Annotated in this window: 54 protein-coding genes, 1 tRNA gene and 1 riboswitch (1 of these 56 running past the window's edge); of the genes, 26 read left to right on the top strand and 29 right to left on the bottom strand. The window is 65.8% G+C overall.

Features of this window, described 5'->3' with window-relative positions; all coding sequences use genetic code 11:
• Positions 1–113: 113 nt before the first annotated feature.
• The gene (locus tag LQK81_RS10610) at positions 114–797 is read left to right on the top strand and encodes a response regulator transcription factor (protein ID WP_230806118.1); all 684 of its coding nucleotides are present in this window, start codon (positions 114–116) and stop codon (positions 795–797) included.
• 141 nt (positions 798–938) lie between these two features.
• Positions 939–1394 (top strand): cyclic nucleotide-binding domain-containing protein, encoded by a 456-nt coding sequence (locus LQK81_RS10605; RefSeq protein ID WP_230806117.1) that lies wholly within the window; start codon positions 939–941, stop codon positions 1392–1394.
• Between the two features lie 81 nt (positions 1395–1475).
• On the opposite strand, the gene LQK81_RS10600 is transcribed toward LQK81_RS10605, so the two are convergent.
• From LQK81_RS10600 to tesB, 6 genes are all read right to left on the bottom strand, one after another.
• Complete coding sequence (locus LQK81_RS10600; RefSeq protein ID WP_230806116.1) at positions 1476–2282, bottom strand: exodeoxyribonuclease III; 807 nt, start codon at positions 2280–2282, stop codon at positions 1476–1478.
• Positions 2283–2481: 199 nt separating this feature from the next.
• On the bottom strand, positions 2482–3144 hold the full coding sequence (locus tag LQK81_RS10595; protein WP_442967109.1) for an outer membrane lipoprotein carrier protein LolA: 663 nt from the start codon (positions 3142–3144) through the stop codon (positions 2482–2484).
• 93 nt (positions 3145–3237) lie between these two features.
• Complete coding sequence (locus LQK81_RS10590; RefSeq protein ID WP_230806112.1) at positions 3238–5880, bottom strand: FtsK/SpoIIIE family DNA translocase; 2643 nt, start codon at positions 5878–5880, stop codon at positions 3238–3240.
• 250 nt (positions 5881–6130) lie between these two features.
• A complete protein-coding gene (locus LQK81_RS10585) occupies positions 6131–7492 on the bottom strand; it encodes an ammonium transporter (protein ID WP_230806110.1) in 1362 nt (453 codons plus the stop codon).
• A 26-nt stretch (positions 7493–7518) separates the two neighbouring features.
• Positions 7519–7857 (bottom strand): P-II family nitrogen regulator, encoded by a 339-nt coding sequence (locus LQK81_RS10580; protein ID WP_183803423.1) that lies wholly within the window; start codon positions 7855–7857, stop codon positions 7519–7521.
• Between the two features lie 227 nt (positions 7858–8084).
• Positions 8085–8969 carry an acyl-CoA thioesterase II gene (gene tesB / locus LQK81_RS10575; RefSeq protein WP_230806108.1) on the bottom strand — a complete coding sequence of 295 codons (885 nt, stop codon included), beginning with the start codon at positions 8967–8969 and terminating at the stop codon, positions 8085–8087.
• A gap of 83 nt (positions 8970–9052) precedes the next feature.
• Here tesB and LQK81_RS10570 point away from each other — a divergent pair, with 83 nt between their 5' ends.
• The gene (locus LQK81_RS10570) at positions 9053–10273 is read left to right on the top strand and encodes a ubiquinone biosynthesis hydroxylase (RefSeq protein ID WP_230806106.1); all 1221 of its coding nucleotides are present in this window, start codon (positions 9053–9055) and stop codon (positions 10271–10273) included.
• Positions 10274–10305: 32 nt separating this feature from the next.
• On the opposite strand, the gene LQK81_RS10565 is transcribed toward LQK81_RS10570, so the two are convergent.
• The 4 genes from LQK81_RS10565 to LQK81_RS10550 form a co-directional block, all read right to left on the bottom strand.
• Entirely contained in the window at positions 10306–10494 is a 189-nt protein-coding gene (locus tag LQK81_RS10565; RefSeq protein ID WP_230806104.1) for a Trm112 family protein, read from the bottom strand.
• Positions 10495–10502: 8 nt separating this feature from the next.
• On the bottom strand, positions 10503–11183 hold the full coding sequence (locus LQK81_RS10560; protein WP_230806103.1) for an LON peptidase substrate-binding domain-containing protein: 681 nt from the start codon (positions 11181–11183) through the stop codon (positions 10503–10505).
• Positions 11184–11299: 116 nt separating this feature from the next.
• Positions 11300–12253 (bottom strand): thioredoxin, encoded by a 954-nt coding sequence (trxA, locus tag LQK81_RS10555; RefSeq protein WP_230806101.1) that lies wholly within the window; start codon positions 12251–12253, stop codon positions 11300–11302.
• A 58-nt stretch (positions 12254–12311) separates the two neighbouring features.
• The gene (locus LQK81_RS10550) at positions 12312–12827 is read right to left on the bottom strand and encodes a prolyl-tRNA synthetase associated domain-containing protein (protein WP_230806099.1); all 516 of its coding nucleotides are present in this window, start codon (positions 12825–12827) and stop codon (positions 12312–12314) included.
• Positions 12828–13134: 307 nt separating this feature from the next.
• On the opposite strand from LQK81_RS10550, the gene LQK81_RS10545 reads away from it, so the two are divergent.
• Together LQK81_RS10545 and LQK81_RS10540 are read left to right on the top strand one after the other, a co-directional pair.
• Positions 13135–13209, top strand: a tRNA-Gly gene (locus tag LQK81_RS10545).
• Between the two features lie 336 nt (positions 13210–13545).
• On the top strand, positions 13546–15792 hold the full coding sequence (locus LQK81_RS10540; RefSeq protein WP_230806097.1) for a calcium-binding protein: 2247 nt from the start codon (positions 13546–13548) through the stop codon (positions 15790–15792).
• A 126-nt stretch (positions 15793–15918) separates the two neighbouring features.
• Here LQK81_RS10540 and LQK81_RS10535 read toward each other — a convergent pair whose 3' ends face one another.
• The 6 genes from LQK81_RS10535 to LQK81_RS10510 form a co-directional block, all read right to left on the bottom strand.
• Positions 15919–16809 carry an NAD(P)-dependent oxidoreductase gene (locus LQK81_RS10535; protein WP_230806095.1) on the bottom strand — a complete coding sequence of 297 codons (891 nt, stop codon included), beginning with the start codon at positions 16807–16809 and terminating at the stop codon, positions 15919–15921.
• A 144-nt stretch (positions 16810–16953) separates the two neighbouring features.
• Positions 16954–17970 (bottom strand): aldose epimerase family protein, encoded by a 1017-nt coding sequence (locus LQK81_RS10530; protein ID WP_230806093.1) that lies wholly within the window; start codon positions 17968–17970, stop codon positions 16954–16956.
• Between the two features lie 129 nt (positions 17971–18099).
• Complete coding sequence (locus tag LQK81_RS10525; protein WP_230806091.1) at positions 18100–18549, bottom strand: GNAT family N-acetyltransferase; 450 nt, start codon at positions 18547–18549, stop codon at positions 18100–18102.
• Positions 18550–18553: 4 nt separating this feature from the next.
• Positions 18554–19477 carry a homoserine O-acetyltransferase MetA gene (gene metA / locus LQK81_RS10520; RefSeq protein ID WP_230806089.1) on the bottom strand — a complete coding sequence of 308 codons (924 nt, stop codon included), beginning with the start codon at positions 19475–19477 and terminating at the stop codon, positions 18554–18556.
• A 58-nt stretch (positions 19478–19535) separates the two neighbouring features.
• Positions 19536–19614, bottom strand: a riboswitch (SAM riboswitch).
• Positions 19615–19717: 103 nt separating this feature from the next.
• Entirely contained in the window at positions 19718–20443 is a 726-nt protein-coding gene (locus LQK81_RS10515; RefSeq protein WP_230806087.1) for a beta-ketoacyl-ACP reductase, read from the bottom strand.
• A 111-nt stretch (positions 20444–20554) separates the two neighbouring features.
• Positions 20555–21736 carry an acetyl-CoA C-acetyltransferase gene (locus LQK81_RS10510; RefSeq protein ID WP_230806085.1) on the bottom strand — a complete coding sequence of 394 codons (1182 nt, stop codon included), beginning with the start codon at positions 21734–21736 and terminating at the stop codon, positions 20555–20557.
• A gap of 330 nt (positions 21737–22066) precedes the next feature.
• Between LQK81_RS10510 and phaR the strand changes: the two genes are divergently transcribed.
• Complete coding sequence (gene phaR, locus LQK81_RS10505) at positions 22067–22645, top strand: polyhydroxyalkanoate synthesis repressor PhaR (RefSeq protein ID WP_230806083.1); 579 nt, start codon at positions 22067–22069, stop codon at positions 22643–22645.
• Positions 22646–22806: 161 nt separating this feature from the next.
• Here the strand turns inward: phaR and rpmF are convergent, their stop codons facing one another.
• From rpmF to mtgA, 3 genes are all read right to left on the bottom strand, one after another.
• Entirely contained in the window at positions 22807–22992 is a 186-nt protein-coding gene (gene rpmF, locus LQK81_RS10500; protein WP_097137963.1) for a 50S ribosomal protein L32, read from the bottom strand.
• A gap of 182 nt (positions 22993–23174) precedes the next feature.
• On the bottom strand, positions 23175–23822 hold the full coding sequence (locus tag LQK81_RS10495; RefSeq protein WP_230806081.1) for a glutathione S-transferase family protein: 648 nt from the start codon (positions 23820–23822) through the stop codon (positions 23175–23177).
• Positions 23823–23901: 79 nt separating this feature from the next.
• Positions 23902–24678 carry a monofunctional biosynthetic peptidoglycan transglycosylase gene (gene mtgA / locus LQK81_RS10490; protein WP_442967108.1) on the bottom strand — a complete coding sequence of 259 codons (777 nt, stop codon included), beginning with the start codon at positions 24676–24678 and terminating at the stop codon, positions 23902–23904.
• A 147-nt stretch (positions 24679–24825) separates the two neighbouring features.
• On the opposite strand from mtgA, the gene LQK81_RS10485 reads away from it, so the two are divergent.
• The 3 genes from LQK81_RS10485 (at position 24826) to LQK81_RS10475 (ending at position 27538) form a co-directional block, all read left to right on the top strand.
• The gene (locus LQK81_RS10485; protein WP_230806079.1) at positions 24826–25743 is read left to right on the top strand and encodes a polyprenyl synthetase family protein; all 918 of its coding nucleotides are present in this window, start codon (positions 24826–24828) and stop codon (positions 25741–25743) included.
• A gap of 4 nt (positions 25744–25747) precedes the next feature.
• Positions 25748–26803, top strand: coding sequence for a histidinol-phosphate transaminase (gene hisC / locus LQK81_RS10480; RefSeq protein WP_230806077.1), 1056 nt, complete (start codon positions 25748–25750; stop codon positions 26801–26803).
• A gap of 93 nt (positions 26804–26896) precedes the next feature.
• Positions 26897–27538 (top strand): LysE family translocator, encoded by a 642-nt coding sequence (locus tag LQK81_RS10475; protein ID WP_230806075.1) that lies wholly within the window; start codon positions 26897–26899, stop codon positions 27536–27538.
• A gap of 1 nt (position 27539) precedes the next feature.
• On the opposite strand, the gene ispG is transcribed toward LQK81_RS10475, so the two are convergent.
• Complete coding sequence (ispG, locus tag LQK81_RS10470) at positions 27540–28793, bottom strand: flavodoxin-dependent (E)-4-hydroxy-3-methylbut-2-enyl-diphosphate synthase (protein ID WP_230806073.1); 1254 nt, start codon at positions 28791–28793, stop codon at positions 27540–27542.
• 254 nt (positions 28794–29047) lie between these two features.
• Here ispG and LQK81_RS10465 point away from each other — a divergent pair, with 254 nt between their 5' ends.
• Together LQK81_RS10465 and LQK81_RS10460 are read left to right on the top strand one after the other, a co-directional pair.
• Positions 29048–29506 carry a (2Fe-2S)-binding protein gene (locus LQK81_RS10465; protein ID WP_230806071.1) on the top strand — a complete coding sequence of 153 codons (459 nt, stop codon included), beginning with the start codon at positions 29048–29050 and terminating at the stop codon, positions 29504–29506.
• A gap of 2 nt (positions 29507–29508) precedes the next feature.
• Entirely contained in the window at positions 29509–31785 is a 2277-nt protein-coding gene (locus tag LQK81_RS10460) for a xanthine dehydrogenase family protein molybdopterin-binding subunit (RefSeq protein WP_230806069.1), read from the top strand.
• Between the two features lie 54 nt (positions 31786–31839).
• Here the strand turns inward: LQK81_RS10460 and LQK81_RS10455 are convergent, their stop codons facing one another.
• The 5 genes from LQK81_RS10455 to LQK81_RS10435 form a co-directional block, all read right to left on the bottom strand.
• Entirely contained in the window at positions 31840–33030 is a 1191-nt protein-coding gene (locus tag LQK81_RS10455; protein ID WP_230806067.1) for an MFS transporter, read from the bottom strand.
• Between the two features lie 62 nt (positions 33031–33092).
• The gene (locus tag LQK81_RS10450; RefSeq protein ID WP_230806065.1) at positions 33093–33938 is read right to left on the bottom strand and encodes a DeoR/GlpR family DNA-binding transcription regulator; all 846 of its coding nucleotides are present in this window, start codon (positions 33936–33938) and stop codon (positions 33093–33095) included.
• A gap of 154 nt (positions 33939–34092) precedes the next feature.
• Positions 34093–34839: a Bax inhibitor-1/YccA family protein gene (locus tag LQK81_RS10445; RefSeq protein WP_230806063.1), complete on the bottom strand. Its 747-nt coding sequence runs from the start codon at positions 34837–34839 to the stop codon at positions 34093–34095.
• Between the two features lie 254 nt (positions 34840–35093).
• Positions 35094–37652 (bottom strand): ABC transporter permease, encoded by a 2559-nt coding sequence (locus LQK81_RS10440; RefSeq protein ID WP_230806061.1) that lies wholly within the window; start codon positions 37650–37652, stop codon positions 35094–35096.
• Positions 37649–38362 (bottom strand): ABC transporter ATP-binding protein, encoded by a 714-nt coding sequence (locus LQK81_RS10435; protein WP_230806060.1) that lies wholly within the window; start codon positions 38360–38362, stop codon positions 37649–37651. The genes LQK81_RS10440 and LQK81_RS10435 overlap by 4 nt, the downstream gene beginning before the upstream one ends.
• A 161-nt stretch (positions 38363–38523) precedes the next feature.
• On the opposite strand from LQK81_RS10435, the gene LQK81_RS10430 reads away from it, so the two are divergent.
• Both LQK81_RS10430 and thpR read left to right on the top strand, forming a co-directional pair.
• Positions 38524–39132 (top strand): arylesterase, encoded by a 609-nt coding sequence (locus LQK81_RS10430; protein WP_230806530.1) that lies wholly within the window; start codon positions 38524–38526, stop codon positions 39130–39132.
• 87 nt (positions 39133–39219) lie between these two features.
• Positions 39220–39801, top strand: a complete 582-nt coding sequence (gene thpR, locus LQK81_RS10425) for an RNA 2',3'-cyclic phosphodiesterase (protein WP_230806058.1) — start codon at positions 39220–39222, stop codon at positions 39799–39801.
• Here the strand turns inward: thpR and LQK81_RS10420 are convergent.
• Positions 39720–40226, bottom strand: coding sequence for a low molecular weight protein-tyrosine-phosphatase (locus LQK81_RS10420; RefSeq protein WP_230806056.1), 507 nt, complete (start codon positions 40224–40226; stop codon positions 39720–39722). The genes thpR and LQK81_RS10420 overlap by 82 nt on opposite strands.
• Before the next feature lie 72 nt (positions 40227–40298).
• Between LQK81_RS10420 and LQK81_RS10415 the strand changes: the two genes are divergently transcribed.
• From LQK81_RS10415 to LQK81_RS10385, 7 genes are all read left to right on the top strand, one after another.
• Positions 40299–40598: a 4a-hydroxytetrahydrobiopterin dehydratase gene (locus LQK81_RS10415; protein WP_230806053.1), complete on the top strand. Its 300-nt coding sequence runs from the start codon at positions 40299–40301 to the stop codon at positions 40596–40598.
• 79 nt (positions 40599–40677) lie between these two features.
• A complete protein-coding gene (locus LQK81_RS10410) occupies positions 40678–41061 on the top strand; it encodes a YkvA family protein (RefSeq protein WP_230806051.1) in 384 nt (127 codons plus the stop codon).
• 328 nt (positions 41062–41389) lie between these two features.
• Positions 41390–41893, top strand: coding sequence for an invasion associated locus B family protein (locus tag LQK81_RS10405; RefSeq protein ID WP_230806050.1), 504 nt, complete (start codon positions 41390–41392; stop codon positions 41891–41893).
• Between the two features lie 288 nt (positions 41894–42181).
• Positions 42182–43354 carry a 23S rRNA (adenine(2503)-C(2))-methyltransferase RlmN gene (rlmN, locus tag LQK81_RS10400; protein WP_442967116.1) on the top strand — a complete coding sequence of 391 codons (1173 nt, stop codon included), beginning with the start codon at positions 42182–42184 and terminating at the stop codon, positions 43352–43354.
• Positions 43355–43522: 168 nt separating this feature from the next.
• The gene (locus tag LQK81_RS10395; protein WP_230806046.1) at positions 43523–44476 is read left to right on the top strand and encodes an ABC transporter substrate-binding protein; all 954 of its coding nucleotides are present in this window, start codon (positions 43523–43525) and stop codon (positions 44474–44476) included.
• A gap of 125 nt (positions 44477–44601) precedes the next feature.
• A complete protein-coding gene (locus LQK81_RS10390) occupies positions 44602–45483 on the top strand; it encodes an ABC transporter permease (RefSeq protein WP_230806044.1) in 882 nt (293 codons plus the stop codon).
• The gene (locus LQK81_RS10385) at positions 45480–46274 is read left to right on the top strand and encodes an ABC transporter ATP-binding protein (protein WP_230806042.1); all 795 of its coding nucleotides are present in this window, start codon (positions 45480–45482) and stop codon (positions 46272–46274) included. The genes LQK81_RS10390 and LQK81_RS10385 overlap by 4 nt, the downstream gene beginning before the upstream one ends.
• Before the next feature lie 38 nt (positions 46275–46312).
• Here the strand turns inward: LQK81_RS10385 and LQK81_RS10380 are convergent, their stop codons facing one another.
• Positions 46313–46963 carry a LysE family translocator gene (locus tag LQK81_RS10380; protein WP_230806040.1) on the bottom strand — a complete coding sequence of 217 codons (651 nt, stop codon included), beginning with the start codon at positions 46961–46963 and terminating at the stop codon, positions 46313–46315.
• A gap of 181 nt (positions 46964–47144) precedes the next feature.
• On the opposite strand from LQK81_RS10380, the gene LQK81_RS10375 reads away from it, so the two are divergent.
• The gene (locus LQK81_RS10375) at positions 47145–48368 is read left to right on the top strand and encodes an argininosuccinate synthase (RefSeq protein ID WP_230806038.1); all 1224 of its coding nucleotides are present in this window, start codon (positions 47145–47147) and stop codon (positions 48366–48368) included.
• Positions 48369–48535: 167 nt separating this feature from the next.
• A complete protein-coding gene (locus LQK81_RS10370) occupies positions 48536–49177 on the top strand; it encodes a LysE family translocator (protein WP_230806036.1) in 642 nt (213 codons plus the stop codon).
• A gap of 24 nt (positions 49178–49201) precedes the next feature.
• Here the strand turns inward: LQK81_RS10370 and LQK81_RS10365 are convergent, their stop codons facing one another.
• The gene (locus LQK81_RS10365; RefSeq protein ID WP_230806033.1) at positions 49202–50587 is read right to left on the bottom strand and encodes a sensor histidine kinase; all 1386 of its coding nucleotides are present in this window, start codon (positions 50585–50587) and stop codon (positions 49202–49204) included.
• Complete coding sequence (locus LQK81_RS10360; protein WP_230806031.1) at positions 50584–51258, bottom strand: response regulator transcription factor; 675 nt, start codon at positions 51256–51258, stop codon at positions 50584–50586. The genes LQK81_RS10365 and LQK81_RS10360 overlap by 4 nt, the downstream gene beginning before the upstream one ends.
• Before the next feature lie 196 nt (positions 51259–51454).
• Between LQK81_RS10360 and LQK81_RS10355 the strand changes: the two genes are divergently transcribed.
• The 4 genes from LQK81_RS10355 to LQK81_RS10340 all read left to right on the top strand — a co-directional run.
• A complete protein-coding gene (locus LQK81_RS10355) occupies positions 51455–52501 on the top strand; it encodes an ABC transporter substrate-binding protein (RefSeq protein WP_230806529.1) in 1047 nt (348 codons plus the stop codon).
• Positions 52502–52731: 230 nt separating this feature from the next.
• Positions 52732–53676 carry a Bug family tripartite tricarboxylate transporter substrate binding protein gene (locus LQK81_RS10350; RefSeq protein WP_230806029.1) on the top strand — a complete coding sequence of 315 codons (945 nt, stop codon included), beginning with the start codon at positions 52732–52734 and terminating at the stop codon, positions 53674–53676.
• Positions 53673–54164 carry a tripartite tricarboxylate transporter TctB family protein gene (locus tag LQK81_RS10345; RefSeq protein ID WP_230806027.1) on the top strand — a complete coding sequence of 164 codons (492 nt, stop codon included), beginning with the start codon at positions 53673–53675 and terminating at the stop codon, positions 54162–54164. Before LQK81_RS10350 ends, LQK81_RS10345 begins: the two co-directional genes overlap by 4 nt.
• Before the next feature lie 13 nt (positions 54165–54177).
• Positions 54178–55556, top strand: the 5' portion of a protein-coding gene (locus LQK81_RS10340) for a tripartite tricarboxylate transporter permease (RefSeq protein ID WP_230806025.1). The gene runs 139 nt beyond the window's last position; the window shows 1379 of its 1518 coding nt (coding positions 1–1379); it begins with the start codon at positions 54178–54180; the stop codon falls past the right edge of the window.

The raw sequence follows: 55556 nt of genomic DNA, 5'->3' as shown, positions 1-55556 counted from the left end.
AACCGGGTCCAAGCATATGCTCGCCGGTGGGCGTCGGGATTGCATATATCCTTGGCGGACTTGCCAAAAGGCCAATTTCGCATAGGTTCAGTTCAATATTCGAAGGGAAGCATATGACATCGCGAACCATCCTCATTGTCGATGACGACAACGACTTGCGCGAGACGCTGGTCGAGCAGCTTGCGCTCTACGAGGAGTTCACGATCCAGCAGGAATCGACCGCGGCGAAGGGCATCCAGGCCGCCCGCGCCACCCAGGTCGACCTGCTCATCATGGATGTGGGCCTGCCGGACATGGACGGCCGCGAGGCCGTCAAGCTGCTGCGCAAGGGCGGCTTCAAGGCGCCGATCATCATGCTGACCGGCCACGACACCGATTCGGATACGATCCTCGGCCTGGAAGCTGGCGCGAACGACTATGTCACCAAGCCGTTCCGCTTCGCCGTGCTGCTCGCGCGCATCCGCGCGCAGCTGCGCCAGCACGAAAGCAGCGAGGACGCCACCTTCACGGTCGGTCCCTACACGTTCAAGCCCGGCCAGAAGCTCCTGACCATGGAGAACGGCCAGAAGATCCGGCTGACGGAGAAGGAGGCGGCGATCATCCGCTACCTCTACCGGGCGGACCAGAAGGTGGTCACGCGCGACGTGCTGCTGGAAGAGGTCTGGGGCTACAATTCCGGTGTCACCACCCATACGCTCGAGACCCATGTCTACCGGCTGCGCCAGAAGATCGAGCGCGATCCGTCCAATGCGCAGATCCTCGTCACCGAGAACGGCGGCTACAAGATCGTCCCTTGAGGGCGCATCGCGATCCGTCATTGCCGGGATAGCCCCGGGATTTCCGGGCCGGACGCTGGACGCGGCCCGGCCTTGTCGGCTATTCATGCAGGCAACAGACCATGGCCGATGCCGCGCTCGGCCGGATGACGGAGGCGCCGCTTGGCTCTCATCGACGATATCAGGCTTTTCGCCCAGGTGCCGCTCTTTGCGGGCCTGTCCGAGGACAAGCTGCGGCTGATGGCGTTCGGTGCTGAGCGGCGGCGCATCGTCGAGGGCCAGACGCTCTTTCGCGAAGGGGCGTCGGCCGATTGCGGCTACGTCGTCGCTTCGGGAAGCTTTCGCTTGTCGTCGACGGGGCGGGACGGATCGGTCCGCCACGAGGGCGTGGCAGCCGTCGGAACGCTTCTTTCGGAGCTTGCGATGATCTCCGTCATCGAGCGGAAGTTCACGGCGACGGCGGTCGAGGACAGCGAGGTCATCCGCATCAACCGCCCGCTCTTCCGGCGCATGTTGGAGGAATATCCGGACGTGGCCGTGATGGTGCAGGGGCGGATCCGCGCCAACCTGGCGGCGATGATCGACGGCGCCTCCGGCATGGCCGGGCGGTTCGCCTGAGGCCCGTTCGCCTTCGCCTCACGTCTTGTTTTCTCGCATGTCGTTGTCGCAAGACCGCTGCACGGTCTGGCGCGACAGGCTTTAGAGATCGAAGGTGGCGATGACCGGGACGTGGTCGGACGGGCGCTCCCAGCCACGGGCCTCGCGCAGCACGGTGATTTCCGACAGATGCGTATCCAGATCGGCGGACGACCAGATGTGGTCGAGCCGGCGGCCGCGGTCGGCTGCGGCCCAGTCCCGGGCCCGGTAGCTCCACCAGGTGTAGAGCTTCTGGTCGGCCGGGACCTTGCGGCGCATCAGGTCCACCCATGCCCCCCTGGTCATCACCTCGGTCAGGCCCTCGACCTCGACCGGCGTGTGGCTGACGATCTTCAGGAGCTGCTTGTGCGACCAGACATCGTGCTCCAGGGGCGCGATGTTCAGGTCGCCAACGAGGATCGACGAGATCCCCGCCTCCGCCTCGGCATGCAGCACCTTCATCTCCTCGATGAAATCGAGCTTGTGGCCGAATTTCGGATTGATCGTCCGGTCGGGCTCGTCGCCACCTGCCGGCACGTAGAAATTATGCAGCCGGATCGACTTGCCGCCGTGATGGAAGACGACGGAAACGTGCCGTGCATCGCCGACGCCGCAATAGTCGCGCCGCTCGACGAGTTCAGTCAACGGCAGGCGGGAAATCGTCGCGACGCCGTGATAGCCCTTCTGGCCGTGCATGACGATGTGCTCGTAACCGAGCGCCCGCAGCGGCTTGGAGGGAAACTGGTCGTTCGGGCACTTGGTTTCCTGCAGGCAGAGGATGTCCGGCGCATGGGTCTTGAGGAGATGCTCGACCAGGCCGATCCGCAGGCGCACGGAGTTGATGTTCCAGGTCGCGATCGAAAGGGTCATTCGGGCTTTTCCTCGTGGTGCCGGGTGGCAGGACGCGAGGTTCTTAGCCGATAAGCGCCCGGACCGGAATCGGTTTCGGGCTCTTGTTGTGCGAATTCAGGCCGTTGCGGCAGATTTGGCGACAGCGGGTTGCAAGAATGGCAAGGAAAGAGCCGCAAGCGTCGACGCTGCGGCTCTTCTCGGCTTCGTCGGGGGACCGTCAGCGGCCGTGGATCTCGTCATAGGGAACGGCGAAGACCTTGGGATCGAGCGGCACACCGTTCCTGACGTTGAAGATCATCACCGACGTGTCCTTGCCCTGGGCATCCCTGATCGTCCACTGGCGAAGGTCGTAGGTCTTCGGATCGAACATCATGGTAATGGTCGAGGAACCGAACATGTTGCGGTCGCCCAGGACGATGGTGATGAGGTCGTCCTCCTCCTTCACGCCGCGGACCATCTTGGTGGAGAGATCGATCTGGTTGCCGAGAAGAAGCTTCAACGGCGTCTTCGACAGCGGATAGACGTCCCAGGTCTTGAGCTTGCGGTTGCCGATGACCACCGTGCGGCCGTCGGAGATGACGCGCATCGGCGAGGGATCCTCATAGTTGAAGCGGATCTTGCCCGGGCGGCTGATGAAGAACTTGCCACCGGTCTGCTCGCCGCGGGGGCCGAACTGCACGAACTCGCCCATCATCGTCTTCACCGACGCGAAGTGATTGGCGATCCGCTGCGCCGTGCTCGAGGCCTGGGCCGCAGCCGGATCCGACGCGAGCAGGGACGGGCCGCCGGCCAGAAGCAGCGCCAGCAGCCCGGCAAAGTTCCTGCGCGTCATGTGGCCGGCCGGGGTCGTGTCGTCAGCGTTCATCGTGGTCTCCTTCATGCCGCTCTGAATGTCCGCCAAGTACGGCGTGATCATGGCGCGAGCCGGACGCCTGCGGCCGTTTCGGCACAGGTAGAGCGGTGCCTGTTCTCGTCAACGGCCCGTGACGTCGTCTTCCGTCGGAACCAGGATCTCGCGCTTTCCGGCATGGTTGGCCGGGCCGATCAGGCCCTCCTGCTCCATCCGCTCGATGAGCGAGGCGGCACGATTGTAGCCGATCCCGAGCCTGCGTTGAATATAGGACGTTGACGCCTTGCCGTCACGCAGGACCACGGCGACGGCCTGGTCGTAGGGGTCGTCGGAATCGTCCAGGTTGGCGGTGCCGGCGGGGCCTGCGCCATCCATGTCGTCCTCGTCGTCCTGGGTGATCGCGTCGAGATACTGCGGGGCGCCCTGCGCCTTCAGGTGGGCGACGACGGCCTCGACCTCGTTGTCGGATACGAACGGGCCGTGCACGCGCTGGATGCGCCCGCCGCCGGCCATGTAGAGCATGTCGCCCATGCCGAGCAGCTGTTCGGCGCCCTGTTCGCCCAGGATCGTGCGGCTGTCGATCTTGGAGGTGACCTGGAAGGAGATGCGGGTCGGGAAGTTGGCCTTGATCGTGCCGGTGATGACGTCGACCGAGGGGCGCTGGGTCGCCATGATGACGTGAATGCCGGCGGCGCGCGCCATCTGCGCCAGACGCTGGACGGCGCCTTCGATGTCCTTGCCGGCGACCATCATCAGGTCGGCCATCTCGTCGATGATGACGACGATGTAGGGCATCGGCTGCAGGTCGAACTCTTCGGTCTCGTACATCGCCTCGCCGGTCTGGCGGTCGAAGCCGGTCTGGACGGTGCGGGTGATCTGCTCGCCCTTGGCCAGCGCCTGCTCGACGCGGCTGTTGAAGCCGTCGATGTTGCGCACGCCGATCTTCGACATCTTCTTGTAGCGCTCCTCCATCTCGCGGACGGTCCACTTGAGGGCGACGACCGCCTTCTTCGGATCGGTGACGACGGGGGAGAGCAGGTGCGGGATGCCGTCGTAGACGGAGAGTTCGAGCATCTTCGGGTCGATCATGATCAGCCGGCACTGCTCCGGCTTCAGCCGGTAGAGGATCGACAGGATCATGGTGTTGATCGCGACCGACTTGCCCGAGCCGGTGGTGCCGGCGACGAGCAGGTGCGGCATTTTGGCGATGTCGGTGATGACAGGCTCGCCGCCTATGGTCTTGCCGAGCGCCATGGCGAGCTTGGCCTTGCTGGTCTCGAAATCGCGGGCGGCCAGCAACTCGCGCAGGAAGACGGTCTCGCGGCTCTGGTTGGGCAGTTCGATGCCGATCGCGTTGCGGCCGGGCACGACGGCGACGCGGGCGGCGATCGCGCTCATCGAGCGGGCGATATCGTCGGCAAGCCCGATCACGCGGGAGGACTTGATGCCGGGTGCAGGCTCCAGCTCGTAGAGGGTGACGACCGGGCCCGGGCGGACATGGATGATCTCGCCCTTGACGCCGAAATCCTCCAGAACCCCTTCGAGCATGCGGGCGTTCTGTTCCAGCGCGTCGGCGGAGAGCGAGGCGTCGCGGGCAACGTTGCGCGGCTCGGCCAGAAGATGCAGCGAGGGAAGCTGGAAGCCGCCCGGGGCGGCAAAGGAGGCCTGCGCCTCGCGCTCGATCCTCGCGCCCGTCTTGGGCTTCGGGGCGGCTGCGGCGATCCGCGAGCGCAGGCCCGCAGGTGCCGGCGCCTTGCGCGGCGCCCAATCGTCGTCCACGTCGTCCGGCAGGATGCCGGCCGGGCGCGGCAGGTCGTCCTCGTCCAGATCGTCGCCGTCATAGCCGTCCATCGCGGGCGGCGCGACGTTGCGACGGGCGCCGCCGTCGAGAGACGGCTCGACGCGCTCCGGCATCCGCGGCGCAACCTTGGCGCGGGTCGGCTCATTCAGCGTTCCGAATTCGTCATCGTTGAAATCATAGGGCTGCTCGACGGCGCGCGCGTGGGACTTGCCGCGGCCCGAGAGCCCGAACAGACGGCGCAGGCGGGCCTGGTTGGTGTACCAGGCATGGGTCAGCGCGCCGGCGATCACCATCAGCGGACCCTCGGCCTCGTCCTCCTCGTCGGGTTCGCTGACCGTGCGCGTCCGCTCGACGCTGGCGGACGGGGCGATCTCGTCCTCGTCCACCGGATCATTGCCGATCAGGCCGGCGCTGAAGACGAGCAGCCAGCCGGCCGGCACTGCGACGATCGCGCCGAGGATGCTGGCCAGGATGCCGGTCGGATAGGCGCCGGTGAAGAGCGCGGGAAAGCGCAGGATCATGTCGCCGAAGACGCCGCCGAGGCCGTTCGGCAGGGGCCAGGTGATCGGGGCGGGGATGCAGCTGAGTGCGGCCGAGGCGAGCACGGCGCCGACGAACCAGCAGCCGAGCCGCTTGACGATACGGGTGATGCCACGGTTCCGGATCAGCGCCAGCGCCCAGGCGACGACCGGAAGCAGGGCGATCACGCAGGCGAGCCCGAAGAACTGCATGAAGATGTCGGCGAAGGCGGCGCCGGTATAGCCGAGCGCGTTGGTCGGCTCGCCGCCGGATGCGTAGGAGAAGCTCGGGTCGGAGACGTTCCAGGTTGAGAGCGCCGCCACGGCCAGCGCCAGCGCGATGAACAGGCCGAAGCCTAGGAGCGCCCGGATCTGCCGCCACAGGAAGGCCGACAGAACAAATCGTTCGGGACGATTGTCCAGCATTGCCGTTGTGCTTCTCGCCATGTGTCTTCAGCCTGTCGCGATAGGTCTCGGTGAGGTCGTCCAGCCGGAGGGCATGGATGATATGCGACCCTAACGGGACAAGCGTTAATGGCGTATTAACCATGGCGCGCAGAGCGTCTCGCAGGCGAAAAAAGGCAAGCTTTCCTAAAAAAAAGCCCGGACCGTGAGGTCCGGGCCAAGACCTGATCGCTCAGGTCGCAAGGGCAAGTCGGACGGCGCCAGTCTCAACTGGCGCCGTCGTCGCATTGCATCAAACGTGGTAGGCGGCTTCGCCGTGGGAGGAGAGGTCGAGACCTTCGCGCTCGGCTTCTGCGGTGACGCGCAGGCCGACAACCACGTCGACGATCTTGTAGAGGATCGCGGAGACGATGCCGCACCATACGATGGTGATGACGACGGCGGTCAGCTGCGTCATGAACTGTCCGCCCATGGTGACGCCCTCGGCATAGCCGATGCCGCCGAGCGTGTCGGAGGCGAAGATGCCGGTTGCAAGCGCGCCGAACAGGCCGCCGATACCATGGACGCCGAACACGTCGGCGGTGTCGTCATAGCCGAACTTCGCCTTCACCACGGAGATGAAGAAGTAGCAGATCGGCGACACGATCAGGCCCATGACGATGGCGCCCATCGGGCCGACGATGCCGGCGGCCGGGGTGATGGCGACGAGGCCGGCGATCATGCCGGATGCTGCGCCGAGCATCGAGGCCTTGCCACGGGTGAAGGTCTCGACCAGCGACCAGGAGACGATGGCTGCCGCGGTTGCAATGAAGGTGTTCAGGGCTGCCAGCATGGCACCGCCGGAAGCCTCGAGGTTGGAACCGGCGTTGAAGCCGAACCAGCCCACCCAGAGCATGGCCGCGCCGACCAGCGTCAGCGTCATCGAATGCGGGGCCATCATGTCCTTGCCGTAGCCGATGCGCTTGCCGACCATGATCGCGCCGACGAGGCCAGCCACGCCGGCGTTGATGTGGACGACGGTGCCGCCGGCGAAGTCAAGCGCGCCCATGCCGAACAGCAGGCCGTTGGCATCCCAGACCATGTGGGCGACCGGGAAGTAGACGAAGGTGGCCCAGAGGACGCAGAACAGTACGGCTGCGGAGAACTTGATACGCTCGGCGAAGGCACCGACGATCAGTGCCGGGGTCAGAGCGGCAAAGGTCATCTGGAACATCACGAAGATGAACTCCGGAATGACGACGCCGTCAGAGAAGGTCGCGGCCGTCGAGTCCATCGTGACGCCGGAGAGAAACAGCTTCGCCGTGCCGCCGAAATAGGGGCTGGTGGAGCCGCCGAAGGCGAAGGAGTAGCCGTAGATGACCCAGACGAGCATCATCACGGCGCCGATGATCGTGCACTGCATCAGCACGGACAGCATGTTCTTGGCGCGCACGAGGCCACCATAAAACAGGCCGAGGCCCGGCATCAGCATGAACAGCACGAGCAGGGTGCTGATGAACATGAAGGTGGTGTCGCCCTTGTCGGGGACAGGGGCCGCCGCGGCAGCTTCGGCGGCGGCCGGCGCGGTTTCCTGCGCAAAGGCGACGACGGGCGCGAGAACGGCCGCAGCGGCTGCGCTCAAGCGGCCAAGCATGTTGAGAGTATGCGATGACATTGATAGTGCTCCTGATCTGCCGGTGCTTACAGCGCTTCGGAATCGGTTTCGCCGGTGCGGATGCGGACGGCGTGGTCAATCGAGTAGACGAAGATCTTGCCGTCGCCGATCTGGCCGGTCTTGGCGGCAGACGCGATCGCCTCGACAGCCTTGTCGACGGTCTCGGTCGGGACGGCGATCTCGATCTTCAGTTTCGGGAGGAAGCTAACGGCATACTCGGTACCGCGGTAGATTTCGGTGTGTCCCTTCTGGCGCCCGTATCCCTTCACCTCGGTCACGGTGAGCCCCTGGATACCCACTGCGGTGAGGGCCTCTCGGACCTCATCGAGCTTGAACGGCTTGATTATTGCCATCACGATTTTCATCTGGATTCCCATCCTTCGTGTTCGCCCACGGCCGAAGCCGTTTCTCCTTGCTGCCGCAGGCATCATGCTGCAGCTGCCAAGCCTACACATTCAAGGGGCGTGCCAGATTCGATGCGTATCGTAACGCGTTGTTAAATAATGATTTTATCGACGACCTGCGCCGGGTGCCAAAAAAGCGCCAGTCAACGAGCGTAAATAATGGGCAACTTTTAGAAACTGCACTAAATTTATTCAGTTGCCTTTTTGCGGATCAACCCCTCCTGGGCGACCGAGGCGATCAGCAGGCCCTGGCGCGTGAAGAGGCTGCCGCGGGTCATCCCGCGGGCGCCCGACGCCGAGGGGCTGTCCTGGACAAAGAGCAGCCAATCGTCGAGCTGGCAGGGGCGGTGGAACCACATGGCGTGGTCGAGGCTCGCCACCTGCAGCGACCGGTCGAAAACCGAGGTACCGTGCGCGAAAAGGGCGGTGTCGAGCAGGGTCAGGTCGGAGAGATAGCCGAGGACGGCGGCCTGGAGGCGGCGGTCGTCCGGCACCGGGCCGGTGGCGCGCATCCACACGTTGCGGCTGGTCGTGCCGGCGACGGGGCCGGGATTGCTAGCGAACCCGATCGGGCGAAGCTCGATCGGCCGGGGCCGTTCCCAGTATTCGCGAATGGCCCTGGGGGCGGCGGCAAGGAAGCGCCGGCGCTCTTCGTCGTCCTGCAGCACCTGCTCCGGGGGCGGGACCTCCGGCATGGCGATGGCGTGGTCGAAGCCGGGCTCGTCGCCCTGGAAGGACGCCGTCATGAAATAGATCGGCTTGCCGTGCTGGACGGCGATGACCCGTCGCGTGGTGAAACCCGCCCCGTCGCGAATGCGGTCGACATCGTAGATGATCGGCACGGCGGGATCGCCGGGACGGATGAAATAGGCATGGAGCGAGTGAACGAAGCGATCCTCGGCGACGGTGCGGCTTGCGGCGACCAGCGCCTGGCCGATCACCTGGCCGCCGAACACCCGCTGCCAGCCCACCTGCGGGCTGCGGCCGCGAAAGAGGTTTTCCTCCAGCGTCTCGAGATCGAGCGTGGACAGAAGTTCCTCCATGGGGGAGCCATGTTCGACCGGACGCGACATTTGGACATTCTCCCGCTGTAGGAAACTCTGCCTGCGTCCTCTATATAGGATGCAAGGACGGCTCAAGGGTACGGAGACCAGCGATGATCGACATTCTTGTGGCGGGCGGCGGATATGTCGGACTGTCGCTTGCGGTGGCCTTGAAGAAGGCCGCGCCGCATCTGCAGATCGAACTCGTCGATCCGGCCCCGGCCGATGCCTGGCGGCGCGACGAGCGCGCCTCGGCACTGGTCGCCGCCGCCCGCAACCTCCTCGATGTCCTCGGCGTCTGGGACGAGATCGCGCCGGAGGCGGAGCCGATCCGCAGGATGGTGATCACCGATTCGCGCACGGCCGACCCCGTCCGCCCGGTCTTCCTCACCTTCGAGGGCGCGGGGACTGCCGAAGACGGCGCGCCGTTTGCCCACATGGTGCCGAACCGTGCTGTCACGGGAAGCCTGGTGGCGGCGGCGGAACCGCTGGGCCTGCCCATAAGCTGGGCAACCTCGGTGGTGGATTTTTCCACCGATCCGCATGCGAGCGCGATCCGCCTGTCGAACGGCGAGACGCGAAAGGCCCGCCTGCTCGTGGCCTGCGACGGCGTCCGCTCCAGGCTGCGCGACATCGCCGGCATCAAGACGGTCCGTTTCGACTACGGGCAGTCGGGGATCGTCACCACCGTCGAACACGAACGGCCGCACGAGGGCACGGCGGAAGAGCATTTCCTGCCGGCCGGGCCTTTCGCCACCCTGCCGATGAGGGGCAACCGGTCGTCGCTCGTCTGGACGGAGCGGACCGAGGACGCCAATCGCCTGATCGAAAGCGACGACCTGGTCTTCGAGGAGGAACTGGAGCGTCGCTTCGGCCACAAGCTCGGGACGCTGCGCGTGGTGGGCGGCCGCAGGGCCTTCCCGCTCGGGCTCACGCTCGCCCGTTCCTTCGTCGCCCCCCGTTTCGCGCTCGCCGGCGACGCCGCCCACGGCATCCACCCGATATCGGGACAGGGCCTCAATCTCGGCTTCAAGGACGTGGCGGCCCTTGCCGAAACGCTGATCGAGGCGGACCGGCTCGGCCTCGACATCGGCCTGCTTTCGGTGCTCGAGCGCTACGAGACATGGCGTCGCTTCGACACCTTCCGCATGGGGGTGACGACGGACGTGCTCAACCGGCTGTTTTCGAACGACATCACGCCGATGCGCGTGGCGCGCGACCTGGGGCTCGGGATCGTCGACCGGCTTCCGGGGCTGAAGTCCTTCTTCATCCGCCAGGCCGAGGGGCTCGCCGGTAGCGGCCAGCCGCGGATGCTCGTCGGCGAGGCGATCTGAGCCGGTGGCAGGGCCGCGGGTGTCGCGCTGTTTCAGTCCTTCAGTTCCCGCGCTTCCGACACGAGCATGATCGGGATGCCGTCGCGAACCGGATAGGCGAGCTTTGCGCGCTCGGAGACGAGCTCGCCGGTCTCTGCATTCCAGCTCAGCCGCCCCTTCGTCAGGGGGCAGACCAGAAGCTCCAGGAGCTTGGTGTCGACGCTATTGGTCTTGTTTTCCATCGGTCAGTCTATTGCAGGCGCGTATCGACGTCGCCGAAATTGCGGGCCAGAACGATCTCGGTGATGGCGATCAGCGTTTCGGCGCGCGTCTTCAGGTCCGGGGCTTCCAGCAGGGCCTGCTTCTCGGCCGGCCCGTAGGGCGACATCATCGACATGGAGTTGACGAGGGTGGTGTTGCTGGCCCGCTCGACGCTCTCCCAATCGGCCTCCAGCTTGTTGGCATCGAGATAGGCGCGGAAGGCGGACAAGAGCGCCTCGCGATCGACGCCGCGCTCGTCGTCGGCGCCGGAGAGGTCGCTGATGAACGGGGCGATCTTGAACGAGCGATAGGCCTTGCCGGTGCGTACCTCGCCGATCAGCCGGTAGCGGCAGATGCCGGTGAGCGAGGTGATGTATCGCCCGTCACCGGTCTCGGCGAAGGAGGTGACGCGGCCGAGGCAGCCGACCTGGCAGAGTGCGGGGGCTTCCGAGGAGGGATCGGAATCGACGTGATCGCCGAACACCGGCTGGACCATGCCGATCAGCCGGCTGCTCGCGAGCACGTCGTCGAACATCGCCAGATACCGCGGCTCGAAGATGTTGAGGGGCAACTGTCCGCCCGGCAGAAGCAGGGCGCCCGTCAGTGGAAACACCGGGATCGTTCCCGGTAGGTCGCCCGGCTTCAGATAGCGCGCATTCCCGACATGCATTGCATCGCCTTCCCGTCGCATTCGGCATGGCCAGCCGCGCTTGCGGCGGTTGGCAGCATCATGGCTTCTGAAATGGGGTCCGGAGCGGATTTCTCAAGGTGTGCGCGGGCGATGCGTCAGGAAAACAGGATCGACGACAGCTTGCGCCGGGCGGCGATCGTGGCCGGATCCTTCGGTCCCCACACCTCGAAGAACTGCAGGAGTTCGCGCCGCGCGGCGTCGTCCTCGAAAGTGCGGTCGCGCTTCATGATCGTCAGCAGATGGTCGGCGGCCGCGTCGCGGTTGCCCTCGACATTGCGAATCTTGGCAAGCTTCAGCCGCGCGGCATGGTCGTCCGGGTCGGCGGCAAGGGCCTGCTCGAGCGCCTGCGGATCGCCGAGCTTGCGGGCTTCCTCGATCTGCTCCAGCTGCTTGCGCACGGCGGCGATCGCCGGATCGGCGGCCGCCTCTTCGGGCGCCGAGGCGAGGATCTGGCGGGCGTTGTCGAGCTGGCCGGCGGCGATCATGCATTGCGCCATGCCGGCAAGCGCTGCGGCGTTGTCGGGTTCGGCCTGCAGGATGGCGCCGAAGAGATCGGCGGCGCCGCCGATGTCATGCTGGGCGAGGAGCGTCTTCGCCTCTTCGAGGATCGCCGCGATCTCGGCCTTCTGGTCGGCGTCGGCGGGGCCGGCGACCTTGTCGATGAAGGCGCGGACCTGGCTTTCCGGCAGGGCGCCCATGAACCCGTCCGCCGGCCTGCCGCCGACGAAGGCGATGACGGCGGGGATCGACTGGATGCCGAGCTGGCCCGCGATGGAGGGATGATCGTCGATGTTCATCTTGACGAGCTTCACCCGGCCGCCGGCTTCCTTGATCACCTTCTCGATGATCGGCGTCAGCTGCTTGCAGGGGCCGCACCACGGCGCCCAGAAATCGACGAGGACCGGCTGCTGGCGCGAGGCCTCGATCACGTCCTGCGCGAAGGTGGCAGTGGTCGTGTCCTTGACGAGGTCGGCCGCCGTTTCCGTGCCATAGTTGACGGCGCCGCTCATCTGTCCGCCAAACGACGTCGCATAGGGATTGTCGCTCATCTTCCTGCTCCTGCGGACCGCCGCCCGGCTTCGTTCAATGCTGCCTGAAGATCGTATGTCAGGAGGTCACTTTCAATACAAGCGGTTCGTGGCCGGTCGCCTCGACGAATCGCAACAGGTCGCCCGCGGCGATCGAGGTGGTCGCGTCGTTCCTGAGCGGGTGGGCGTTGATGATGTCGTTCTGCATCAGGTCCTCGTCGAGGATCAGCTTCACCTTCCGGCCGGTGTCGTTGATGACGCCGAAGGCGGTGACCGCGCCCGGAATGACGCCGAGATACTCCATCAGTTTCTCCGGCTTGCCGAACGAGACGCGGCTGGCCGCGCCGATGACCGCGTGGATGGTCTTCAGGTCGACGCTGGCGTTTTCCTCGACCGTCAGGAGGAAGTAGTTGTCCTTCTTGTCCTTGAGGAAGAGGTTCTTCGTGTGCCCGCCCGGGATCTCGTCGCGCAGCGCCACGGATTCGGCGACGGTGAAAACGGGCTGGTGGGTCTTCGTCGCATGCCCGATGCCGAGGCTGTCGAGAAAGGCGAAAAGATCGCCGTCGGTCTTCGGCGGCTGAATATCGGAGGTCATGTCCATGTCTGTTCCCAATCGTCACTTTCGCGCCGGCGCAAGCCCGCCCCGTCATCGCTGACCCGTCACCCTGTCGCCGCATGGAATAAAGCCTTCCAGGCGGGCAGGCAACGGGAATGGCAGGCGGCGGGAGAAATGGCGGGAGACCTGGCCGGGCAACCGGCCGAGGCTTGCGCCGTCGGCCCGAAAAATTCTGGAACATCGCGTCATTTCCCTGTTGCATTTGAAAATCGCTTGGGCCATATAGCGCCCGTCGCCGCAACGCAGCGACCTTCGGCCACCGACTACCCCAGGCCGTCGACGATGAGCGGGTGTAGCTCAGGGGTAGAGCACAACCTTGCCAAGGTTGGGGTCGGGCGTTCGAATCGCCTCACCCGCTCCATTCTTCCAAGACGCTGCAAGCCTCGGTTCGCCGGGGCTTTTGTGTTTTCTGGCGCGGTTGAGATCCCCCAGCCGTCGAGGTCGACGGAAGGGCGCGGTTACCGCAGGGATATAGGCTCCGGTTCCAGCGAGATCGTGGCGGTGGCGCGAATGTATGTCGACCTCGCTGCCAACGCCGTTGCCGCACAATTACTGTAACAACACTCCGCACCGATCTGCCATGTACCCATCGAGGATTTTTCTTAGTCGGGCGGAGATACAACGGTCGCATTGACTGGGAGTTCTGCCTATGCTCAACCTATGGTCACAATTTGTAGGATTAGGTTAGGGAACGAGCATGGCAGATATCACCGGGACGTCCAAGGGAGAAACCCTGAGCGCAACTCCGAGAAACGACGTCGTCAAGGGGCTGGGTGGCGATGATATCCTCTACGGTGGCCTCTCGAGTGACATCGAGGAGAACAACGGCGACGGCGACGACGTGCTTTACGGCGGAGCGGGCAACGATCAGCTTTTTGACGCCGGCGGTGAGGACCGGCTTTATGGCGGAGACGGCGACGACCTCATCGCGGTCTACAATCATGCCGCCATCGACAGCGGGAAACGGGGCGGCGACAAGATCTATGGCGGGGCGGGCGATGATGATATCCGGGTCAGCTACTCGATCGGCCCAAAATTGAAGGAAACAGTCTACATCGATGGAGGCAGCGGCGTCGATCGGGCCGTGCTCGACCTTTCCGGCTTTACGAGCGGTGCGACATTCACAGTCTCCGCCACCAAGACCGTCACCATCGGGTCCGTAACTTTGAAAGGGATCGAGCGGGTCTTTCTCGACGGCGGCGTCGGCGACGACAATTTTACCGGTGGGGCTGGTGCTGACTATCTTAAAGGTGGGCACGGCAACGACAGGCTGATCGGCAGAGCCGGCGATGACGAGCTTCATGGCAGCGTGTGGCAAGACGACCGGAGTTCCGAATATTACGGCTATTACCTCCCCGACGGCGACGACTACGTCGATGCAGGCGCCGGCAACGATACCATCACCGACTACGGCGGCGCCAACACCATCAGGGCCGGTTCCGGCGACGACAGGGTCGACATAGGTGAAGGCGGCGACTACTTCTGGTGGGAGAAGGGCCAAGATTTGGGTGACAGTGCTCCCGAGACCGTGCCTTTCGATGCCACGGCCAATGGGTCCTATACGGTCGACCTCGGGAGTGGAGACGATCGCCTCGGCTGGCGAGGCGGTCCGCTAGGCGCGCTGGATATCGATGGCGGGCACGGGTCCGACCATGTCTGGCTCGACTTCCGCTATGTCGGTTTCACCAAAGACCTGACATTCGCGCTCGCCTCCGTGGCAACGTTTACCAATGTATCGGTGACGCTGAAGAACATCGAAAGCGTTACGCTGTTTGGTGGGTCAGGAAATGACACCTTCACCGGCGGCGCGCTGGCGGACGAAATGGCCGGTGGCGGGGGCGACGACACGTTGGAAGGTCAGGGCGGTCATGACAGGCTGATCGGCGGGGCTGGCAGCGATACGATCAGGGGCGGAGCGGGTAACGACACGATCTATGGCGGCATGGCCTTCAGCAACGGCGACGGCACGTTGCGCCCCTATGACGACGACGTAGACGACGAGATCTATGGTGAAGCAGGAAACGATACGATTTATGCCGGCCATGGCGACACCGCAGACGGTGGAACGGGTATCGACACGCTCAACTTCGTTCTGGTTACAGAGGAAGATTTCGTCTTCGATTTCACGACCGGCACCGTTGCGGTCGATCCGGAAACGGTATTCAGCAATTTCGAGGTGCTGAATTATCGCGGAGGTACGGGCCGGGACAACGTGACAGGCGGCAGCCGCGGCGACACGCTGTTCGGCGAAACGGGGGACGATACGTTGATCGGTGGCGGCGGAAACGACACGCTCGACGGCGGCCGTGGGGCCGACGCCATGGAGGGCGGTGTCGGCAACGACATTTATGTCGTTGACAGCCGCAGGGACAAGGTGGTCGAAAAGACAAACGAAGGCACGGACCGTGTCGAGTCCTCGATCGACTACACGCTTACGGCGAACGTCGAGGACCTGACGCTGACGGGCAAAGCGCGTAACGGCACCGGCAACAGCCTCGACAACACCATCATCGGCAGCGATCGGAAGAACATGCTGGACGGCGGGGCCGGGGTCGACATCCTCAAGGGTGGCATGAACGACGACAGACTGATCGGCGGCGTTGGGGCTGACAAGCTCCACGGCGGGAGCGGATCGGACACCTTCATCTACAAAACGCTTCAGGACAGCACGCCCGGAAAGTCGGGCCGCGACACGATCTTCGACTTCTCCAAGATCGACAAGATCGACATTTCAGCTATCGATGCGAGCACGAAGAAGGGTGGCAACCAGGGCTTTACCTTCATTGGAACGGACGACTTCTCGAAGAAGGCCGGGGAACTGCGCTACGACAAGGGCAAGTCCAACACCTATATTCGTGGTGACGTGGATGGCGACGGCAAGGCGGATTTTGCCATTCATCTCGATGATGTGCGGACGCTCGACAAGGCCGATTTCATCCTTTGACAATTGAAGCCACGCGTTTTGAGCCGACGCCGACAGGGCGTCGGTTTGGAGCGCAGGTTGGTTTTCCGCTTTAAGGGTTCCCCGGGGGATCTATCGGCCCTTGGACGTAGAATCCCCCAGCGACCTCTACTCCTTCAATCCGTTCGTCTCGGCGACGAAATCCGACAGCATCGGGACGAAGTCCTCGCCGCGGCCGGCGCCGACGGCCTGGGCGAAGCTGTTGCGGACGGCGGCGCCGATCGGGTTGGCGGCGCCTGTGGCGTTGGCGAAGGCTGCGAGGTAGCTCATGTCCTTGAAGCCGTTGCGGATCGCGAACTTGTGGGCATTCGGGTCTCGCTCCAGCACGTAGCGGAAGAAGGTCTGGTAGAAGCCGCAATCCATGCGGCCGCCGCGGATGACGCTGTCGAAGGTCTCGGCGGTCAGGCCGGCCTTGCGGCCGAGCATCAGCGCCTCGGAATAGAGCGCGGCGTAGCCCATGGAGAGGAAGTTGTTGAGCAATTTCATCGTGTGACCAGTGCCGGTCGGGCCGGTGTGGATGACACGACCGGCGAAGGTGTCGAGAATCTGGCGGACGCGGGCGACATCGGCGTCCGCCCCGCCGACCATCACGTCCAGCGTGCCCGCGGCCGCATCCGCCGGCGTCCGCCCGAGCGGGGCGTCCAGCAGGGTGATGCCCTTTTGTGCCAGCCGCGCGGCCAGCGCGGTCGTCACCGAGGGGTCTGATGTCGAGCAGTCGACGATGGTCAGCGGCCGGCCGGCGGCCGCAATCCCGTCCGGTCCCTCGACGACGGCGAGCACTTCGGGCGAGCCGGTGACGCAGAGCACGACGATGTCGCATTCGCCGGCCATCTCACGCGCCGACTTCGCTTCCCGCGCGCCCTTCTCGACGAGGGCTTCGAGGGGGGCACGATTGCGGTGCGCCATCACGACCAGCGGAAAGCCCTTGGTCAGAATGTTGGCGGCCATGCCCTGGCCCATATAGCCGAGCCCGATAAATCCCACCGTTTGTTTCGTCATGACAGTTGGCCTCCCTTCCAGATGCTTGTTGACGCGCGGTCCGCCGGCAGTCGTCGCGACGCAACAGACCTTTGGCGAGGCTGCATTCCCCGTTCGCTTTCCTGCAGGCTGCCCCGATACAGGCCCGGCAGACACGATCGAGGATCAGCCCTTCGTGAAGATGTAGTCGGTCTCCTGGCGCAGGGTCTCGCCCGGCCGCAGGACCGCGTTCGGAAAGCCCTCGTGGTTGACCGCATCCGGCCAGATCTGCGTTTCGAGGCAGAAGCCGGCGAAGGCACCGTAGCGGCGCCCCTCGAGGCCCGGAACGGGGACGCTGACCATGGAGCCGGTGTAAAGCTGCACGCCCGGTTCGGTCGTGCGCACTTCGAGCGCCACGCCGGAGCGGCTGCTGCGGGCGCGGGCGACCGGGGTCTTGGCGCGACGCTCCTCCGCCAGGCAGAAATTGTGGTCGTAGGCGACGCCGCCGGCCTCGGTCTGGCGACGCATCGGCGTCATCTTTCGAAGATCGAAGGGCGTGCCCTCGACCGGCCTGGTCTCTCCGAACGGAATCAGGCGCTCGTCCACCGGCAGGTAGCGGTCGGCTGCGATGCTGATCTCGTGTCCCAGCGCGTCGGCCTCGCCGTCGAGGTTGAAATAGCTGTGCTGGCAGAGATTGGCGATGGTCGGCGCGTCGGTCGTGGTCTCGTAGACGACCGACAGCGTGCCCGGGTCCTGGAGGCTATAGGTGCAGGTGACCGTGCAGTTGCCGGGATAGCCGGCGCGGCCCGCCGGATCGACGATCCGCAGCGTTACGTGGCTTTCGGACTGGTCCACGATCTGCCAGTTGCGCCGGCCGAGCCCGTCGCTGCCGCCATGGAGATGGGTCACGCCGCGCTCGTTCAGTTCGAGTTGGTGGGACGTGCCGTCGATCGCAAAACGGCCGTCCGCGATCCGGTTGGCGTTGCGCCCGGGGGTGGCGCCGAAATAGGGGGAATGGGCGATGTAGTCGGAAAGGCTCTCCAGCCCGAGGACCAGCGGCGGTTCGTGCCCGTCAAGCCGCAGATCCTGGATCACGGCGCCCCAGGTGATGACTTTCGCCTTCAGGCCGCCTCCGGTGAGGACGACGAGCTCGACGGGTTCGCCCGTCTCGAGCAGGCCGAACTGTTCATTGCGCGCGTTCACCGATGTCCCTCCCGGCCTTGCCAAGTCCGCGCCGCAAACTGCGGCAAAACCGATGCAGGGGCAACGGAAAAATCATACCAATGGATGCGGCAGTGCGCGCAATGGGCTGCGCCTGCACGACCATGATCGTCAGAGGGTCTTCTGGTAGATGATGAAGGGCGTCTTGTCGGCGATCCTGTCGTAGAGTTGCTGCGCGGTGGCGTTGAACTCCTGCGTCATCCAGTAGACTTCGGCGGCATTCGCCTCGGCAGCCCTGGCATAGACCGCCTCGATCAGGGCGCGGCCGACGCCGGTGCCGCGGACCGCCGGATCGGCATAGAGGTCCTGCAGGTAGCAGACGTCGCCGATCGTCCAGCAACTGCGGTGGAACAGGTAGTGGGCGAGGCCCACGGGCCTGCCGTCCAGGACGGCGAGCAGGCCCGCATAGTCGTTCGCCCCGTCGCCGGTCAGCCGGGCGAAGGTGGTGCGAAAAATCTCCTCCGGCAGGACGGTCTCGTAGAAGGCGAGATAGGCGGTCCAGAGGCGTCGCCAGTCGACCTCGTCAGTCGGGGTGAGGGCTCTGATCTCGAGGCCGCTCATGGTGTCATCCTCGCGGGCCGATCCTGTCGAGGTCGTAGGGCGTCGTCTGGTACATCTCGTTGATCCAGTTGCCGAACAGAAGATGCGCATGGCTGCGCCAGCGGTTCAAGGGGGCGATAGCCGGATCGTTGTGCGGAAAGTAGTTCTTCGGCATCTTGATCGGCGCGCCGGCGTCGACGTCGCGGAAATACTCGTCGGCCAGCGAAGTGGAATCGTACTCCACGTGGTTGAAGACGTAGAGGCGCTTGCCGCCCTCTTCCTGCACGAAACAGACGCCCGTCTCGTCGGATTCCATCAGGATCTCCAGTCCGGGCCGCTTGCGGATGTCATCCGCGCGCACCTCGGTCCAGCGGGAGACCGGGATCTGGAAGTCATCGGAGAAGCCGCTGAGAAACACCGAGGCCGGATTGCGGTTGTGGTGGCGGAAGACGCCGAAGGCCTTCTCGTCGAGCGTGTATTTCGGCACGCCGTGGAAATGGTAGATCGCCGCCATCGCGCCCCAGCAGACGTTCAGGGTGGAATGGACGTTGGTGACGGTCCAGTCAAGAATGCGCTTCATCTCGTCCCAGTAGGTCACGTCCTCGTAGTCGAGCGTCTCGATCGGGGCGCCGGTGATGATGAAGCCGTCGAACTTGCGGTGCCTGATCTCCTCCCAGGTGTCGTAGAAGGCGAGCAGGTGGTCCTCGGAGGTGTTCTTGGCCTTGTGGCCGCCGATGCGCACGAGCGACAGTTCGACCTGCAGCGGCGAGGCGCCGACGAGGCGCGCCATCTGGATCTCGGTCTTGATCTTGTTCGGCATGAGGTTGAGAAGCCCGATCTGCAGCGGGCGGATATCCTGCCGGACAGCCACCGTTTCGGTCATCACCCGCACACCCTCATGGACGAGGGTTTCGAATGCGGGGAGCGTATCGGGAATCTTGATGGGCATCTTTCACTCGATCAAACAAAAAAACCGGCAGCGACGGCAGTCGCAACCGGTCCACGGAAGGTCTCTTCTCGCGGCCCCTTTAGCGACTTGTTTAACGTGGCTGCAAGCCGGCCGGCCAAATCACCACGGGACGGGCCCTACATAGCGCCAGTCCGGGAAAGAATCAATGTCGCCGTCCGGCAGGCGCCGGCGCTGCCGGTCGGCGGCGCCCGACGGCCCCGCCGATGTCAAGCCAAGTGATCAGACGAAGAACTGACCGCCATTGGCGGAGATCGTCGAGCCGGTGATGAAGCCCGCATCGTCGGAGGCGAGGAAGACGACGCAACGCGCGATCTCCTCCGGTTCGCCCAGCCTGCCGACGGGGATCTGCGGAATGATGCGTTCGCTCAGCACCTTTTCCGGGATCGCGCGGACCATCTCGGTGCCGATGTAGCCCGGGCAGATGGCGTTGACGGTGATGTTCTTCGCAGCCCCTTCCTGGGCCAGCGCCTTGGTGAAGCCAAGATCGCCGGCCTTGGCGGCCGAGTAGTTCGCCTGTCCCATCTGGCCCTTCTGGCCGTTGATGGAGGAGATGTTGACGATGCGGCCGAAGCCGCGGTCGCGCATGCCGGTCCAGACCGGGTGGGTCATGTTGAACAGGCCCGACAGGTTGGTGTCGACGACCTCGCGCCACTGCTGCGGCGTCATCTTGTGGAACATGGCGTCGCGGGTGATGCCGGCATTGTTGACGAGAATCTCGACCGGACCGAGGTCAGCCTCCACTTTCCCGACGCCGTCGGCGCAGGCCTCGTAGCTGGACACGTCCCATTTGAAGACCGGGATCCCGGTCTCGGCCTTGAAGGCCGCGGCCGCCTCGTCATTTCCCGCATAGTTGGCGGCGACCGCGTAGCCTGCCGCCTTGAGCCCGATCGAGATGGCCGCGCCGATACCGCGCGTGCCGCCGGTTACCAAAGCTACCCTGCTCATATTGTGCACTCCCCCCAAAGATTGCTGCCATCGTTGTTCTTCGGCCGGGCCGGGACCCTGACGGGCCGCCCCGATGCGGCTTGTCGGTGAAGGCAGTCGGTAAGTTCCTCCTTACGTTCTTTCGACGCACATGGCGACGCCCATGCCGCCGCCGATGCAGAGCGTGGCAAGGCCGCGGGATACGCCGCGGCGCTTCATTTCGAAGAGCAGCGTATTGAGCACGCGGGCGCCGGACGCGCCGATCGGATGACCGATGGCGATGGCGCCGCCATTGACGTTGACGATCGCCGGATCCCAGCCGAGGTCCTTGTTGACGGCGCAGGCCTGGGCGGCGAAGGCCTCGTTGGCCTCGACGAGGTCGAGGTCGCCGATCTTCCAGCCGGCCCTCTCCAGGGCCTTGCGGGATGCGGGAATGGGGCCGGTGCCCATGATCTGCGGATCGACGCCGGCGGTCGCCCAGGAGACGATCCTGGCGAGCGGCTGGATACCGCGGCGGCCGGCCTCGGCCTCGCTCATCAGCAGCGTTGCCGCCGCTCCGTCGTTGAGGCCGGATGCGTTTGCCGCCGTGACGGTGCCGTCCTTGTCGAAGGCGGGCCGCAGCTTGGCCATGGAGTCGAGGGTCGCGCCGTGGCGGATGTATTCATCGCTGTCGACGATCACGTCTCCCTTGCGGCTCTTGACGGTGAAGGGGACGATCTCGTCCTTGAAGCGGCCCTCCTTCTGGGCGGCCTCGGCCTTGTTTTGCGATGCGACGGCAAAGCTGTCCTGCTCCTCGCGGGACAATTGCCACTTCTTGGCGACGTTCTCGGCGGTGATGCCCATGTGATAGCCGTAGAAGGCGTCGGTCAGGCCGTCCTTGATCATCGTGTCGATCATCTTGAAATCGCCCATCTTCACCCCGCCGCGCAGGTGGGCGCAGTGCGGCGCCATCGACATGGATTCCATGCCGCCGGCGACGATGATGCCGGCGTCGCCGGTCGCGATCTGCTGCATGCCAAGGGCCACGGCGCGCAGGCCGGAGCCGCAGAGCTGGTTCATGCCCCAGGCGGTCTTCTCCTGCGGCACGCCTGCCTTCATCGCGGCCTGCCGGGCCGGGTTCTGGCCCTCGCCGGCGGGGAGCACCTGGCCAAGGATCACCTCGTCCACCTCCTCGGCGGCGACGCCGGCCCGCTCGAGCACGGCCGTGATCGCCGCAGCCCCGAGTTCATGGGCGGGCGTATTGGCGAAGGCGCCGTTGAAAGAGCCGACGGCGGTCCTGGCTGCGCTGGCGATGACGATGGACGGGGTGGCCATGAAGCGTCTCCTCACATTGTTCTTGGTGCCGGAACCGGCGGTTTCGGGCCGTCGCGGCCCGCCCGGTTCCAGGGCTGCCCATTTCGATTGCATCGCCGGACGAAGGCCGGCGCGAACAACCGCCTCACGGCAAAACTGTCAAAGCTTTGGGGGAGAGTCAAACAACTTGTCTCGGCAAATCCGGGCCCAAGCAGAGCGACCGTGACCGGCGAAAATGATTTTGCGCAGCATTTTTTCACTGCAACGCACAATGCGTTTGTAATAACGTTGTTTTTGCGGATACTCGCAAATGCATGGAGCGGATTGGAATACGGGGAGGAGGAGACCCAGATGGCCAAGAACGACAGCCCGATCACGATCAAGAAATATGCGAACCGGCGCCTCTACAATACCGGAACGAGCACCTACGTGACGCTCGACGATCTCGCAGTGATGGTGAAGAAGGGGGAGAACTTCACCGTCCAGGACGCGAAGTCCGGGGAGGACATCACGCACTCGGTCCTGACGCAGATCATCTTCGAGCAGGAATCGAAGACCGGCAACACGCTTTTGCCGATATCCTTCCTGCGCCAGCTCATCAGTTTCTACGGCGACCAGATGCAGATGGTCGTGCCGAGCTATCTGGAACATTCGATGCAGGCCTTTACCGACCAGCAGGCGCAGATGCGCGAGCAGATCAACAAGGCCTTCGGCGACACCCCGCTGACCAAGAACCTGCAGATGCCGATGCAACTGGTCGAGGAGCAGGTGCGCCGCAACACCGAGATCTTCCACAAGGCGATGCAGATGTTCTCGCCCTTCATGACGGCGCCGCAGCCGAAGGAAACGAAGAAGGCCGAGGCGAAGGACATCGACGAACTGAAAGAGCAGTTGCGCGCGCTGCAGTCGAAGCTCGACAACCTGGGCTGAAGACCCGGGAGATCCGGTCCGGCGCTTGCTGCCGGGCCGCCGCAGTGGTTCTCACGGGCCGGATGCACGCGGGATCGCCAGGCCAAACTCAAAATGGCATCACAGAAAGAAAAAGGCCCGGACGAGCCGGGCCTTCAAGAAATCTCGCTGTGCGAAAGCGCTTATGCGCTTTCCTTCGGCGTCAGCACTTGGCGACCGCGGTACATGCCGGTCTTCAGGTCGATGTGGTGCGGGCGGCGCAGTTCGCCGGAGTTCTTGTCTTCGATGTAGCTCGGAGCCTTCAGGGCGTCGGCGGAGCGGCGCATGCCGCGCTTGGACGGGCTCGTTTTTCTTTTCGGTACAGCCATTTCACTACTCCACTGAACGGGCAAACACATCCAAGGCCACTGAAAATGGCCGAAAAAGACGTGCATCTATCTCGGAAATTTGGCGGGCTTATACATGGCTAATACCCGCTTGACCAGTCCCCGCCGGCATTTTTTCGCATTTGCCGGGGCGCCCGGTACCGGCCGCCCCGGCGCCGGGTCTCTCAGGCTTCGTCTTCCGGCACGATCCAGGTTTCGGCAAGGGCCGCCGCCTGCCATTTCTTCCAGGCCGGATGCGCCATGACGCGATCCATATAGGCGAGCGCGGTGCGGTCCGACGTCAGAAGATAGGCATGGAAGCGGTTGACCACGGGCGCGAACATCGCGTCGGCGGCGGAGAAAGCGCCGAAGAGGAAGGGGCCGCCGGACCGCTGCAGCGCATCGCGCCAGATCGTCTCGATGCGGGCGACGTCATCGGTCACGCCATCGGGCAGGTCGATGGCGCGTTGCGGCCGGCGAATGTTCATCGGGCAGGCGCCGCGGAGCGCCCGGAAGCCGGCGAGCATCTCCATCGAGACGGAACGCGCCTCGGCCCTGGCCTCCCGGTCCGCCGGCCAGATGCCGGCCTGCGGGAAGAGTTCGGCCACGTATTCGATGATGGCGAGCGATTCCCAGACCCGCATCTTGCCGTGATGGAGGACGGGGACGCGGCCGGTCGGCGACAGTTCCTTGAAGGCCGGATTGCCGGCTGCGAAATCGAAGGGGATTACACGGTCGGAAAAGGGGATGCCGGCCGCTTCCATCGCGATCCACGGCCGGAGAGACCACGACGAATAGTTCTTGTTGCCGATGTAGAGGACGAGGTCGGACATGCGCGGCTCTCCTTGCGGATTTCAGTTCCGCGAAACCCTAGAAGCCCGGGCGTCCCGGTGCCAATGAAAAGGCATGAAGTCAGTCATAAAGGCACTTGATGTATTCGCCGGAGCGGCTGGCGCGGCGCTCGATCACGGTGGCGAGGCGGCGCAGCCCGCGTCCCGGTTCGCCGGCATTGCGCTCGATCGGATTGGGGAGCGACACCGCGAGCAGCGCCGCCTGGCGCCGTGTCAGCTTGCTGGCGGGAACGTTGAAATGGTGCCGGGCGGCCGCTTCCACGCCGTAGATGCCGGGCCCCCATTCAGCGACGTTCAGGTAGATCTCCATCAGCCGGCGCTTCGACCAGACGAGGTCCGCGGTGACAGCCAGCGGCAGTTCGGCGGCCTTGCGGACGAAGGAGCGGCCGTTCCAGAGGTAGAGGTTCTTCACCGTCTGCATCGGGATCGTGCTGGCGCCGCGCGTCTGCGCCCCTTCCAGCGCGTCGGTGACGACGGCGCGCATCTCGCCCCAGTCGACGCCGCCGTGGCGGCAGAACTGCCCGTCCTCCGACATCATCACCGATTGCACGAGGACCGGTGCGATATCCTCGAAATCCACCCATTGGCGGTCGTATCCCCGGAGCGTCACGAGGTCGCGCAGCATCAGCGTCGATACCGGATGGACGAGGCCGATGGCGTAGACCGGGATGAGCAGGTAGGGCAGGATCAGAAGGGCCACCACGAGGAGGGCCACCTTCCGAACGCCGCGCCGCAGCCGCCGGCTCAAGCGCTCGTTCCCGCCGGCGCCATCCATGGCGGCATCGCCCTGCCTCGCATCGAATTCCGCATTGCCGCGTGTTTCCGGTGTTATGTCCAAGGGCGGTGTCCGTCCTGTCGCGTTCCCGGTTTTCATACCGTCATGCCGCCCGGTTTGCCAGTGGTTGCGACCAACTTTGCCGGCTTTGATCACGCGATGCCGGCCTCGGCCGTTGCCTAACGCTGCGTCGCGTGCCAAAGAGCGCGCATGACCAGCCAGTCCACCCTTTTCCAGCAACGCCTGAAATCGAACGCCGAAAGCGTCGAGGCCGTACTCGCCGGCCTGCTGTCCGCAGACCTGCGCGCCGGCGAGATCGCACGGCCCGAACGGCTGCTGGCGGCCGTGCGTCACGGCGTCCTCAACGGCGGCAAGCGGCTCAGGCCCTTTCTGGTGATCGAGACCGCGGCGCTGTTCGGCGAAGGCCGCGCGTCGTCGGCGGTCCGGGTCGGTGCCGCGCTCGAATGCGTGCACTGCTACTCGCTCGTGCATGACGACCTGCCGGCGATGGATGACGACGCCCTGCGCCGGGGACAGCCGACGGTTCATGTGGCCTATGACGAGGCGACGGCGATCCTTGCCGGCGACACCCTCCTGACGCTGGCCTTCGATATCGTCGCCGCCCCCGAGACCGTGCTTGCCGACCGTATCAAGACCGAACTCGTGCTGGCGCTGGCGCGGGCCGCCGGCATCGGCGGCATGGCCGGCGGGCAGGCGCTGGACCTGGCGGCCGAGAAGACCGCGCCCGGCGAGGCGGGCATCGTCACGCTGCAGGCGATGAAGACCGGAGCGCTGATCCGCTTTGCCTGCGAGGCCGGCGCGATCGTCGCCGATGCAGACGCCGAGGCGCGGAGCGTGCTCAGGCGCTACGGCGAGACGGTCGGACTGGCGTTCCAGCTCGCCGATGACCTTCTCGACCTGACGGCGGATGCCGAGACGATGGGCAAGGCCACCGGCAAGGACATGGCGCGCGGCAAGGGGACGCTGGTGGCGCTGAAGGGGCAAGACTGGGCGGAACGGCGCCTGAACGAGCTGGTAGGGGAGGCCGAGACGCTGCTTGCGCCCTTCGGCGAGCGGGCCGGCATCCTGATCGAGACCGCCCGGTTCGTGGCCAATCGCAGGAGCTGAAGGCATGAGCAAGTTCTGGTCGCCGATCGTCGAGACGCTGAAGCCCTATGTCGCCGGCGAGCAGCCGCGGATCGCCGATCTCGTCAAGCTCAACACCAACGAGAATCCCTACGGTCCCTCGCCGAAGGCGATCGCGGCGATGCAGGCGGCGGTGACCGACAGCCTGAAGCTCTATCCGGATCCCTCGGCGCTCGGCCTTCGGCAGGCGATCGCCAGGGTCTACCGCGTCGAGCCGGAGGAAGTGTTCGTCGGCAACGGATCCGACGAGGTGCTGGCGCATGCTTTCGCAGCGCTGCTGAAGCACGAGAAGCCGCTGCTCTATCCTGATATCACCTACAGCTTCTACCCGACCTATTGCGGCCTGTTCGGCATCGAGGCCGTCGAGGTGCCGCTGAAGGACGACTACACGATCGACATTGCCGACTACCGCCGGTCCTGCGGCGCGATCATCCTGCCGAACCCGAACGCACCGACCGGCATCGGCCTGCCGCTTTCTGCGATCGAGACGCTCGTTTCGGAGCATCCGGACCAGCCGGTCGTCGTCGACGAGGCCTATATCGACTTCGGCGGCGAGAGTGCCGTGCCGCTGACGCGTCGCTACGACAGCCTGCTCGTCGTACACACGCTGTCGAAGTCGCGCTCGCTCGCCGGCCTCCGGGTCGGCTATGCGATCGGCCAGCGGCCGCTGATCGACGCGCTGGAGCGGGTCAAGGACAGCTTCAATTCCTATCCTCTCGACCGGGTGGCGCAGGCCGGCGCGACCGCCGCGATCGAGGACGTCGCCTGGTTCGACGAGACACGGGGCAAGGTGATCGAGGCGCGCGAACGCGTCGCCGGCGCCCTGCGCCAGCGAGGCTTCGAGGTGCTGCCGTCGCAGGCGAATTTCGTCTTCGCCCGCCATCCCGGCCATAGCGGCGCGGACATCGCCCGCGGCCTGCGGGAGCGGGCGGTGCTGGTGCGGCATTTCGGCAAGCCGCGCATCTCGGACTTCCTGCGGATCACGATCGGCACGCCGGAGGAATGCGACCGGCTGGTGGCTGCCCTCGACGAACTCGTCTAGGCTGGCGGCAGAAGCTCACAGGCAGACAGGCCGGATATTGCGCCTGGTGTCTGAGACAGGATATTGCTCGTTCGGACACATCGAGGTGAAGAGATGAGCGACATCCTGCCCTACCTGCCGCAGCTTGCAGTCGGATGGACGGCCTATCTGATCGCGACCGCTTCCCCGGGACCGGCGATCCTCGCCATCATCGGCACCTCGATCAGCCAGGGACGCAAGGCGGGGCTGGCGCTGGCGCTCGGCGTGCTGACGGGATCCTATGTCTGGGCCATGCTGACGGCGTCCGGCCTTTCCGCCCTGATCCGCGCCTATGGCCAGGCGATCATCGTGCTCAAGATCGCAGGCGGGCTGTATCTGCTCTGGCTCGCGTGGAATGCCCTGCGCTCGGCGCTGCGCAGCGGCGAAGCCTATGGCGCACGGCAGGCCCTGCCGGCGCTGTCGCCGCGCCGGCAGTATCTGAAGGGGCTCGGCATCCACCTGACCAACCCCAAGGCGATCTTTGCCTGGATGATGCTGACGTCGCTCGGCATGCCGGCGGGAGCGCCACCCTGGACGATGGCCGTCTTCATCGCCGGCTGCATGGCGCTGGGGCTTGCGACCTTCATCGGATTTGCGCTGCTGTTCTCGCTCGGGCCCGTCCACCGCGCCTATCTGCGCTCGCGCCGCCTCATCGAGGGTGCGATGGCGGCCTTCTTCGCCCTTGCCGGCTTCAAGCTCCTGACAGCACGGATCTGAGCTATTCCGCGGCCGCCTGGCCCTGGCCGAAACGCTGCTCGATATAGTCGGTGACCAGCGCCTCGAATTCGCCGGCGATGTTGGTGCCGCGCAGCGTCATCGCCTTCTTGCCGTCGATATAGACCGGGGCGGTCGGCAGCTCGCCGGTGCCGGGAAGCGAAATGCCGATGTCGGCATGCTTGCTCTCGCCGGGCCCGTTGACGATGCAGCCCATCACGGCGACCTTCAGCGCTTCCACACCCGGATACTTCTCGCGCCACACCGGCATGTTTTTGCGGATGTCGTCCTGGATCTTCTGGGCGAGTTCCTGGAACACGGTGGAGGTGGTGCGGCCGCAGCCGGGACATGCGGCGACGACCGGCAGGAACTGGCGGAAGCCCATCACCTGGAGCAGTTCCTGGGCCACCTGCACCTCGCGGGTGCGGTCGCCGCCCGGCTCCGGTGTGAGCGAGATGCGGATCGTGTCGCCGATGCCCTGCTGCATCAGGATGCCGAGCGAGGCGGAGGAGGCGACGACGCCCTTGGTGCCCATGCCGGCCTCGGTCAGGCCGAGATGCAGCGCATGGTCGGAGCGGGCGGACAGCATGGCATAGACGGCGATCAGATCCTGAACGTTGCTGACCTTGGCCGACAGGATGATGCGGTTGCGCGGCAGGCCGATCTCCTCGGCCAGTTCGGCCGACAGCAGCGCAGAGGCGCAGATCGCCTCGCGCATGACCTCCTGGGCGGTGAGCGGAAAACCCTTCTCCTGGTTTTCGTTCATCAGCCGGGTCAGGAGTTCCTGGTCGAGCGAGCCCCAGTTGACGCCGATGCGCACCGGCTTGTCGTAGCGGATCGCCGTCTCGACGATGGCGCCGAACTGCCTGTCCTTCTTGTCCTTGAAGCCGACATTGCCGGGATTGATGCGGTATTTCGCCAGCGCCTCGGCGCAGGCCGGATGGTCGGCCAGCAGCTTGTGGCCGATATAGTGGAAGTCGCCGACCAGGGGCACGTCCATGCCGAGCCTGAGCAGGCGCTCGCGGATCTTCGGCACGGCGGCAGCGCTCTCGTCGCGGTCGACGGTGATGCGCACGAGTTCCGAGCCGGCGCGGGAGAGGGCGGCGACCTGCGCCACGGTCGCATCGACATCGGCCGTGTCGGTGTTCGTCATCGATTGCACGACTACCGGCGCGCCGCCGCCAACCATGACGCCGCCGACATCGACGCCGACGGACTGGCGGCGCGGCTTGGGGTCGAAATCGAAGGAGAAGGACATGATAAGCCTCGTCGTGGCCCGCTGTGTTCCATCCTGGCCGTCGATCATGACAGCCCGTTGCCGGAACGTTCGTCCCTCAGGTGGAACAGGAAATGTGGCTTGTCAACTGCCGGGTCGTCGATACGAGCCGCGCACGTTGTTGTGTTAAAGGTGTTGAAACCCGCCGCGGCGATATCACATCCCGTAAGCGGGCCGAAAGCCGGCCGCCGGCCGTTCCGGCCGATACCGTCACAGCGACCCTCGAGGAGACGACGATGAAGCTGAACGTCAATGGCAGCGAGCACGAGATCGACGTCGAACCGGAGATGCCGCTTCTGTGGGCGCTGCGCGACGAGCTTGCCATTCGCGGCCCGAAGTTCGGCTGCGGCATCGCCCAGTGCGGCGCCTGCACGGTCTTCATCGACGGCGAGCCGGTGCGCTCCTGTTCGGTTACCGTCGGCGAGGTGTCCGGCGCGGTCACGACCATCGAGGGGCTGGCCTCGGACGGCCGCCTGCATCCGGTCCAGCAGGCCTGGATCGACGAGCAGGTCGCCCAGTGCGGCTACTGCCACGCCGGCCAGATCATGACGGCCGTCGCGCTGCTGCAGGCGATCCCCGATCCCTCGGACGAGGATATCGACAACGCCATGTCGGGCAATCTCTGTCGATGCGGGACCTATCCGCGTATCCGTGCCGCGATCAAGCGCGCGGCCAGCGCGACGGCGGGGGCGTGACGATGGGCAGGCTCGGAAAGATCGCGCGCCGCACCTTCCTGATCGGCACGGGGCTCGTCGCCGGCGGCCTGGCGGTCGGCTACTATTATTACCGCAAGCCCTATCCCAACCCGCTCGAGGACGACCTCGCCGAGGGCGAGGCGACGTTCAATCCCTATGTCAAGATCGCGCCGGACAACACGATCACGCTGATCGCGCCGCGGGCGGAGATGGGACAGGGCGTCTCCACGACGCTTGCCGCCCTCGTCGCCGAGGAACTGGACGTCCGGCTCGACCAGGTGATCGTGGAGCACGGCCCGGCCGGCCATGCCTATGCCAACACGACGATGCTGGAGGAGGGCGTGCCCTTTCCGCATTTCGACGAATCCACGGTTGCGGAACTGATGCGATCCGGCATGGCGGTGGCCGGCAAGTTCCTCGGCCTTCAGGGCACGGGCGGGTCGACGTCGATCGTCGACGGCTTCTACAAGATGCGCCAGGCAGGTGCTGCGGCGCGCGAGGTGCTGAAACTTGCCGCGGCGAAGCGGCTGGACGTCGAGACCGGATCGCTCTGGACGGCGGACGGTATCGTCACCGACCCGGCGTCCGGCAGGACCTTCACCTATGGCGAACTGGCGCAGGAGGCGGCGGCCCTGGCGCCGCCCGCCGAGATCCGGCTGCGTGAGAAGTCGGAGTGGACGATCCTCGGCAAGCCGCAGGCCCGCATCGACATGCGCGCCAAGGTCACCGGCGCGCCGATCTTCGGCATCGACGTGCGCCTGCCCGAGATGCTGTTCGCGACGCTGCGGATGAACCCCTATCGCGGCGGCCCCATCGCGAGCCTCGACGCTGCGGAGGCCGAAAAGATGCGCGGCGTCGTCAAGGTGGTGAAGGTCGAGACCGGGATCGCCAACGGCTATGCGGTCATCGCGGACAATACCTGGCGGGCCTTTCAGGCGGCTGATGTTGTGAGCGTGGAATGGGGCAAGGGGGCCTATCCGCCGGACAGCGCCGGCATTCGCGAGGTGCTGGAGACGGCGCTCAGGGATGGCGATGCCAGCTACGGCCGGGACGACGGCAATGTCGAGACGGCCTTTGCCGATGCGCCGCGCGAACGCCTCGTCGAGGCGGACTACGGGGTGCCCTATCTGGCGCATGCGACGATGGAGCCGATGAACGCCACGGCCCGGCTCAAGGACAGCCGGCTCGACATCTGGGCCCCGAACCAGATGCCGACGATGGTGCGCCAGCTCGCCGCCGCGGCCATCGGCATCGAGACCGAAAACTGCTTCGTCCATACCACCTATCTCGGTGGCGGCTTCGGCCGCCGCGGCGACGTCGACTACGCCATCTATGCCGCGATCGTCGCCAGCAGGACCGACGGGCGGCCGGTGCAGGTGACCTGGACGCGCGAGGAGGACGTGCAGCAGGACATGTATCGTCCGGCCGCGCTCGGCCGCTTCCGGGCGCGGCTCGGCGACGACGGAATGCCGGTCGCGGTTGACATGCGCATTGCCGCGCCCTCGATCATCGGCAGCATCCTGCCGCGTTACTTTCCGAGCCTCTCGCCGATCGGGCCCGACAAGTCGATCACCGACGGCTCGGCGAACCAGCCCTACACGATCGAAAACTACCGTGTGGGCGGCATCAAGGCGCCGGTCTCGGTACCGGTCGGCTTCTGGCGCTCGGTCGGCAATTCGTTCAACGGGTTCTTCCACGAAGGCTTCATGGACGAGATCGCCGTTGCCGGCGGTGTCGATCCGCTGGAGCTCAGGCGAAAGCTGATGGCGGCCTATCCGACGGCCGTCAACGTAATCGACAAGGTCGGTGCCATGGCGCGCTGGGGCGAGACGTTGCCGCCGGGGACTGCGAAGGGCTTCGCCTTCACGCTGTCCTTCGGCACCTGGGTCGCGCAGGTCGTGCAGGTCGCCGATGTCGGTGGCCGGATCCGCATCGAGAAGGTGTGGTGCGCGGCCGATCCCGGCGAGGTCATCGATCCGGCGATCTTTACGGCGCAGATGATGTCCGGCATCGTCTACGGCCTGTCGTCGGCGATCGGGGAGGAGATCACCTTTGCCGACGGCGCCGTCGAGCAGTCCAATTTCCACGACTACACGCCGATGCGAATGCACCAGTGCCCGCAGATCGAGATCGGTCTGCTGGAGACCGCACATCGCATGGGCGGGGCCGGCGAACCGGGCACACCGCCTTCCATTCCCGCGCTTGCCAATGCGGTCCATGCGCTCACCGGAAAGCGCATCCGCTCGATGCCACTGTCGAAGGAAGTGGAGTTCCTGTGATCGACCTGCGCAAGGCGCTCACGGGACTGGGGTGCCGCGCCGGGCGGAGCCCCGTCAGTGGCGCCCGTGCACGTCCGCATGCACGGCGTGCTTCGACAGCAGCAGCACGACCAGGAGCAGGGCCGGAAGGACGGAAAAGACCCAGGCGAAGCTCGTGTACTCGGCGATGAAGCCGATGGAGGAGGGGGCGAAGAGCGAGCCGGAATATCCCATCACCGTCGTCACCGACAGCGCCACGCCCTGGGCGAAGCCCGGCAGGTTGCCGGCCGCGGAAAAGGCGATCGGGACCATGTTGGAGATGCCGATGCCGCAGATGGCGAAGCCCGTCATCGCCACGTAGGCGTTGGGGGCGAAGCCTGCGATCACCATGCCGATGATGGCAAGCACGGTGGAGACGCGCAGCGTCCTGACCGCGCCGAAACGGTCGCGCACATGGTCGCCGGCAAAGCGCATGATGGCCATAGTGGCGGAGAAGGCGCCGAAGGCGAAGCCGGACAGCGCCAGCGACGCGCCGAGTTCGTCGCGCATGTAGAGCGCGCCCCAGTCGAGGATGGAGCCTTCGGGGATCATCGTGAACAGCGCCATGATGCCGATCAGCCACGGCAGCGGCGACATCGGCAGGCGAACCTTCTGGCGCGTTTCGGAGGGATGCGGCCGGTCGTGCAGGATCGAGGTCCAGACGGCTGCGAGGCCAGCAAGCGCCAGCACCGTCAGCAGGGCCGCATGTCCCAGGACGCCGATGGTCTCGATCAGGTAGCCGCCCGTCGTGGCGCCGATGAACGCACCGAGGCTCCAGAATGCATGGCAGGACGACATGATCGCCCGCCGCATCGACCTTTCGACCTCCACGGCATTGGCGTTCATCGCGATGTCCATCGCGCCGGTCAGCCCGCCGAAGAGGAAGATGGCGATCGCGCCGGTCCAGATGCTCGGGGCGAGTGACAGCAGCAGCATCGTCGGGATGAAGGCGAGTGTGGCGCCGCGCACCGCCCGCGAGGTGCCGACATGGGCGATGAGGATGCCCGCGAGCGGCATCAGGATGAGCGAGCCGATGCCGAAACCGACGATCATCAGCCCGAGCTGGGATTCGCTCAAGGACAGGCGGCTTGCGAATTCGGGGATCTTGGGCGCCCAGGCGCCCATGAACGTGCCGTTGAGGAGAAACAGGCCGGAGACGGCGATCCGCGAGGCCGGGTAGTAGGACGATCGCACGGGTGCCGTCGCTGCGTTTTCTGGTGTGGTCATTTGCTGTTCCAGTCCGGTGGCGGCGCGACTTTGGTGGCGCCCGGTGTTCTAAAAAAATGCGATCAGATTTCGGTGGTGCGTGCCTGGCGCCTAGCCGTGTCGTTTCCTTTCGACCGTCGGTTCGGGCGCGGCTCCACCGGGTCGGCCCGGATCACGCGCAAGCCGGCCGCCGTGCATTCTGCGACTTCCTGCTCGTCGGCGTCGGCTTCGAAGACGGCCCGGTCGAGCCGCCCGATCGGGATCACCGCGTAGGGCGCCGCCATGGCGAGCTTGTCGTTGGTCACGGCCGTCAGCACCGCGCGGCTGCGCATCGCCACGAAGCGCTTGAACTCGGCGTCCTCGAAGCCGAAGGCGGTGACGCCCACGTCCGGATGAAGCCCGCAAATGCCGAGGATGCAAAGATCGGGGCGCAGCACCTCGGCGTCGCGCAGCGCCTTGGCGCCGATCGCCGCGCCGGTCTTGCGGTCGATCGGACCGCCGATCTGGATGATCTCGATGCCGCGCCTGTCGATCAGCGCCGCTGCGATGGCCGGTGTATTGGTCGCCACCGTCAGGCGCCTGTCTTCCGGCAGGGCACGGGCGATCGCGAGGTTGGTGCTGCCGGCATCGAGGAAGACGAAGGCGCCCGGCTCGACAAGGGCGGCTGCGGCGCGGGCAAGGGCATCCTTGCGGTCGCCATCGGTCCCGACGCGCTCGCTGAAGCTGGTCGACGGGCCTGTCGGTAGCGCGCCGCCGTAGACGCGCCGGCACAGGCCGGCCGCCGCCATTTCGCGCAGGTCCCGCCGGATCGTGTCCTCCGAGACGCCGAGCTCCTGTGCGAGGTCCGTCGCGATCACCCGGCCGTGCGCGGCAAGGCGTGCCTTTATGAGCGTCTGGCGTTCGCCGAGAAGGAGCTCGCTGAGCGACATTCGATGTTCCAATCGTGCAATAATGCGCGTAAATACGCATAATCGTGCACGATTGGCAAGTGTCTTCCGAAGTCGGCGGCCGCGCAAACAAAAACCCCGCCGTTACCGGCGGGGTTGTCTTTCAGGTCCGATGTGCGGCCGGGCCGCCGGATGCTTAGCTGTTGCGGTTGCCCATGAAGCGCAGCAGGAACAGGAACAGGTTGATGAAGTCGAGGTACAGGGTCAGCGCGCCCATGATCGCCTTGCGACCGGCCACCGCCGCCTCGTCGGCTTCGTAGTACATCTCCTTGATCTTCTGCGTATCCCAGGCGGTCAGGCCGGCGAAGACCAGGACGCCGATGGCGGAGATCGCGAAATCAAGCGCCGTCGACTGCAGGAACAGGTTGACGAGCGAGGCGATGATCAGGCCGAACAGGCCCATGACCATGAACGAGCCCATGGCGGACAGATCCCGCTTCGTCGTGTAGCCGTAGAGCGACAGGGCGCCGAAGGCTGCGGCCGAAACGAAGAAGGTCTGCGCAATGCTGGCGCCCGTGTAGATCAGGAAGATCGACGACAGCGACAGGCCCATCAGGCCGGCATAGATCCAGAACGTCGTCTGTGCCGCCGCAACGCTCATGGTATGGATCCTGAAGCTCAGGAAGAACACCAGCGCCAACGGTGCGAGGATCACGACCCAACGGAGCGGGCTGACATAGATCGCCTGGCCGAAAGCGGTCAGCTGACCGCCGGAGAAGGCGGCCTGGGAGGCGAAGAACGCGACCACGCCGGTGATTGCAAGACCGAGCGCCATCAGGTTGTAGACCTTCAGCATATAGGCGCGGAGGCCCTCGTCGACGACGGCGCCGGCCTGCGTGCCGGTATTCGTCACTCGCGTCTGGTAGTTGCGGAAATCTGACATTTTTTCCTCTCGAAAGCCCCGTTGGTTGTTACGGTGTCGGGTGTCGCATCCGGTCCTGTTGCGGACAAGGGCGATGTTTCGGCCGATCGTGGCTCTTAAGCCGGTGTCGCGCCGAACACCCAGGCGCCGCTGCGGGGCCCCAGCATGCCTGCCTTCAATATGATCACTAAGCTGCTGTTGTACAAGTACCAATACCGGGCGCGCGATCAGTTTCGCGCGAGCGGCGCAACGGCGATCCGGCATCTTTCCTTCGCTCAAAGCTCCCGCAGGACGGTCGCCGCCTTCTGGCCGAGGACGCGCCAGGTGCCGGCCAGGCCGATGCCGACCGTCATCGCCAGGGCGATCAGCACCGTCATGAGCGCGACGTCGGGCAGGAAGCTCGAGGGCAGCGTCATGATGCGGCTGACGACGAACCAGGCGGCGACGCCGCCGGAGAAGAGCGCGAAGATCGCCGTCGCCAGGCCGAGCATGATGTATTCGTAGCTGAAGGCGCGAATCAGCGTCGTGCGCGTGGCGCCGAGCGTCTTCAGCACCACGGCGTCATGGGTTCGTGCCCTGTTGCCGGCCGCCAGCGCGCCGGCGAGGACCAGCACCGATGCGACCAGCGCCACGGCGGCGGCGGCGCGCACGGCGGTCGCCAACTGGCCCATCAGTTCGTTGACGATGTCGAGCGCGTCCTTCACCCGCACGCTGGTGATGGTCGGATAGGCATTGGTGACGGCGCGCAGGGTCGCCGCCTCCTGCCCGGCCGTGGCGTCGGGATCGATCATGGTGGCGAGCCAGGCATGCGGCGCGCCGGCGAAGGTATTGGGCGAGAAGACCATGACGAAATTGATCGACAGCGATTCCCACTCGACGTTGCGGAAATTGGCGATGCGGGCGGTCAGGTTGCGGCCGAGCACGTTGACGGTGACGGTGTCGCCAAGCTTCAGCCCGAGTTCGCCGGCCTCCTCGGCCGAAAAGGAGACGAGTGGCTCGCCGGAATAATCGGCCGGCCACCATTGGCCTTCGGAGAGCGTCGAGTTTTCCGGCAGGTTCTTCGCATAGGTGATGCCGCGGTCGCCCTGCAACACCCAGCGTCCCGACGGTGGGACGTCGCGGCGCGCGACATCCTCGCCGTTGAAGGCGGTGATCCGGCCGCGCAGCATCGGCACCTCGATGATCTTGCCGTCCGGCATGGTGTCGGTCAGGACCTTGCGGAAGCCTTCGAGGTCGTTGCCCTGGATGTCGATGAAGAAGAAGTTTGGCGCGCGTTCCGGCAGGCTGCTCGTCAGTTCGCGACGCAGGTTGCCGTCGATCAGGGTGAGGGTGACGAGCAGGGCAAGGCCGAGCCCGAGCGACAGCACGACGGAGGGCGTCAGCGCGCCCGGGCGGTGGATGTTGCCGATCGCAAGCCGCAGCGCGGGCGAATTGACCCTCGGCGCGCGGCGGGCGAGCGCGGTGACGAGCGAGGCGACGAGCCTCAGGACGACGAAGGCAAAGGCGATCGAGCCGAGGAAGACGACGGCGATGTAGCGGTCGTAGGCCGTCCAGACGGCAAGCCCGCCGAGGGTTGCCAGGAACAGTCCGGCCCCTGCGATATAGGGCCAGGCGGGTAGGCGGCTGCGCTCGAAGCCCTGCTCGCGGAAGAGCGCCGTCGCCGGCACCTCCCGGGCGTGGCCCAGCGGCATGATGGCGAAGGCGAGCGCGGTGATGACGCCGAAAGCGGCGGCCAGCGCCAGCGCGCCGGGATAGATCGCAATCCCGGCGGGGACCGGCAGGACGCCTTCCAGGAAGCGCACGGCGACGATCGGGATCAGCATGCCGAGGACCAGCCCGATCAGGATGCCGATGGCGGCGATCAGGACGATCTGGATCAGGTAGATCGCCGAGATCAGCCGGGCCGGCGCGCCGAGGCACTTGAAGGTGGCGATCACGCCGCGCTTGGTGTCGAGATAGGCGCGCACGGCATTGGCGACGCCGACGCCGCCGACGATCAGGGCGGTCAGGCCGACGAGCGTCAGGAACTGCGAGAAGCGGGTGATGTTGTTGGTCAGCGAGGGGGTGGCGTTGTTGCTGGTGCGGATCGACCAGCCGGCGGAGGGAAACTGCCGCTCCGCCTGCCGGCGGACCTCGGCGATGGCACGGGAGGTCGGTTCTTCGAGGCGGACCTTGTACTGGTGCTCCACCAGGCTGCCGGTCTGCACGAGGCCCGTGGCCGCGAGCGCGTCGTTGGATATCAGCAGGCGCGGCGCCAGCCCGAAGCCGTCGGAAAGCGCATCGGGTTCCCGGTCGATCGTCGCGGTGATGCGGACCTTCGCAGTGCCGAGCAGCAGTTCGTCGCCGACGCGCACGCCGAGCCTGTCGAGCAGGAGCGGTGCCGCGAGCGCGCCGAAGGTGCCGCCGTCGTTCGCCGTCAGCCGGTCCAGGGGGCCGGCCGGCGTGGTCTCGACCGTGCCGTAGAGCGGATAGGCGCCGTCGACGGCCTTCAGTTCCACCAGTGCCTGGTCGGAGCCGTCCGGTAGCCGCGCCATGGAGCGCAGGCCGGCGGAGACGGAGACGTCGCCGAGTGTGTCGAAATAGGCGCGTTCGGCCTCGGTCGCGACGCGGTTGCGCAACTGAAAGCGGACGTCGCCGGCCAGCAGCGTCTGCCCCTGCGCCTCGATGGACTGGCTGATGGCGCCGGAGACCGAATTGACGCCGGCGATCGCGGCCGTGCCGAGCGCGATGCAGGCGAGGAAGATGTAGAAACCGCGCAGGCCGCCGCGCATCTCGCGCAGCGCGAGGCGGAAGGCGAGCGACAGCCAGCCGGCAGAGCGCGCCGGCGCGGTCATGCCGAAACCTTCTGGCCGGTCGCCACCGGGGTGGCCTCGGCGCTGACGACCTCGCCGGAGCGCATGCGCACCTGGTGCTGGCAGCGGGCGGCGAGGGCCGGATCGTGGGTGACGAGCACGAGCGTCATGCCGCGCCGCGCCTGCTCGGCAAAGAGCAGGTCGGAGATCTGCCGGCCGGTGTCGCCGTCAAGATTGCCAGTCGGCTCGTCGGCGATCAGGAGGCGCGGCTGCGGGGCGAGCGCACGGGCAATGGCGACGCGCTGCTGCTCGCCGCCCGAAAGCTGCCCGGGGTAGTGGGACAGGCGTTCGCCGAGCCCCACGGCCTCCAGCTCGCGCCGGGCGATGGCAAAGGCGTCCCGGACGTTGGCGAGCTCCAGCGGAACGGCGACGTTTTCGAGGGCGGTCATGTTGGGGATGAGGTGGAAGGACTGGAAGACGATACCGATGTTGCGGCCCCGGAAGTCGGCCACCTGGTCCTCGCTCATCGTGTGCAGGGCCGCACCGCCGATATGGATCTCGCCGCGGTCGAGCCGTTCGAGGCCGGCGAGGACCATGAGAAGGGTGGACTTGCCGGACCCGGAAGGGCCGACGATGCCGACCGACTGGCCGGCGGCGATCTGCAGGTCGATCCCCTTCAGCACATGGACCGATGCCGCTTCATGGCCGAGCGTAAGGTCCGCCTTTTTGAGATCGATGATGGTTTCGCCCACGAAAATCTGTCCTATATCTTGGTGCAATGCGGGATCGGCAGGGGCAGGCCCCGCAGAAGTCAGACCGCAGCCCGCGCGTTTCCGCTAATGTTGAGGAGCTGCGGCAGCAACTTAGGATCAGCGAAATGCCGTTTAAAGCCGCTCACGGAATTTTCATCGCCATGGCCCTCATGGTGTTCCAGGTCGCCCGGCCGGCCGCGGCCGAGCCCGTGGCTCTCGTCGGCTTCGGCGACAGCCTGATGGCAGGATACCAGCTTCCGGCCGAAGATGCCTTCCCGGTGCAGCTGGAAAAGGCGCTGCGGGAAAAGGGCGTGGAGGTGGCGATCGCCAATGCGGGCGTCTCCGGCGACACGACCTCGGGGGGGCTCGCGCGTCTCGACTGGTCGGTGCCCGACGGCACGAAGGGCGTGATCCTCGAACTCGGCGCCAACGATGCGCTGCGCGGCATCCCCCCGGAGCAGACGGAGCAAAACCTCGACAGGATGGTTTCCGGCCTGAAGGAGCGCGGGATCGCTATCCTGCTCGTCGGCATGCTCGCACCGCCTAACATGGGCAGCGAGTACGGCGAGCGCTTCAACGCCATGTACGAAAGGCTCGCCGAGAAGCACCAGGTGCCGCTCTACCCGTTCTTCCTGGACGGTGTGGTGACACATGCCGACCTGCAGCTCGAAGACGGGATGCATCCCAACAGCAAGGGCGTGGCCGTCATGGTCGAGCGAATGCTGCCGACAGTTGAGCGGTTCCTAAAAAGCCTGGGGGAAAGCGGCTGAGGGATTTCGCGGGTGCGAAATTGGGGTTGCGCATGCGGGTAATGCGTGATTCCCTGAGCAAACGATCACAGATTCGGGGAGCTCGCCATGCCGAGACTTTTTGTTGCCCTCGAAGTGCCGCGTAATGCCGCCATGAGCCTGTCTTTGCTCCGCGGCGGTCTGCCCGGAGCACGCTGGATCGACGTCGAAAACTTCCACATCACGTTGCGCTTCATCGGCGACATCGATGGCCGCACCGCCGATGAGGTCGTCGACCGGCTCGATCGCATCGAGAGGCCCGAGTTCCAGCTGTCGTTGTCGGGCGTGGGCTCCTTCGGGTCCAAGAAGCCGCATTCCATCTTCGCAAGCGTCTCGCAAGCACCTGAAATGTATGCGCTCCAGGCGGAGATCGAGCGCATCTGCCAGCGGCTCGGCCTTCCGGCCGATCCGCGCAAGTTCACTCCGCATGTGACGCTGGCGCGGCTCAGGAACGCCCGGCTGGACGACGTGGTGTCCTATCTCTCCGGGCGCGGGAACTTCTATTCCTCCCCGTTCATGGTCAACCGCTTCGTGCTGATGTCGTCCAAGGAATCGGTCGGCGGCGGGCCCTACGTGACGGAAGAGGTCTTCCCGCTATACGAGGGCGGCTCCTCCTTCGGGCTTTCGGCGATGGAAGCGCATCCCCGGTAGAGCATGCGATAGACGGCATCGAATTCGTCCCGTCCGCCGAAATAGGGGTCGGGCACGTCTTCCGCGGTTGCGAAGGCGTGCTCGGAGAAGAGCGCGATCCTGGCCGTGGCGCCGGCGGGCGCCCGTTCCCGAAGGCTTTGCAGGTTGTTGCGGTCCAGCGCCAGGATCAGATCGAAGCGATCGAAGTCCGCCGGCGTGACCTTGCGCGCCCTCAATCCCGAAATGTCGATATCGTGATCGGCAGCAACGGCGATGGCGCGGCTGTCCGGCGGATCGCCGATATGCCAGGCGCCGGTTCCCGCCGAATCGATCAGGAACGCGTCGGCACGACCCGCCTTTGCGGCGAGATGGCGGAGGATTCCCTCGGCCAGCGGCGAGCGGCAGATGTTGCCGAGGCAGACGAACAGGATCGAGATCTGGGACAAGAAGGGCTCCGCAAAGGTGATGGCCCGCAAATTATCTGCTAAGAGGTGGGCCTGCAACGGAGGACACTGGCGATGAAGCAGGACAAGCTCAGCACCGAGGCGATCACCTCCAGTCTCGCGATGCTCGAGGGCTGGAAGCTCGCGGATGACGGGGCGGCGATTGCGAAATCGTTCAGGTTCAAGACGTTTGCTTCGGCGTTCGCGTTCATGACGGAGGCTGCGCAGGCGGCGGAGCGACTGAACCATCACCCGGAATGGTTCAACGTCTACGACAAGGTCGATGTCCGCCTCACCACCCATTCGGCCGGCGGCGTCACCGCGCTCGACTTCCGGCTGGCGGAGGCGATGGAGAAGGCGGCGCGGACGCGCTGAGCGCTTGCCGCCGGGGCCGGGACTTCCCATATCAGGGACCGCGCCGATTGGATTGTCGGGCTGCGCAAGGAGTATCGGAATGGACGATGTGAAGATCGGAGAGATTCTGCTGCCGGGTGACGAAGAGGAGCAGGAGAGCCAGCGCGAGCGGGTTCGCAAGCGCTTCTGGCCCGTGCTCAGGCGCGCTTTCCGGCAGGTCCCGTTCAGCCGCGATCTCGTCGCCGCCTACTACTGCGCGCTCGACCGGCGCACCCCGACGCGCGTGCGCGGCATCCTGCTTGCGGCGCTTGCCTATTTCGTCCTGCCGATCGACGGCATCCCGGATTTCCTGGCCGTGGTCGGCTTTTCCGACGACATTGCCGTGCTGACGGCGGCCTTCGCGGCCATCCGCGGCCATATCCGCGAGGATCACTACGTCCAGGCGGATCGCGCCCTGATGGACGGGCTCGAGGAAGCCGGCTGAAGCCTGGCCCGGCGCGCGTTCCTGCGCGGCAGCCTCCCGGGGCGGGAGGCTCGTGCCAGGATGGTGCATTGTCAAACTCTTGCCTGAATCTTTGCCGACATCATCACCCTGATGGGATGGGCTTCTTCATCGGCACCTCGGCGATCCGGCCTCGAAGTCCGGCGGCAATTTGCATTGCCGCCCGTTTCATAGTAACCGCCGCATCGACGGGATGAGGGTTTGTTGACGATTTGGTAACCAGAATTAAGTCAAATTAAATCAAATCGTGATCATTCGAGCCGTTACGTCCGCGCTCGGGCGACGACAGCAAGACAACCGGCAGGGAATCATGTTTGTAAGAAAATTCGTAACCGCACTTACCCTCGTTGTGGCAACGGCCGGCGTTGCAATGGCGCAGTCTCCGACGCGCATTCAGCAGTTCAACGCGTGGGGCGCCTACTCCTACCAGGCCAACAACGGCAAGGTCTGCTACGTTCTCTCCGTGCCGAAGGAAAAGGCGCCGGCGGGCGTCGACCATGGCGACATCTTCTTCCTCGTCTCCCAGCGCCCCGGCCAGAACATTTCCTACGAGCCGCAGGCGATGATGGGCTATCCGCTGCAGGAGAACTCCAAGGTCAACGTCACGATCGACGGTCGCACCTTCGTCATGTTCACCAAGGGCAATTCGGCATGGGTGGAAAACGCCGCCGAGGAACCGGCCCTGGTCGCGGCGATGAAGTCAGGCAGGGACATGTCGGTCAAGGCGACCTCGCGTCGCGGCACGGGGACGACCTATTCCTATTCGCTTTCGGGCATTTCGGCAGCGCTGAAGCAGATCGAGACCTGCAAGTAGGCAACCCGTCGTTTCCTTTGCGAGAGGCCGGTCCCCGTGACCGGCCTTTTCGCTTTTCGGGCCGGGCGTGACTTCCGCGCCGAAGGATGCTAAAGGCGCGGGCAACGACTGGAGACGCGCGCAGGACGATGCGCCGGGCGCTCCTTGAATTTCATGATCGAGACGCGGCAGATCTATCGGGCGGGCAGCCCGGCAGCATGAACGCGCAACGGGATTGCACGAATGGCGAGCTTGGATTTTCTCAACGGCACGGAGCCTGCAACCGCCCGGCCGACACGCACGGCGCCGATGGCCGAAAAGCCGTCGCTGATCGGCCTGTCACGCGAAGACATGGGCAAGGCGCTGGTCGACAAGGGCGTCTCCGAGCGGCAGGTGAAGATGCGCGTCAGCCAGCTCTGGCACTGGCTCTACGTGCGCGGCGTCTCCGACTTCGACCACATGCTCAATGTCTCCAAGGACATGCGGGAGATGCTGAAGACGCATTTCACCATCGCCCGCCCGGAGATCGTCGAGGAGCAGGTCTCCAACGATGGCACCCGCAAGTGGCTGCTGCGTTTTCCCGCCCGCGGTGCCGGCCGGCCCGTCGAGGTGGAGACGGTCTATATCCCCGAAGAAGGGCGCGGCACGCTCTGCATCTCCAGCCAAGTCGGCTGCACGCTCACCTGTTCCTTCTGTCACACCGGCACGCAGAAGCTGGTGCGCAACCTGACGGCCGAGGAGATCCTGGCGCAGCTGCTGCTCGCCCGCGACCGGCTGGGCGACTTCCCGGACCGCGAGACACCGGCGGGCGCGATCGTGCCGAGCGACGGGCGCAAGGTCTCCAACATCGTCATGATGGGCATGGGCGAGCCGCTCTACAATTTCGAGAACGTCAAGCAGGCGCTTCTCATTGCCACCGACGGCGACGGGCTGTCGCTGTCCAAACGCCGCGTGACGCTGTCGACGTCGGGCATCGTGCCGGAGATCTACCGGACCGGCGAGGAGATCGGCGTGATGCTGGCGATCTCGCTGCATGCGGTGCGCGACGAGTTGCGCGACATGCTGGTGCCGATCAACAAGAAGTATCCGCTCAAGGACCTGCTGGAGGCCTGCCGCGCCTATCCGAGCCTGTCGAACGCCCGCCGCATCACGTTCGAATACGTGATGCTGAAGGACGTCAACGACAGCCTCGAGGATGCCAAGCTGCTGGTGCAGCTCTTGAAGGGCATTCCGGCCAAGATCAACCTGATCCCCTTCAACCCCTGGCCGGGCACGAACTACCAGTGTTCGGACTGGGAGCAGATCGAGAAATTCGCCGATTTCATCAACCAGGCCGGCTATGCCTCGCCGATCCGTACCCCGCGCGGCCGCGACATCCTCGCCGCCTGCGGCCAGCTGAAGTCGGAATCGGAGCGCATGCGCAAGGTCGACCGCATGGCCTACGAGGCGATGATGATCGCCGGCCACGGCGAGGACGACTGAGCGGCTTGGCCTGAGGCTCGTCTCTCGACTTGACCGCAGGGGCAGCCTGAACCAGGTTGTCCGGGCGCTCTCATCAGAAAGTGTGATTGAACAAGTGCAATCCAAGAATTGATTTGACCGGCCGTTTTGCCTAGAAGCTGGCCGCAATTCATTCTGGGAGGTTCATTCATGCGCTCACTCTTGCTCGCCCTTGCCGCCACTGTCGCGATTTCGCTGCCCGCCAGGGCGGAAGACGTCACCGTTGCCGTGACCGCCATCGTCGAACATCCCGCACTCGACGCCGCCCGCGACGGCGTCAAGGAGGCGCTGGAGGCGGCCGGCTACAAGGAAGGCGAGAACCTGAAGTTCCTCTACGAGTCGGCCCAGGGCAACCCCGCGACGGCCGCGCAGATCGCCCGCCAGTTCGCCGGCGAAGGCCCTGATGTCATCGTGCCGATCTCGACGCCGTCGGCGCAGGCCGTCGTTTCCGCGACGAAGGATATTCCGGTCGTCTTCACCGCCGTTTCCGACCCGCTCGGCGCACAGCTCGTCAAGGACATGGACAAGCCCGGCGGCAATGTCACCGGCCTTTCCGACATGTCGCCGGTCGCCGAGCACCTGGCGCTGATCAAGGAAATCCTCCCCGAGGCCAAGACCATCGGCTATCTCTACAATTCCGGCGAGGCAAACTCCGTCTCGCTGCTCGCCGTCCTGAAGGCCGAGGCCGAAAAGGCCGGCCTGACCGTCGTCGAATCCGCCGCCACGAAGTCGGCTGAAGTGCAGGGTGCCGCCCGCGCGCTCGTTGGCCGCGCCGATGCGATCTACATTCCGACCGACAACACGATCATCTCCGCGCTGGAAGGCGCCGTCGCCGTTGCCGAGGAAGCCAAGCTCCCGCTGTTCACCGCCGACACGGACTCCGTCTCGCGCGGCGCCGTTGCGGCACTCGGCTTCAACTACAAGGACGTCGGCCGGCAGACGGGCGAAGTCGTCGTGCGCATCCTCAAGGGCGAAAACCCGGGCGACATCGCGGTGAAGGTTGCCGCAGGCACCGATCTCGTCGTCAACAAGGCGGCCGCGGCGAAAATGGGCGTGACCCTGCCGGAAGCCGTCGTCGGCCGCGCGACGCGCGTGATCGAATAATCCCGGTTCGCCGGAAAATCGAAACCGGAATCAACCGCTGCCGGATCGCCCGGCAGCGGTTGATCTGTTAGAAAGGCCCTTCCCGCGAAGACCGCGGAACGGGTGAGAAAAGAAAGCCAAGAGCCGTGAGCCTGATTGCCTTCTGGGGTGCCGTCGAACTGGGGCTGGTCTATGCCTTCGTCGCGATCGGCGTTTACCTTGCCTTCCGCGTGCTGGACTTTCCGGACCTGACCGTGGACGGGTCCTTTCCGCTCGGCGCCGCCGTCACGGCCGTGCTGATCATCGCCGGCGTCAATCCCTGGCTTGCGGCTGCCGTCGCCATGGTGGCCGGCGCCGGCGCCGGCCTCGTCACGGCGATGCTGAACGTCCGCTTCCGCATCCTCAACCTGCTGGCCTCGATCCTGACGATGATCGCGCTGTTCTCGGTCAACCTCAGGGTCATGGGCAAGCCGAATGTCGCGCTGATCAATGCCGACACCATGCTGAGCCCGTTCTTCGGGCTGGGCTTGCGCGACTTCTATGTTCGCCCGCTGTTCATCGGCGTGCTGGTGGTCGCTGCGCTGTTTCTGGTGTGGCGCTTCCTCGAAAGTGACGCGGGGCTGTCGATGCGTGCAACGGGCGCCAACCCGCGCATGGCGCGGGCGCAGGGCGTGAACACCGACAGGCAGATCTATCTCGGCATCGCTCTCTCCAACGCGCTGGTCGCCCTCGGCGGCGCCCTGTTCGCGCAGACCAACGGTTTTGCGGACGTGACCTCCGGCGTCGGCACCATCGTCGTCGGCCTGGCCGCCGTGATCATCGGCGAGACGCTGTTCGGCACGCGCGGCATCCTGATCGCGCTGATCGGCTGCGTGATCGGCTCGATCCTCTACCGCATCGCCATCCAGCTTGCGCTGTCGTCCGACGTGCTCGGCCTGCAGGCGTCCGACCTCAACCTGGTGACGGCCGTGCTCGTGACGGTGGCGCTCGTGCTGCCGCGCCTGCGCCGGGGAGGAGCCACGTCATGATCGCGCTGTCCGACATCAAGGTCGTTTTCGGCCGCGGTACGCCCTTGGAAAAACAGGCGCTGAACGGCGTCAGCCTGACGATCGAGGAAGGCTCCTTCGTCACCGTCATCGGCTCGAACGGCGCCGGCAAGTCGACGCTTCTCGGGGTCCTGGCCGGGGACGTGATTGCGACATCAGGCCAGGTGCGGATCGGCACCACCGATGTGACCCGCCAGGGGACGGCGGCGCGTGCCGGCCGGGTGGCGCGGGTGTTCCAGGATCCGCTCGCCGGCAGTTGCGGCGCGCTGTCGATCGAGGAGAACCTGGCACTGGCCGCCCGCCGCGGCGAACGGCGCGGCCTTTCCGCCGCGCTCGGCGCCCGCAGGCGCGACCTGTTCCGCGCGCGCATCGCCGAACTGAACCTCGGGCTCGAGAACCGCATGGGCGACCGCATGGATCTTCTGTCCGGCGGCCAGCGCCAGGCGGTGTCGCTGGTGATGGCAACGCTCGCGGGTTCCGACGTGCTTTTGCTCGACGAGCACACGGCGGCGCTCGATCCGGGCATGGCGGAATTCATCATGACCCTGACGCAGAAGATCGTTTCGGAGCGCAAGCTGACCACGCTGATGGTCACCCATTCCATGCGCCAGGCGCTGGACTACGGCCATCGCACGATCATGCTGCATGGCGGTGAGATCGTGCTCGACGTCACCGGCGACAGCCGCAAGACGCTGCAGGTCGAGGACCTGATCGCCATGTTCCGCAAGATGCGCGGCCAGACGCTGGACGACGACGCGCTGCTGATCGGCTGACGCGGGCTCGCCCGCGGGCTTGTCGGCTCTGCGAGCGTTCAGCGCGTCTGCGTCATGAAGATCTTCACGGCGAAGACCGAGAAGACGCCGGCGAAGGTGTAGTCGAGGCCGCGCAGGAAGCGCCTGTTGTCCTTCAGCCAGGCCGACAGCCGGTCTGCGGCCAGCACCACGAGCGTGTTCACCGGCATGCCGATCATGATGAACAGCATGCCGAGCACGATGAGCTTGCCCGTGACATCGGGATCGCCGGCAGAGACGAACTGCGGCAGGAAGGTCATGAAGAAGATGATGACCTTCGGGTTCAGGAGGTTGACCCAGAAGCCGGTGGAGATGTTGGCGAGCGCGGAGACCTTCGGCATGGCCGGGGCCTCGCCGGTCCTGTCGGAGAAACTGGAGCCGACCCGGATCGCCTGGATCGCCAGCCACAGAAGATAGCCTGCGCCACCGGTCTTGAGGATCATGAAGGCGGTCGGCGAGGCGGTGATCAGGGCCGAGATGCCGAAGGCGACGAGCAGCGTGTGGACCACGATGCCCATCGAGGTGCCGAGCACGACGAACAGCGCCGGGCCGCGGCCCTGCGACAGGGCGCGGCTGATCGACAGCGTCATGTCCGGGCCGGGGGTGGCGGCGAGCAGGAGGCTCGCGGCAGTGAAGGCGACAAGGGTCGCAAGCGAGGGCAGGTAGTCCATCGAAGCCGATCCGCATTTTACCGGGTGTCTGCGTTCGATACTCCGCCGCGTCCCTCTTGAAAAGGCAAATCGACACGCCGCGATGCGGGGGCGCTTGTATCCGCGCGCGTTCTGACTAAAAGATGCCGGCCGGCATCCTGTGCGGCCCGGCCGCTTTTCCTGACACAGACGGACAGAAACCATGGCATCTCCCAAGCAAGTCAAGAAGGTCGTTCTCGCCTATTCCGGCGGCCTGGACACCTCGATCATCCTGAAGTGGCTCCAGACCGAACTCGGCGCCGAAGTCGTCACTTTCACCGCCGACCTCGGCCAGGGCGAGGAGCTCGAGCCGGCGCGCAAAAAGGCGGAGATGCTCGGCATCAAGGAGATCTTCATCGAGGACGTGCGCGAGGAGTTCGTCCGCGATTTCGTCTTCCCGATGTTCCGCGCCAATGCCGTCTACGAGGGCGTCTACCTGCTCGGCACCTCGATCGCCCGGCCGCTGATCTCCAAGCACCTGATCGAGATCGCCAGGAAGACCGGCGCGGACGCGATCGCCCACGGCGCCACCGGCAAGGGCAACGACCAGGTCCGCTTCGAGCTGTCGGCCTATGCGCTGAACCCCGACATCAAGATCATCGCACCCTGGCGCGACTGGTCGTTCAAGAGCCGCACGCAGCTTCTGGAGTTCGCCGAGCAGCACCAGATCCCGGTCGCCAAGGACAAGAAGGGCGAGGCGCCGTTCTCGGTCGACGCCAACCTCCTGCACTCCTCCTCGGAAGGCAAGGTGCTGGAAGACCCGGCCGTCGAGGCGCCGGAATACGTGCACATGCGCACCATTTCACCGGAAAGTGCACCCGACAAGCCGACCGTTATCACCGTCGGCTTCGAGCGCGGCGACGCCGTCTCGATCAACGGCGTGCGCATGTCGCCCGCCACGCTGCTGTCGGCGCTCAACACCTATGGCCGCGACAACGGCATCGGCCGCCTCGACCTCGTCGAGAACCGCTTCGTCGGCATGAAGAGCCGCGGCGTCTACGAGACCCCCGGCGGCACGATCCTGCTGGCCGCGCACCGCGCGATCGAGAGCATCACGCTCGACAGGGGTGCCGCGCACCTCAAGGACGAACTGATGCCGCGCTATGCCGAGCTGATCTACTACGGCTTCTGGTTCTCGCCGGAACGCGAGATGCTGCAGGCGGCGATCGACCTCAGCCAGAAGCACGTCGAGGGCGAGGTGACGCTGAAGCTCTACAAGGGCAACGTCATGGTTACCGGCCGCCAGAGCGACAAGTCGCTCTATTCCGACAAGCTCGTCACCTTCGAGGACGACCAGGGCGCCTACGACCAGAAGGACGCCGCCGGCTTCATCAAGCTCAACGCGCTGCGCCTGCGCACGCTCGCCGCACGCGACCGCAAGGGCTGAGCGCAGCCGGCCACGGTGCCACTCTGAAAAGCCCGCCGGACTTGGTTCGGCGGGCTTTTCTCTGGCTTGCGCAAGAAGCCGTCCGTGCGAAGGTGGACGATGCTTCGACCACGCTTGACGACGCCCGGGAGACAGGCTCAGATGGGCTCTTTCCCGCGGAGATTCCCATGACCGGTTCGATGCTGTTCGGCGCCTTTCTCGCCGCGCTGTTCTATGTCCTCATTCCCGGCCCGGCCTTTCTGGCGCTGCTCGGCATCGGCGCCGGCCAGGGTCGGAAGGCGGGCGCGATGTTCATGGGCGGTCATCTGGCCGGCGATATCGTCTGGTCGACGCTCGCCCTTGTGGCAATCGTCGGGGCAAGGGCGATCGGCACGCTGGTGTTCGACGTGCTCGGCCTCCTCTGCGGGATCTACCTCGCCTGGATCGGCTGGACGGCGCTCAGGGCGAAGCCGCGCGGGGCGGACAGGCCGCTCGTGACGGTGGAGCGGCCGTTGCGGCGCGGGCTGATCTTCGGGCTGACCAATCCCAAGGGCTATCCGGTGGCGCTCGCGACCTTCACGGCGCTGCTCGCCGGCTCTTCCAGCGCGCTGGACTTCTCGTCCCTGCCCATGCTGCTTGCCGTTTCTCTGCTGGGGTTTCTGGTGGCCGATATCGTCCTGATCATGATCATCGGGGCTTCGTTCGTGCGCAGGTTCTATCGCCGCCACGAGCTGGCGATCGTGCGGATGTCGGGCGTGCTGTTCATGGGTTTCGCCGTGCAGGCCGTCTGGCATGCGGCGCCGGGGCTTGCAGGCTGGCGCAGGGCATAGCGGACCTTTCGGTCTACCCAGGCATCAATCGGCAGGGAAGGTGATGGTGGCGCACAGGCCCCGTCCGCCCGGATTGTCCTCCAGTGACAGCGTCGCGCCGAAAAGGGCGGCGATGTCCTGGACGATCGGCAGGCCGAGCCCCATGCCGGGGGCATCTCCGTTCCCGCCGCGGGCGAAGCGCTGCAGCACCTCGGCGCGACGGTCGGCGGGAATCCCGGGGCCGTTGTCGACCACCTGCAGGCTGGTCCCGCCCGCCTTCGCCCGGACCGAGACGGTCACCTCGGCACCCGCTCCCGCATAGGCGATCGCATTCTCGATCAGGTTTCGCAGCATCTCGCCGAACAACAGAGGTTCGGCGCGCACGGGCGCCGGCAGTTCGCCCTCGAAGCCGAGGTCGATGCCGGCCTGGGCGGCGAGCGGCACGTAGTCGGCGGTCGTCGCCTGGGCGAGTGCGGTGATGTCGGTCACCGCCAGCGGGCGCGGCTCTGCCGATCCTGCCGCGTCGATCTTCGCCATCAGCAGGAGCTGGGCGAGGATGCGCTCGGCATGCGCCACCACCGCATCACCCTTGCGCGCCGCATCCTGTGCCTCGCGAAGCGTGCCGGCCCGGGTGGCGAGCGCGAGCTGGGTGCGGATGATGGCCAGCGGCGTGCGGAGCTGGTGGCTGGCATTGCCGGAGAAGTGCCGCAGCGAATTCAGCGCCGATTGCAGGCGGACCATGAAGGAATTGACGGTCTCGACAAGGCCCTCGACCTCCTGCGGCACCTGTTGCTCGATCGGGTGCAGGTCGTCGGGGCTGCGTTCGGCGATCGCATCGCTGAGACGATAGAGCGGACGCAGGGCGAGCGTGACGGCGATCCAGACGATGGCCGCGGCCCCCGTGATCATGAGGGAGAGGCGGAGCGCGGAGCGGAAGAGAATGGCCTGGGCGAGCTGGCGCCTCGCGATCGTGGTCTCGGCGACCGTGACGACGAAGGGAACCGAATTGACGCCGGTGGAGGCGGAGCGGTGCAGCACCGCCACCCGGATCGCCTCGCCGCGGAAGCTCGCATCCGCATAGGCCGTCGGCCGGTTGCCCGCCCCCGTGATCGTCGGAAGCGCCTGGTAGCCGGTGATGAAATGGCCGGGAGGGCCTTCGACGCGATAGAAGACACGGTCCTGGGCGGCCGAGGTCAGCATCTCCAGCGCCACATAGGGAATGTCCACCTCCAGGGCGCCGTTCTCGTTGACCACGACCCGCTCGGCGATCGCGAGCGCGGAGCCGGCGAGCACGCGGTCGGAGACTGTGTTCGCCGTCTTGACCGCCTCGCGATAGGTGTCGATCAGAGCCAGAATGCCGAAGACGGCGGTGGCGACGAGGAGCCAGACGAGAAGCTGGCGGCGCAGCGATGGAGCCGGATTGCGGGTCAAGCCGGGGCCGCCTTGTCCAGATAGTAGCCGATGCCGCGGGCGGTGCGCACCGTGAGTTCGTGCGGGGCAAGGCGCTTGCGCAGGCGGCTGACATATTGCTCGATGGCGTTGGCGCTGAGATCGTCGTCGAAGGCGGCGAGCGACTGCATGATCGCCTCCTTGGACACCACCTTGCCGGCGCGCAGGAACAGGATCTCCAGAAGGCCGAGCTCCCTTGCCGGGATGTCGAGCGGCACGCCGCCGGCGGAGAAGGTTCGCGAGTTGAGGTCGAATTCCACCCTGCCGAAACTGAGCGCGGAGGTGCGCAAGCCGGCCTGCCGGCGGAGCAGCATCCGCACGCGCGCCTCGAATTCGGAGATGTCGAAGGGTTTGCTCATGTAGTCGTCGGCGCCGAGATCGAGGCCCTTCACCTTGTCCTCCGCTGCACCGCGCGCGGTCAGGATCAGCACCGCCGCCCGGTTCTGGCGGGCGCGCATGGCGCGCAGCACCTCCAGCCCGTCCATCTCCGGCAGGGTCAGGTCGAGGATCACCAGATCGAAGGTTTCCGCCGAGATCGCGGCATCGGCGGAGGCACCGTCGCTGACGACGTCCACGGCGTGTCCCGTGCCGCGCAGGATGGCGGAGAGGCCATCGGCCAGGGTCCGGTTGTCTTCGACGAGCAGTATGCGCACCTGGTTCCTTCCTCCCGGTTCACCCTTCCATGCCGACGGTGGCGGTGCTGCAGGTGGGCCACGCCTTGACCTTGTGCACAAACCTTGCGGAAAATCGATACCGAACTTCGCAAGCTTTCCGCAGCTTGCCCGATCCCGCTTGAGAACGCCGGCCCGGTCAGGCAATCTCGCCGCCATGCGCACCCTTCATGCCTTCATGCTTGCAGCCGTCCTCTGTTCTCCCGCCATGGCCGGGGAGACGTTCTATCCCGCGCCGGAGGGCAGGCCGGACGCCCCCGTCCTCGTCGTCTATTCCTCACTGGACGAGCCCCTGGCGCGACCGATGATCAAGGGCTTCCAGGCGGCCAACCCCGATGTGGCGGTGCGTTACGACGAGATGCTGACCGGCGAGGTCTACGACCGCGTCGTCAGGGAGACCGATGCCGGGCAGAAGACGGCCGACTTCGCGTTCTCCTCGGCGATGGACCTGCAGGTGAAGCTCAGCAACGACGGCTATGCCCAGCGCAGCGACCTGCCGATGAGCGAGCGCTGGCCGCAATGGGCCAACTGGCGCAACACGGCCTATGCGCTGACCTTCGAGCCTGCCGTCTTCGTCTACCACAAGCCGAGTTTCAAGAACGAGAAGCCGCCGGCCTCGCGCGCCGAGTTCCTCGACTATCTCAACCGCCATGGCAACGACATCTACGGCCGCATCGGCACCTACGACATCGAGCGCTCCGGCGTCGGCTTCCTGTTCATGGCGCGCGACCAGGAACAGTTCGGTGACATCTGGACGGTGATCCGGGCCATGGGGGCTGCCGGGGTGAAGCTCTATTCGACGAGCTCGGCGATCCTCGAGCGGGTCGCCGACGGCCGCTTCGTGCTCGGCTACAACATCCTCGGCTCCTATGCCGCCGACTGGGTGTCCAGGCACCCGGATGTCGGCATCGTCCTGCCGGAGGACTACACGGTCGTCATGTCGCGCATCGGGCTGGTGCCGGAGGCGGCGGCCTCGCCCGAACTCGGTCGCCGCTACCTGTCGTTCTTCATGTCGAAGGAGGGCCAGACGATCATGGCGCGGGAACTGCAGATCGCCGCCGTCTCGCCCGACGTCGCCGGCGACAATACCGCGACGGGGATGCAGGCGCTCCTGGGGGCGCAGCTCAAGCCGGTGCCCGTCAGCCCGGGGCTGATGGTCTATCTCGACCAGGTGAAGCGGGCGCGGCTGATCGCTCGCTGGAACGAGGTTCTGCGAACGCAATAGGGCGGGATCGCGCCCCGATCGTGGCGAGACTGTGCTAGGATGTCAGCTAGATGACAGGTTTTTGTGGTGGCTTGCAAAGCCCGGTGGTTCCGTGGAGGCGGCGCCGGGGCAAGGGGAGGAGAACCGCCGTCACGGCGCGGCCGGCATGAATGCCGGCACGGAGCGTTTTCTCCCTCGACAGATTGCAACGATGCGCGGCCACGGTAGCCGTGCCTGACGGAGGGTATGCCTTGAAACAGTTTTTCCTTGCTTCCATTCTTGCCGGCGCCATGGCGCTGCCTGCGTTTGCGGCCGACTACAAGATCATCGCGCCGGCCAATCCCGGCGGCGGATGGGACCAGACGGCCCGCACGCTGCAGACGGTCATGCAATCCGAAGGCATTTCCGGCAACGTGCAGGTGATCAACGTGCCGGGCGCCGGCGGAACGATCGGCCTCGCCCAGTTCGCCAGCCAGGACAAGGGCAATGCCGGCGCGCTCATCGTCGGCGGCTACGTCATGGTCGGCGCTATCCTCACGAACAAGTCGCCCGTCACGCTGAAGGACGTCACCCCGATCGCGCGGCTGACCGGTGAATACGAGGCGATCGTCGTGCCGGCATCCTCGCCGTTCCAGACTTTCGGCGATCTCGTCGAGGCGCTGAAGAAGGATCCGGGCGCAGTATCCTGGGCCGGCGGCTCGGCCGGCGGCACCGACCACATCGCCGTTGGCCTGATCGCCAAGGCGGCCGGCGTCGATCCGAAGAAGATCAACTACATCGCCTATTCGGGCGGCGGCGAGGCGCTGGCTGCGATCCTCGGCGCCCAGGTCAGCGCCGGCATTTCCGGCTATGGCGAGTTCGAATCCCAGGTGAAGGCCGGCACGCTGCGGCTGCTCGCCGTCTCCAGCGCCGACCGGCTCGAGGGTATCGACGCCCCGACGATCAAGGAAAGCGGCCTCGACGTCGTCGTCGAGAACTGGCGCATGGTTGCGGCCGCCCCCGGGCTGAGCGACGAGCAGAAGGCCGCCGTTTCGGCCGATATCGAAAAGCTCGTCAAGTCGGCCGCCTGGCAGGAACAGCTGAAGACCAAGGGCTGGCAGGACACCTATCTTTCCGGCGCAGCCTTCGACGAACAGCTGGCCAAGGACGTGTCCGCCACCGAGGGCATCCTCAAAGACATCGGACTGGTCGAATGACGGACGGGACCAAACCCGCAAGTGCAAAGCGCCGCCCCGATGGGGCGGCGTTCGTCATCGCCGTGGTGCTGGCTGCGATCGCCGGCCTCATCTTCTGGGACGTTTCGCGCCTGGCGGGCGCGGCCGGCTATTCGCAGGTCGGGCCGACGACCGTGCCCTACGCGATCGCCTGCTGTCTCCTCGGCCTTGCGATCTGGACGGCGATCGAGGCCTGGCGCGGCGAGTTTCCGGAACGCGAGCGACAGGAAGTCGCCCCGGTCGTCTGGATCGTCGGCGGGCTCGCCGCGCAGATGCTGCTCCTGAAGGTCGCGGGTTTCTCGATCGCGACGGGCCTGCTGTTCGCGCTGACGGCCGCCGGCTTCGGCAAGCGCAAGCTCTGGATCACCATTCCCGTCGGCATCGTCCTCTCCTTCGTCGTCTGGACGATCTTCGCCAAGCTTCTGCAGCTCTCCCTGCCCACCGGGCCGCTCGAGCACCTGTTCTTCTGAGGGGCGGTAGCCAATGAGTACTTTCGAATTTCTCATGCAGGGCCTGCTGGTCGCCGCTCAGCCGATGAACCTGCTCTATGCCCTGATCGGCGTCACGCTCGGAACGGCCGTCGGCGTGCTGCCGGGCATCGGCCCGGCTCTGACGGTGGCGCTCCTGCTGCCCGTCACCTACAAGCTCGACCCGGCAGGTTCGCTGATCATGTTCGCCGGCATCTACTATGGCGGCATGTATGGCGGCTCGACGACCTCGATCCTGCTCAACACGCCCGGCGAGAGTGCGTCGATCGTCACGGCGCTGGAGGGCAACAAGATGGCGCGCGCCGGCCGCGGCGGCCCGGCGCTGGCGACGGCTGCGATCGGTTCCTTCGTTGCCGGCCTGATCGCGACGCTGGCGCTCGCCTTCGTGGCCCCCTTCATCGTCAAGGTCGCGCTGGTGTTCGGGCCGCGCGAGTATTTCGCCCTGATGGTGCTCGCCTTCGTCACCGTGTCCTCGGCCTTCGGGGATTCGACCCTTAGGGGGCTGACCTCGCTTTTCGTCGGCCTGACGCTCGCCATCATCGGCATCGACCAGCTGAGCGGCCAGGCGCGCCTGTCGTTCGGCATCCCGGACCTGCTGGACGGTATCGAGGTCACCACGCTCGCGGTCGCCATGTTCGCCATCGGCGAGACGCTCTACATCGCAGCACAGGGCGACAAGGGGCCGGACAAGGTCGAGGCGGTCAAGGGATCGGTGTGGATGAACGCCGCCGACTGGGCGCGTTCGTGGAAGCCGTGGCTGCGCGGGACGGCGATCGGTTTTCCGATCGGCGCCATGCCGGCCGGCGGTGCGGAAATCGGCACCTTCCTGTCCTATGCCGCCGAGAAGCGGCTGACCAAGCATCCGGAGGAATTCGGCAACGGTGCGATCGAGGGCGTCGCCGGTCCGGAGGCCGCCAACAACGCGTCTGCCGCCGGTACGCTGGTGCCACTTCTGACACTCGGCCTGCCGACGACGGCGACGGCCGCGATCATGCTGGCCGGCTTCCAGCAATACGGCCTGCAGCCCGGTCCCTTGCTGTTTGCTACCAATCCGCAGCTCGTCTGGGGCCTGATCGCAAGCCTCCTGATCGCCAACTTCATGCTGCTGGTGCTGAACCTGCCGCTGATCGGGCTCTGGGTGAAGCTTCTGACGATCCCGAAGCCCTGGCTCTATGCGGGCATCCTGCTGTTTGCCACGCTCGGGACGATCGGCGCCAACCCATCGGTGTTCGAGCTCGGCATGCTGTTGGCGTTCGGCCTGCTCGGCTATGTCATGCGGATCTTCGGCTACCCGATCGCGCCGGTCGTGGTCGGGCTGATCCTGGGGCCGCTCGCCGAGCAGCAGCTGCGCCGGGCGCTGGCGATCAGCCAGGG

The sequence above is a fragment of the Rhizobium sp. GN54 genome, from assembly GCF_021026345.1.
GTDB lineage: Bacteria > Pseudomonadota > Alphaproteobacteria > Rhizobiales > Rhizobiaceae > Mycoplana.
Note: the sequence above shows the minus strand (reverse complement) of the source record. Positions and strands in the feature narration are given on the sequence as shown.

Coding starts and splice junctions, on each gene's coding strand:
- LQK81_RS10610 (WP_230806118.1), top strand. CDS start 114: ATGACATCGCGAACCATCCTCATTGTCGATGACGACAACGACTTGCGC.
- LQK81_RS10600 (WP_230806116.1), bottom strand. CDS start 2,282: ATGACCCTTTCGATCGCGACCTGGAACATCAACTCCGTGCGCCTGCGG.
- LQK81_RS10595 (WP_442967109.1), bottom strand. CDS start 3,144: ATGAAGGAGACCACGATGAACGCTGACGACACGACCCCGGCCGGCCAC.
- LQK81_RS10590 (WP_230806112.1), bottom strand. CDS start 5,880: ATGGCGAGAAGCACAACGGCAATGCTGGACAATCGTCCCGAACGATTT.
- LQK81_RS10585 (WP_230806110.1), bottom strand. CDS start 7,492: ATGTCATCGCATACTCTCAACATGCTTGGCCGCTTGAGCGCAGCCGCT.
- LQK81_RS10580 (WP_183803423.1), bottom strand. CDS start 7,857: ATGAAAATCGTGATGGCAATAATCAAGCCGTTCAAGCTCGATGAGGTC.
- tesB (WP_230806108.1), bottom strand. CDS start 8,969: ATGTCGCGTCCGGTCGAACATGGCTCCCCCATGGAGGAACTTCTGTCC.
- LQK81_RS10570 (WP_230806106.1), top strand. CDS start 9,053: ATGATCGACATTCTTGTGGCGGGCGGCGGATATGTCGGACTGTCGCTT.
- LQK81_RS10565 (WP_230806104.1), bottom strand. CDS start 10,494: ATGGAAAACAAGACCAATAGCGTCGACACCAAGCTCCTGGAGCTTCTG.
- LQK81_RS10560 (WP_230806103.1), bottom strand. CDS start 11,183: ATGCATGTCGGGAATGCGCGCTATCTGAAGCCGGGCGACCTACCGGGA.
- trxA (WP_230806101.1), bottom strand. CDS start 12,253: ATGAGCGACAATCCCTATGCGACGTCGTTTGGCGGACAGATGAGCGGC.
- LQK81_RS10550 (WP_230806099.1), bottom strand. CDS start 12,827: ATGACCTCCGATATTCAGCCGCCGAAGACCGACGGCGATCTTTTCGCC.
- LQK81_RS10540 (WP_230806097.1), top strand. CDS start 13,546: ATGGCAGATATCACCGGGACGTCCAAGGGAGAAACCCTGAGCGCAACT.
- LQK81_RS10535 (WP_230806095.1), bottom strand. CDS start 16,809: ATGACGAAACAAACGGTGGGATTTATCGGGCTCGGCTATATGGGCCAG.
- LQK81_RS10525 (WP_230806091.1), bottom strand. CDS start 18,549: ATGAGCGGCCTCGAGATCAGAGCCCTCACCCCGACTGACGAGGTCGAC.
- metA (WP_230806089.1), bottom strand. CDS start 19,477: ATGCCCATCAAGATTCCCGATACGCTCCCCGCATTCGAAACCCTCGTC.
- LQK81_RS10515 (WP_230806087.1), bottom strand. CDS start 20,443: ATGAGCAGGGTAGCTTTGGTAACCGGCGGCACGCGCGGTATCGGCGCG.
- LQK81_RS10510 (WP_230806085.1), bottom strand. CDS start 21,736: ATGGCCACCCCGTCCATCGTCATCGCCAGCGCAGCCAGGACCGCCGTC.
- phaR (WP_230806083.1), top strand. CDS start 22,067: ATGGCCAAGAACGACAGCCCGATCACGATCAAGAAATATGCGAACCGG.
- rpmF (WP_097137963.1), bottom strand. CDS start 22,992: ATGGCTGTACCGAAAAGAAAAACGAGCCCGTCCAAGCGCGGCATGCGC.
- LQK81_RS10495 (WP_230806081.1), bottom strand. CDS start 23,822: ATGTCCGACCTCGTCCTCTACATCGGCAACAAGAACTATTCGTCGTGG.
- LQK81_RS10485 (WP_230806079.1), top strand. CDS start 24,826: ATGACCAGCCAGTCCACCCTTTTCCAGCAACGCCTGAAATCGAACGCC.
- hisC (WP_230806077.1), top strand. CDS start 25,748: ATGAGCAAGTTCTGGTCGCCGATCGTCGAGACGCTGAAGCCCTATGTC.
- LQK81_RS10475 (WP_230806075.1), top strand. CDS start 26,897: ATGAGCGACATCCTGCCCTACCTGCCGCAGCTTGCAGTCGGATGGACG.
- ispG (WP_230806073.1), bottom strand. CDS start 28,793: ATGTCCTTCTCCTTCGATTTCGACCCCAAGCCGCGCCGCCAGTCCGTC.
- LQK81_RS10465 (WP_230806071.1), top strand. CDS start 29,048: ATGAAGCTGAACGTCAATGGCAGCGAGCACGAGATCGACGTCGAACCG.
- LQK81_RS10460 (WP_230806069.1), top strand. CDS start 29,509: ATGGGCAGGCTCGGAAAGATCGCGCGCCGCACCTTCCTGATCGGCACG.
- LQK81_RS10455 (WP_230806067.1), bottom strand. CDS start 33,030: ATGACCACACCAGAAAACGCAGCGACGGCACCCGTGCGATCGTCCTAC.
- LQK81_RS10450 (WP_230806065.1), bottom strand. CDS start 33,938: ATGTCGCTCAGCGAGCTCCTTCTCGGCGAACGCCAGACGCTCATAAAG.
- LQK81_RS10445 (WP_230806063.1), bottom strand. CDS start 34,839: ATGTCAGATTTCCGCAACTACCAGACGCGAGTGACGAATACCGGCACG.
- LQK81_RS10440 (WP_230806061.1), bottom strand. CDS start 37,652: ATGACCGCGCCGGCGCGCTCTGCCGGCTGGCTGTCGCTCGCCTTCCGC.
- LQK81_RS10430 (WP_230806530.1), top strand. CDS start 38,524: ATGGCCCTCATGGTGTTCCAGGTCGCCCGGCCGGCCGCGGCCGAGCCC.
- thpR (WP_230806058.1), top strand. CDS start 39,220: ATGCCGAGACTTTTTGTTGCCCTCGAAGTGCCGCGTAATGCCGCCATG.
- LQK81_RS10415 (WP_230806053.1), top strand. CDS start 40,299: ATGAAGCAGGACAAGCTCAGCACCGAGGCGATCACCTCCAGTCTCGCG.
- LQK81_RS10410 (WP_230806051.1), top strand. CDS start 40,678: ATGGACGATGTGAAGATCGGAGAGATTCTGCTGCCGGGTGACGAAGAG.
- LQK81_RS10405 (WP_230806050.1), top strand. CDS start 41,390: ATGTTTGTAAGAAAATTCGTAACCGCACTTACCCTCGTTGTGGCAACG.
- rlmN (WP_442967116.1), top strand. CDS start 42,182: ATGGCCGAAAAGCCGTCGCTGATCGGCCTGTCACGCGAAGACATGGGC.
- LQK81_RS10395 (WP_230806046.1), top strand. CDS start 43,523: ATGCGCTCACTCTTGCTCGCCCTTGCCGCCACTGTCGCGATTTCGCTG.
- LQK81_RS10385 (WP_230806042.1), top strand. CDS start 45,480: ATGATCGCGCTGTCCGACATCAAGGTCGTTTTCGGCCGCGGTACGCCC.
- LQK81_RS10380 (WP_230806040.1), bottom strand. CDS start 46,963: ATGGACTACCTGCCCTCGCTTGCGACCCTTGTCGCCTTCACTGCCGCG.
- LQK81_RS10375 (WP_230806038.1), top strand. CDS start 47,145: ATGGCATCTCCCAAGCAAGTCAAGAAGGTCGTTCTCGCCTATTCCGGC.
- LQK81_RS10370 (WP_230806036.1), top strand. CDS start 48,536: ATGACCGGTTCGATGCTGTTCGGCGCCTTTCTCGCCGCGCTGTTCTAT.
- LQK81_RS10355 (WP_230806529.1), top strand. CDS start 51,455: ATGCTTGCAGCCGTCCTCTGTTCTCCCGCCATGGCCGGGGAGACGTTC.
- LQK81_RS10345 (WP_230806027.1), top strand. CDS start 53,673: ATGACGGACGGGACCAAACCCGCAAGTGCAAAGCGCCGCCCCGATGGG.